Origin of the sequence: Streptomyces sp. NPDC058008 (genome assembly GCF_042886395.1) — a bacterium.
GTDB lineage: Bacteria > Actinomycetota > Actinomycetes > Streptomycetales > Streptomycetaceae > Streptomyces.
The window spans coordinates 1-40457 of the sequence record NZ_JBHVQX010000019.1; the positions used below are offsets into that span (position 1 = coordinate 1).

The window sequence follows — 40457 nt, forward strand, 5'->3', positions numbered from 1 at the left end:
GACCTATTACGCCGTAATAGGTCAGCGAGCACACCCGCCACCAGAGTGGGGGAGAGGGCGCCTCTGCGAGGGAGCGCTCTGCTCCTCGTCCAGCGCGCAGGAGGTTTTGACCGGGCTCTGCTCTCAGCGGGCCATGAGACTGTCTCGTTGTGTCGGATGAGATGAGCCTTTTGCAGGCAGCCTTGGACGAGGCGCAGTCTCCTTCGTGGTCGCAACGCGCTCGTGCCGGGCGTGAGCTCGCCGTCTTCGCTGATGTTCCTGCGGCCGCGGACGCGCTGTTCGGTCTGCTGCTGGACGTTGATGACACGGCGGTCACTCGACAGACGTCAGAGGCCTTGGCGCGGGTGGGGACATCGGGCGCCATGAGGCTCATAGCTCACGCGGTTTCCAGGGCCGATGAGAGCCATCACGACTGGATGGAGATCGGGGTGCATGACGCACTCGGTGGACCGGATGGTGTGGCGGGGATCGCAGCAGTCTGCGGGCAGCTCGCTAGGGATCCGGACGCGACCGTTCGTTGGGGCGCTGCGGTGATTTTGGCCTGGACAGACGATTCAACGTGATGGTGTCGATTCGACTCAGAAGGCCACTGGTTTGCGGCACTGCTGGTGCCGGACCGCTGGTAGCCGGACTGCCGCGTCCCAGTGTGCGCAGTGGGCTGGTTCAGGCACGGTCGGACCGAAAGCCACGGGATCGAGGAAGGCGCAGTCTCGAAGCGTGGCCCACAAGAAGTCGGCCCGTGGCGGGGGTAGAGACATCGCCGACGTGCCGGGCATGGTGGATGAAAGGGATGCGTCGGGTGAGTTCGGCGAGGTTGAAGAGGCCGGGGGAGGCCTGGGTGGATTCTTGCTCTGGGGCAGGCGCCTGCCGTGTCGGGAGTGCATGCCGTGTCCGGTGCGCGAGTCGGCGTCGGCGTTCCCGCAGGCGAACGCGGAGAGGAGCACCGCGCGTTGGAGCTGAGGGGTGCCGACCTAGTACGGCGTAATAGGTCTCGGGTGCACGCTCCCCCAAGACCCAGACGAAATAACTAACGTGTCGATGCAGAAGATGATCTTAGACGTTAGTAAGGTAGCGTCATGAGTATGTCAGCCACCTCGAACGACCGAGTCAAGGTCGTCTCCAAGCTGCCGGGATGGCTCCGGCAGAACCTCAAGGTCAGAACTGCCCAACTCGGCATCGAGATTCAGACCGCTGTCGAGCAGGGCATCGCCGCCTGGTGCGACCTCGCCTCTGCCACCGCCTCGGTCGACACCGCTGGTGCGGAGTCCTTCTCCACCTTCCTGCCACCGGGACAGTGGGACGACTTCCGAGGGATCACCGAAGACCGGCGGGTCTCCCTCATCCAGGGACTTGCCCAGTCCGTCCAGCTCTGGCTCGACACCAACCCGGCGCCCGATGTGCAGCGTTCGGAGATCACGCGCCGGATCGTCGTCTGCAACCAGAAGGGCGGCGTGGGCAAGACCGCCATCACGGCGGGCGTGGGGGAGGCCCTGTCGGAGGACCCCAACCGGCTGTTCCCCGTACGCATCGCCAAGGCTCTGGCCACCGCGCTGCGGGCGAGCGACGCCCAGGGCGACGCGGGGGTCAGCGACAGCGATCCGTTCGACATCGAGAAGCTGCCCGGTCACGGATACCGGGTTCTCCTGGTCGACTTCGACCCCCAGTGCCACCTCACCAACCAGCTCGGCGCCGCGCCGCTTCCGATGAACGGCGACAGCCTCACCAACCACATGGCCGGCGAGCCCAAGGGTGACTTGCGGGACTTGGTCGTGCCGGTCGACGAGGAGCACTTCGGGGGGCGGCTGCATCTGCTGCCCGCCTGTCACGACGCCTTCCTCCTGGACGTCCGTCTGTCAGCGGTCCGTGCGCGGGAAGCGGGTCTGGAGCGGGCGCTGGTTCCGCTCGAAGAGGATTACGACGTCATCATCGTGGACTGCCCGCCCAGCCTCGGCCTCAGCATGGACGCGGCCGCCTACTACGGGCGTCGGCGCCCGGGCGAGGGGCCCGGCCAGTCCGGAGCCCTCATCGTCGTCCAGGCCGAGGACAGTTCCGCGGACGCGTACGACCTGCTGACGAATCAGATGGAGGACCTCCGCAACGACCTCGCCCTCGAACTCGACTACCTGGGCATCGTCGTCAACCTCTACGACGGTCGGCGCGGATACATCGCCACGTCGTCGCTTCAGGGCTGGATCGACATAAAGGACCCGCGGGTCGTCGGTCTGGTCAACGACCTCAAGGAACAGAAGGAGGCCGTGCGGATGAAGCAGCCCCTGCTGAGTTACGCCCCCTCCTCGCAGCAGGCCGTCGCCATGCGCGCACTGGCCCGGGAGATCTCATGAGCAAGGCCGACCAGTTGGGGGCCGGGCGCTTCGGAGGAAACGCCAGGCCGGTCAGCGCCCGGCGGACGGCGATCGGCGCCGCCACCGGAGTGCCGACCGCGGGTATGGAGCCGCCGACCCGTCTCCCGGTCAAGCGGATCAGCCCGAACCCCGAGAACCCCCGCACCGCCCTCGGTGATCTGACCGACCTCGCCGGCAGTCTCAAGGAGCACGGTCAGAAGCAGGCCATCACGGTCATGAACCGTGACGCCTACATCAAGGCGAATCCGGCGCGGGCCGACGACCTCGAGGCCGACACCACGCATGTCGTGGTGGACGGCAGCAGCCGGTTGGCGGCGGCCCGCGAGGCCGGCCTCACCCATCTCAAGGTCATGGTCGACGACGAGCAGGGGAGTGACGGCGACGCCATCCTCGAGTCGGCACTCGTCGCGAACATCCACCGTAGTGACCTCGACCCCCTGGACGAGGCACGAGCCCTGCAGCGTCTGCTCGCCATTCACGGCTCGCAGGTCAAACTGGCCAAGCGGCTGCGGAAGTCGCAGGGTTGGGTGTCCCAGCGTCTGACTCTGCTCAACCTGAGCCCCGAACTCCAGGCGATCGTCGGCGAAGAGCCGGTGGAACTCCTGCGTTCGGTCGCCAAGGAGCCGCAGGAACGTCAGGGAGACGCGCTTCGTGAGCTGAAGGCCGAGCGGGCTCGTAAGGACGCGGAGCGTCGGACCCCTGCGGTGGCCGAGCCGGTCCCTCCGACGGTGCCCCCGGCGGAGATCGCAGCGAATGACGCTGTTTCTTCCCTGCCTGCCGCTGCAAACAGGTCGGAGGGGAAGACCGAGGGCGGACCGGAGGGCGCCGGGAGCATTCCTGCTCCCCAGCCTCACGTCAGCGTCTCGCCGTCCCGTACCCAGAAGCGTGAGCAGCGAAGTACCGCTCCCGAAGTGGTAGTCCCGGAAACGAGGCCCACCGCAGGGACAGCACCCGCCGGGGCAGGGTCGGCCCCGTCGACCACGCGCAGGGGGACCGTCCCGGATTCAAGGACCGCTGACAGTCTCAGTGGAGACAGCGTCCAGGGAAGCAACAAGGGCGAATCCGTCGATCGTCTTCCGTATGGCGATGGCGCCTCCGTCGCCCTGCATCTCATCCAGCAGATGAGCGACAGCGAGTTCGACCGGATGCTCACGATCTTGAGCAAGCACCAGAGTGAGCGCGCCGGGTCTCGGCCCATCGCTGACTGATCAATGCGCCTGCGGCCGACGCGAGCAGTGGCTCGTGCCGGCCGCAGGCGCATTGTCCTGCTGCGGTCGGCGACAGTAGAGCCGTCGGCGGCCTTCTGACGAAGCGGCGGCTTCGCCGATGTGGTGGGGGAGTGGCTTCAACGTCTGCGGGACAGGAGCAGACGACAGAGCGACCCAAAGCGAACAAACACGCCGAATTGTTCACCTTTTTCGAACAGTTCGATTCTTCGCTGAGAACGATTCTCCTGGAAACGGCTTCGCCGGGCGAAGCGCGGTTCTCCCTTCTGAGTACCCTCAGAGAGCCGGTCACGAGCATGCAGAGCCCAGGCTGCGTCCGCCATGAGCATGCAGAGCCCAGGCTGCGTCCGCCGTGAGCATGCAGAGCCCGGGCTGCGTCCGCCGTGAGTTCTCTCCCTGCCGCTTCAGCGGACTGCTCCGTCGGAAGGCGCGTGGCCGGCCGTACGGCATCTCTGCGGTCCCCTGCGAGGCGTGAAGGGCAGAGGTTCTGTCCGTGCTGCTGTGAGTATACGTATTCGGTTGTGGCGAGACACGTGTGCACGGTCTTCCGGGGAGCGGGTCAGGGCTGATGGCGAAGGCCGACGCAATGCGGTGCACCGGTCGCGGCTGCTTCAACGCGGCCCCGAAGGCGTGCGGTTGATGTCTCCCGCCTCTGGGCCCACAGGCGTTGAGGCGCGTCCCTTTCTGTGGAGCTGTGTACGAGTGCGAGAGTCCGGAACCTTCGCTGCGGCTGATCCCTTCGGCCTCCGCGGGTGACCTGGTGGCGTCCCCTCATGGCAACACGGGCCTTCCTGAACGATGTTGACAGTGCCGTCAACGCGACGACCACATGTCCCGAGGATAGAGAGCTCGTAAGGCCGTACGTTGCTCGGCACATGTGGAGCGGGAGGCACCCGTAAACATCTGTCACCACCTTGACTGGTGACGCATGGAGCTGCCATGATTGCGTCACCGCCTCAACCGGTGACAGATCCGCTGTCCTGGCCGGGCGGGTACCGAAGACCTTTTCGACCCAGATGGGGAGCACCAGCCATGGCAGTCAGCTACACCGCCGTTGTCGACGTTGACGGAGAAGGCCGGAACGGTGGTCGCGTCCGCTCCTCCGACGGCCTGCTGGAGACCGGCCTCGCCCTCCCCAAGGAGCTCGGCGGGTCCGGCGCCGAGACCAATCCCGAGCAGCTCCTGGCGGCAGGCTGGGCAGCCTGCTTTCTCGGCGCCCTCCGCCGTGCCGCCAGCCTGCAGAAGGTCCGGCTGACCAGCACCACCATCACCGCCGAGATCACTCTGACCCACGGCGACGACGGCGAGTTCTCCCTGTCCGCGGTCCTGAGTCCCGTCCTCGGTGGTGTGGACCAGGCCACGGCCGAGGAACTGGCGCACGCCGCCCACCAGATCTGCCCGTACTCCAAGGCCACGCGCGACAACATCCCCGTCACCATCAACGCCGCCGCTGCCTGACCCTCCCGAGCCGCGGGTCCCGTGCCCCTTCCCCCCGCACGGGGCCCGCTCCCCCTCCCGGCAGTACCCCCATCACCCACCTACTGAGGAGCGAGGGCAGGACATGGCCCGGACAACGCACACACACGCAGGGGACGAGAGCCACGGTCACCCTGGCTCCGGCCGTGCCTCCGCCCTCCCCGATGAGTGGCCGTCCCGGAGTTCCCTACCGCCGGAGGGGCGTGCGTGGCCCACCGACGCACAGGTCTGGAACTGGGCAGGGACTGTCACGTTCTGGGGATTCGGCCCCTCCGCGTCCAGCTTTCTCTGACAGCTGCCCCCGTGTCGGGCATACGGAAAAGGCCGGTCCGGCACGAGAAATGTGCCGGACCGGCCCTGACGCCACGGTCAGCCGGACTCACACGCGGCGAACGGGCCTACGCCCGGACGCCGTTGCGGGACACGGTGACCGCATGGTGCTGCGCACGTCAGTGGCGCCGGCCATGGTGGGCGAGGGCGGTTCCGACAGCGGTGGCCATCGCGCTCTCCCCGGCCGCGTTGGGGTGCACCGGCGCTGCCGGAGTCTCGGGCGCGAAGGTCTCGATCCACCGGTCGCCGGTCGGCTTGCAGAGGTCGTGACCGATGGTGGGCGTGTACGTGTTCACGTACTCCGCCCCGCCGTGCCGAGCCTGGCGGGCCAGCATCGCGTTGAGTTCCTTCTCCTTGTCGCGGAGCCAGGCGAAGTCACCCGCGGCCAGCGGAACGCTCCTGCTGGTGCAGCCCACTCCGTCGTCGGGGAAGAGGTCGGGATAGCCGACCACCACGACACGGGCGTGCGGCGCGCGGCGGTGGATGCCACGCAGCACCTGTGCGATCTTCGGGGCGGTCCTGGCGACGGCCCCTGAGATCTCGTCGGCGCCGGCACCCGTGTAGTGGGTCCGGCACGGGGTGCCCGCAGGGTCGCCGGACATCAGCTGCACGCAGGTGCCCAGCACCGTCGAGAAGCCGATGTCGTTGCCGCCGATGGTGACGGTGACGAGGTCGGTTCCCCGGTCGAGGGCGTCGAACTGGGGAGCCACATCGCCCTGCGGGGCAGTCATGTCGGCGGTCGTGGCGCCCGAGCAGGTGACATCCGTCAGCGCGGCGGACCTCGACTGCGCCACCAGCGAGGGGTAGTTGCTGCTGGAGCGCAGGCAGGTGGTGTCGACCTGGGTCGGTACGAGTGGCGCGGAGGCGTACGAGTCGCCGAGCGCGACGTAGTCCACCTTGTGCCGGCTCCCCGCGGCCGTGTCCGCCACAGCGGTTCCGGCCGGGGCGAGGGCCGCTCCGACGGAGAGCAGTGCGGCACCCACCGTGACTGCGCGTCCCGCGCGGGAGGTGGGGAGGAGTCTTCTCAAGATCTGTCCTTCCGTGATCGGTCATTGGCCTCCGCCTGAAGTGCGCGACCGCAGTCCCTGAGAGACAGGGGGCTGACACATATGCGTCGTCGGCAGGCAGTTCCGCGACAGAGGCGAAGGGCTCACACTTCACACGTATCCGGCGGCCGTCAGGTGTCGGTCTGCTCGGTAACGAATCAGTCACCGCTGCCGGACCTCCCGGGTGGACACCCAGGGCCGCACGGCCCGAGGGCCGGGCCCGCGGGGGAGTGGGGGAGCTGTGGGCACGGCCCGGGTGCTTGGTGGCGGATCCGGGCGCCGCCGCTCCGTCCGTGATGCACCGTCCACCGGCTCCTCCACGTCCCGTGATGCACCGTCCACCGGCTTCTCCACGTCCCGTGATGCACCGTCCACCGGCTTCTACGCTCGTGATGCACCGTCCACCCCCGCTTCTACGCCCGCCCGGCGCCGGTACCGTGCCCCAACCCTCGCCCGGCGCCGGTACCGTGCCCCAACCCCCTCCTGGCGCCGGACTCGTGCCGGCGCGCGGCGGAGAAAGCCCCACCGGTCAGCGAGGCTTCGGTACCGACACCCACCCATGCGGCTCCACGGTCCCGGCTGCCGGGCCCCGGTCCCGGCGCGGCCGATCTCCTCCGCCGCCCCGGGGCAGGCCTCACAGCCCCCAGACATCCATCCGGCCCGCCTGACAGGCCGCCACCCACCCACCCACCGGAGGACACGACACATGACGACCGAGAACATCCGCACCTACGACGTCATCGTGATCGGCGCGGGGCCGGTCGGCGAGAACGTCGCGGAACGCACCAGGGCGGCGGGCCTGAGTACCGTCATCGTGGAGAGCGAACTGGCCGGGGGCGAGTGCTCGTACTGGGCCTGCGAACCCAGCAAGGCCCTGCTGCGGCCGGCACTGCTCCGGGCCGACGCCGCGCACGTCCCCGGCCTCGCCCGCGCCGTCCAGGGCCCGCTGGACACCGAGGCGGTCCTGGCCCACCGCGACCGCATGTCCGCCGACTGGAACGACGACGGGCAGGCCGAGTGGATCGAGTCGGTCGGCATCGACCTGCTGCGGGGGCACGGACGCCTGGCAGGGGAGCGTGAGGTGTCGGTGGAGACCCTTGGGGGTGACACCGTACGTCTGCGGGCCCGGTACGCCGTCGCCGTGTGCACCGGAAGCCGCGCGGCTCTCCCTCCGCTCCGCACGACGGGGGATCTCCGGCCCTGGACCAGCCGGGAGGCGACCAGTGCCCGGAAGGCGCCCCGGCGGCTGGTGGTCGTCGGGGCCGGTGTGGTGGGGGTCGAAATGGCCACCGCCTGGCAGGCGTTGGGCAGCCGGGTCACCCTCCTCGCCCGCGATGAGGGGCTGCTGCCCCGCATGGAGCCGTTCGCCGGGGAACTGGTCACCGAACGGCTGCGGGAAGCCGGGGCGGACGTACGGTTCCGGGTCTCCGCCGTCGCCGCGGAGCGCACGCCCGGTGGGGAGGTCCGGATCACGCTGTCGGACGGTGCTGAAGTCGTCGCCGATGAGGTCCTGTTCGCCACCGGACGTGTCCCCCGTACGGAGGACGTCGGGCTCGCGGCTGTGGGACTCGCACCGGGTGACTGGCTCGGCACCGACGACAGCCTGACGGTCACGGCCGTGCCCGGGAACTGGCTGTACGCCGCCGGTGACGTCAACAACCGGGCGCTCTTCACCCACCAGGGCAAGTACCAGGCCCGTATCGCCGGTGCCGTGATCGCAGCCCGGGCCCGGGGCGAGGCACTCGACACCGGCCGTTGGGCCCGGCACAGCGCCACGGCCGACCTCGACGCCGTTCCGGGCGTCGTCTTCACCGATCCCGAGGTCGCCACCGTGGGCCTGACCGTACGCGAGGCCGAGCGAACCGGCCGCGCCGTCGACGTCGTCGACCACGAGATCGGCAGTCTCGCCGGCGCCCTCCAGTACCGCCCCGACTACAAGGGCAGGGCCCGCATCCTCATCGACCGGGAACGTCGGGTCGTCGTCGGAGCCACCTTCGCCGGGCCGGGCGTCGCCGAACTGCTGTACTCGGCCACCGTCGCCATCACCGGTGAGGTCCCCGTCGACCGCCTCTGGCACGCCGTTCCCGCCTTCCCCACGATCAGCGAAGTGTGGCTGCGCCTGCTCGAGACGAGGAGGGACTCATGACCACCGCACGTGACCTCGCACTCGTCGCACTGGGGCTGCCCGCCGACAGGCGGGTGGAGCAGGGAGACCTCTCCCTCACACTTGCGGGAGCCGAGGCGGTCGATCTGCTCGCGGTGGGGGCACTGACCCTGAAGGGCGACCTCATCGTGCCCAACTCCGGTACGGCGACGGGTGACCGCCTGCTGGACCGGGCCGTGACCTCGCTCGTCCGGAGGGAACCGTACGAGACGGTCGGGGAGTGGCTGTGGCGCCGCGGCGACGGACTTGCCGCCGACTACGCCGAGGACCTGGCGCGCGCCGGACTCGTCCCGCCGCGGCGGACGCGCGGCTTCCGGCTTCGCTCCCCGCGTCCCGTGGCGGCCGACTCGCCGGAACGCCGTCGCGCGGAGGAACGCCAGGCCGCGGGCGAGCCCGTCCTCGCCACCCTGGCGGCCTTCCTGAAGGCGGGGGACACACCGGCGCGCACCGGCGAGAGCCCTGTCGGCGACGCGGTCACCACGGTGCTGGCCGCCGTCGGGGACGCGGTCACGGAACTGGAGGCCGTGCGGCTCCGCCGGGGTGTCGAGGAGGACGCGTTCGAGAACCTGTGGCGGGGCTGAGGGCGGTCCCTCGCAGTCCCCGCCCCGGCCGAATGCGCCGACGGGGCCAGCTGCCCCGTTCCGGAAGGTGCCGGCCTCCTCGTGCCGCCACCCGTCGCGCCTTGTGGCCCGTCGGGTGGCGGCATACGCCAGGCCCGACGGCACATTCCGCCGTCGGGCCCACGGGTTCGACGGCGGGCCACGGGCAGCGACGGCAGGCCGCACCCGGTCGCTCCCGCCCACTCAGCCCTGGCCGACGAGGACCGGGGCCGGGCCGACGCCACGACGGTCCGGTGGGACCGGGCGGGCCTGGGCCGGAACTGCCGAGGTGAGCGGGGGAGTGGAGGCCGTAGGGCCATGGCCGACGGCTTCACGGCGTCGGCGAACTCACACTCCAGCCAACCGCCGACGATGCCGACCGCCGACGAGGCCGGACCGCCGACGATGCCGGACAGGCGCGACGGCCGGCCCGTGGGGTTCCCCGGTCATCACACCGTGCCCCCGGGGCACCCCGCCCGTCCCGTGGCGGGCGGCGTCGCACTCGGGCGCACGCCCGGGTCCGGCCACGGGAACCACCGCACGCGGGCCGAACCGCACAGGCGGCCAACCCCACGCGGGGACCGGCCGCACACGGGACGGGCGGGCGTGTCAGCCGGCCGCGCCCGGCTTCGTGAGGGTGTACATCACGGAACGCTGCTGCTTGTGACGCTGGACGCGTCCCTTGGCGACCAGGGATTCCAACGTGTTCCGCACGACCTGAGGTGTCGGGGTGCGGTCCGGGTGCTTCTCCAGGAGTTCGTCCCGCAGTTCCTTCGCCAGACGAGGCCCGTCGTGCTTGCCGAGCATCTCCATCAGGAGGTCTCCGAGCAGAGGCCGACGCGACTTCCCCTTCGCGCCGGTCTTCGCCGTGCCACCCGCCGGAGCGGTCCTCGCCGACGCAGGGCGCCGCGCAGCGTTTTCGGTAGGTGTTCGCCTCGTCTTCGTGACGACGGGCTCGTCCTGCGACTGCTCGGGCAGACGCGACGCGTCCGTGAAGCCCTCGTACCGCTCGGCAAGGCTCAGGATGTCGGTCAGGAGTGCCTCCTCCTGCTTCAACACCGTGATCCGCTCCGCCAGCTGCTGCTGTCGACGGCGGTTCTCCTCCAGGTCCGACGCGGTCTGTTCTACGTACCGCGATCGGAGCGTGGCGGTTGACTGGCTGGTCACAACCGTTTCACTCCCTCGATATGGATGATGTGCGCATGGTACCCACGCCGGGGACCCGGTGCAGATAAGTGTCGACGCCAGACGTTTTGCCGGGCATGTTCACCTCTACGACAGCTCCCACGGCACCCGCGCACACGGCACGTGCCGGCCTCCCCGCGGCCGCCCGGGGCGTGCGTCTGCCGGCCGCACGAAGCTCTCACTGCTCAGACTGCCCGGTAAGTGTCTCGTCGAACCGTCCGTGACAGGCCCGTCGTGCGCTGCTGTGTGTGGCACGTGGGCCGTGTGGCACCCGGTGCGGGAGCTGCGGAGGAACGTGTCGTACCCGCCTCCGGCCCCGGCCTGTCATGGGTGGGCCCGGACCCTCGCCCTCGTCACCTCGCACCACGCTCGCGGACCGTCAGGGCAGCCTCCTTCGCCGACCCGTGGTGCACCGGGCCGTGGCCGGGCACCAGCACGTCCGCGTCCGCGTTCGCGATCCGCGCCACGGAGTCGAGTGTCCGGGGCCGGTCGGTGTGGAACATGGCGGGCAGCAACTGCGGTCCGCTGATCCGCGAGGTGGGGTGCGCGGTCACCAGCGCATCGCCGGTGATCAGGACGCCGCTCTCCGGCAGGTGGTACGCACAGTGGCCCCCGGTGTGCCCGGGTGTGTGTACGGGGACGGGGCTCCCGGGCAGGTCGAGCGCCCCGGGCGCGGGGAAGGCCTCCGGCTCGGAGACCGGTACGCGGGCGGTTCCACCGGCCCGGAGCGCGTGCACGGCCCACGGGAGAACGCCGGGCCGCCACGCCTGCGCGAGGACCTGCCCGACGGACACCTGATGGAGGAACTCGCGACGGGCGTGGGGTACCTCCTCCTCGTGCATCAGGACGGGTATCCCGTAAGAGGAGCGCAGGTGTTCGGCCGAGCCGATGTGGTCGTTGTGCGCGTGCGTGACGAGGACGGCGGCCACGGAGTGCGGGGCGAGCCCTACCGCCTCCAGCGAGGCCAGCACGGCGTCCCGGTCGCCGGGATAGCCGGTGTCGACGAGGGTGCAGCTGTCACCGTCCTTGACGATCACCCAGTTCGTGTTGCTGCCGGACACCACGTAGACGTTGGTCCCTACGCGGATGATGTCGTCGTCGTGCAGAACCTTCGGCATGGTCGTTCCTGTTTCTCTCTTCGCGAACGGTCCGGGAGGGCCACAGTGTCATGTGTCCGTGCGCAGCTGGTACGTGTGTCGACGGAATCCGGTCCGGCGCCCCGCTCCGGGGCCGCCGCGAGGCTGCTGGTGGCCGTGGCCGCCCTCCACGACGGTGCGGCGCACCTCGGCGTCCGTCACCGCCGCCGCGCGCACCGCATCGACAGACCGAGGGCCTCGTACATATGACCGCGGTGGGCATGCTGCCCCTCACACCCGCAATCAAGCCATATGTGTCCTCCCTCCCCGATCGTGGCCACCGGCCCTGTCAAGACGGCTCGACACACGTGACATACACCTCACCGGCCCGTATCCCGTTTCGAGCGTATCCGCCGGCGCAACAGAGAGCGTGGAGCGTAAAATGCCTGCTGAGCAGGGCCTTATCGGCCCGGCCCTGAAGCCGCCCGCGCACATGTGCTCGTCATACGCAGGCGCAGCACCGGGGCGACACACATGCGGCAGTCTTCCGGCACGCGCGGCCCCCCTAGAGTGCGAACCCGGGGGTTACATCCGGCCTCCGGTCGCCGCACGACAGAGAACCAGGATGTCTCAGAACACTATGGTTACGCCCCCCACGGCCATGTCCCGGTCCGAGCTGCTCGGCACGATCATGAGGGAGCACAGGGACGGTCTTGTCTCGTACGCCGAGAAGATGCTGGGCGACCACGGGCTCGCCGAGGACATCGTGCAGGAGACCGCCATCCGGGCCTGGCGGAACATCGACCGTCTGCTCGGGATGGAGGGGTCGGTCCGGGGCTGGCTGTTCACCGTGACCCGGCATCTGGTCATCGACTGGGTGCGCAAGCCCCATGCGCGGAGAGAGGTCGTCGGGGTGACCTACAGCGATCCCGTCACGTGCGCGGACAGTACGTCGGCGGTGCACGACGCCATGGTGGCCCGGCCGTTGCTGCGGCAGCTGTCTCCCGAACACCGCGCGGTGCTGGTCCACATATACCTCTGCGACCGGAGCATCAAGGAGACCGCGGGCATCCTCGGAGTGCCGGCGGGTACCGTCAAGAGCCGTCAGCACAACGCCCTGCGCAAACTGCGTGCCGTCGCGCGTCGGGAGACGGCCCACGAGTCGCGGTGACTCCTGAGCGGTGCGGGCGCGTTCCGGCACACGGCGGATGTCACCGCCTGATCCTCGGATGCCGGGGGGAGGCGGTCCACTCCCCGGCTTCCGCCCGGCCGTCGAAGGCGGTGGGGGCTGAGCTGCGGCGTAGGTGTGCGACAGCTGGTGACGGGTGCGCTGCCCGGCGGCCGTATCGAGGAGGAGGAGATCCGCGAGTCCGGCCATGTGCCGCCGGGGTCCGCACAAGTCCGGGCGGGTTGGGCTGGCAGCGGTCGGCCACGTTGAGGTCGCGGTCCCGGTGGTCCTTCCGGCCGATCGGGAGACGGAGTGCCGGTACTTCCGCGAGGACATCGTGACCGTCCTCGGTGCCAGCACCAGCACCAGCACCAGCACCGGTGACGCGTTCGACGGTGGTCGTAGTCACCGCATCCCATGTGCCTGTGCCCATGGGACACTCCGGGCCACACCTGCCGCCCGTGCGTTCGCGGGGAGCCCTGGAGAGGGCATCGGAAGGTGCCCGGGACGAACTGAACCTTTCGCCCCCGCCGCCGCGTTCTCCTTGTGAAGGGTTCCGCCGTCGGACATGCGGGCGGTGGGGCTGGACGGCACTCCGGAGCTCAGCCACGGTCCCGTGGCCGGAGCCCGTCCTCGCACCGGCGGCCCGATCCCCCGTCAGCGCCGCCGGTGCGGTCCGTCAGGCGCGGTCAGCGCGAGGCCGCGGCGGACGCGGGCTTCTTGCGTGCCCGGTAGGCGGCGGCCTTGTACTTGTTGCCGCAGGACTCCATGCCGCACCACTGGCGCCGCATGCCCCGGGAGCGGTCGACGTAGACGCGCGTGCACTCCGGGTTGCCGCACTCCTTCAGCAGGGGGATGTCCGGACCGCTGAGCAGCTCCACGGCCTGCCGGGCGACGGTCGCCAGGGCCTGCGCGGGGGTCGCCTCCGTGAGCCGCCCCTCGGGGGTGAGCTGCGGAGTCACCGGGGTCCTGCGCGCGGCGGAGTTGAGCAGTTCGAGGGCCTCGGGGGCGAACTCCTCGCCGAGCCTGCGGTCCGTGACGAGGTGGTAGACGGCCTCGCGCACGGCCGTCGCCTCCCGTACGTCACTCTCCTCGGCGGGCGTGATCGTGTCCACGAGACCGGACTCCAGATACCAGGCGTTGAGCCGCTCCGGCGTCACGAACATCTCGAACCGGGTCGAGCGCCTGGCCCGGAGGGTGGCAGCGAAGTCGAGGGCCGGGTGGCCGCAGACGAAGACATGGTCAAGATTCACATAACCATCTTGACAGGTGACGCCAGGCGAACGCAAGGCCTTCCGAAGGGCGCCCCCTCACGCCTGCGCTCGCGAGGGCGCCCCTGTGCGACAGGGTGCCCGGAAGCGTACGGGCCCTCCCGCCGACGCGTCCGGAGGCGTACGGGCCCTCTCGTACCGGCGTGCTCGACAGCGTACGGCCGCCCCCAAGCCCCCAAGCCCCCAAGCCCCCGGGCCTCCGCGCCCCCAAGCCCCCGGGCCCCCGGGCCCCCGGGCCCCGCACCTCCGTCCCTCCGCGCCTCCGTCCCCGCGTGCCCGGAAGGACGCGGCCGTGCCTACCGCGACGGACGTGCTGTGTCCCCCGTGTCCCTGGCTTTCCATGCGCCGCCCGGAGCGGAATCAGACCCGTGCCACCTCCTCCTGCCTGCCGCGTCCGGCCTCCAGCCTGACTTCGCGGCCCTGCCAGCGGCGGCGCAGCCAGCGGTCGTGGCTGGCCACGACGATCGCCCCCGGGCCCGGGCCCAGCGCCGCCTCCAGCTCGTCGCAGAGCCGGGGCGAAAGGTGGTTGGTGGGCTCGTCGAGCAGCAGCAGCTGAGGCGGGCGGGCCACCAGGAGGGCCAGCGCGAGGCGCCGCCGCTGGCCCACCGACAGCTGACCGACCGGCTTGTCCAGGTCCGCCTCGTGCATCAGGCCGAGCGAGCCGAGCGGCACCTTCTCGGCCCTGGCCGCGCCCAGCGACAGCGCGTAGGTGTCGCGGACCGTGCGCCCGGGCCGCTCGAACACGGTGTCCTGGGTGAGCAGCCCCACCGTCAGCCGGCGCGGCCCCCGCACCTTGCCCTCGGCCGCCAGGCGACCGGCGAGCACGGCGAGCAGGGTCGACTTGCCCGCCCCGTTGCCGCCCGTGATCAGCAGCCGGTCGCTCGCCGCCACCTCCAGGCCGTCCAGTGCGAGCCGGCCCGGCACCCGTACGTCCCGCAGCGACACCAGGGGCTCCGGACCCTCCCGGGTACGCGCGGCCAGCTCCCCGGCGGCGAACCGCAGAGGCCGGGGCGGTTCGGCGGTCCGGGTGCGCTCCAGTTCCTCCAGCCGGCGCGTGGCGTTGCGCACCCGCCGGGAGATCTGGCTCTGCACCCGGCCCGCCCGGTGGCCGTAGCCCATCTTCTCGTTGTCGCGCGGCGCCCGGTCGGGGGCGACGTCGTGAGCGGTGACCGCCGCCGAGTGCCGCAGCCCCTCCAGCTCCTCCTGTTCCTCGGCGTAGCGCCGTTCCCAGCGCTCCCGCTCGGCGCGCTTCTCGGACAGGTAGGCGCTGTAGTTGCCCCCGTAGCGGACGGGACCGTCCACCGCCGGGTCCAGGTCGACGAGGTCCGTGCAGACGGCGTCGAGGAACGCCCGGTCGTGGCTGGCGACCACGACGGTCCCGGGCAGGCCGCGTACCTGCTCCTCCAGGAAGGCGGCGGCCTCGTCGTCGAGGTGGTTGGTCGGTTCGTCCAGGAGAAGGGCCGGAGGGCGCCGCACGAGCAGCGCGGCCAGGGCGAGCCGGCCGCGCTGCCCGCCGGAGAGCGAACCGAGCGTGCGGTCGTGCCCGAACGACCCCAGGCCCAGGCCGTCCAGCACCAGCGCGGCGCGGCGGTCGGCGTCCCAGGACTCGCGGTCCTGGGCCCGCTCCAGACACCTGCCGTACGCGTCGAGGAGTTCCTGGTGGGCGGGGTCGTCCTCGGGGACGCGGGCGAGCTCGGTGCCGAGCCGGTCGAGTTCCGCGAGGTCGTGGCGGGCCTCGCGGAGCGCCTCGTCGAGCACCGTGGCGATGGTGGAGCCGGCGTCGAACGGCATCTCCTGGTGGAGGTGGCCGAGGCCGTCGGGACGTGTGACGCTCCCGGCGTCGGGTTCGTCCAGGCCGGCCAGCAGCCGCAGCAGGGTGGACTTCCCGACGCCGTTCTCCCCGATCAGGCCGATGCGGTGGCCGGGGGAGGCGGTCAGGGAGACGCCGTCGAGGACGCGCCGTCCGTCCAGGGTGCGGACGAGGTCATGGGCGAGCAGAGCGGGCTGGGGCACGGTGATCCGTCCGGTGTGATCGGTGGTCGGCCCGCCGGGCGCAAGGCCTCGGACGCGGGCCACGTCACATGCCGGCGGTTCACACCGCGGGGGCTCCCGTCTCCTTGAGCGTGCCGTCCGCCAGGCGCAGCCAGCGGTTGACCCCGATCTCGGTGAGGAACCGCTCGTCGTGGCTGACCACCATGAAGGCGCCCTGGTAGGAGTTGATGGCGCTCTCCAGCTGGCCCGCGCTGACCAGGTCGAGGTTGTTGGTCGGCTCGTCGAGCAGCAGCAGATGCGGGGCAGGCTCGGCGCACAATACGCAGGCCAGGGTGGCGCGCAGCCGTTCGCCGCCGGAGAGCACCCCGACGGGCAGGTGTGCCCGCGGGCCCCGGAAGAGGAACCGGGCGAGCAGGTTCATCCGCTCCGACTCGGGGCGCTCGGGGGCGAACGCGGCGAAGTTCTCCGCGACCGTGCGGTCCGGGTCCAGCAGGTCCAGACGCTGCGAGAGGTAGGCGATGCGGCCGTCGTTGCGCTTGATCCCGCCGCTCCCGAGGGGGAGGTCGCCGGTGATCAGCCGCATCAGGGTCGTTTTGCCCGCACCGTTGGGCCCGGTCAGCGCGATGCGCTCGGGGCCGCGGATGGTCAGGTCCACGCCGCCCGGGGTGAACACGTCCGCGTTCCCGAGGCGGACCTGCATCCCCTCGCCGAGGAAGAGGTTGCGCCCTGCGGGCACCTGGGTGTCGGGCAGTTCCAGCGTCAGGCGCTGCTCGTCGCGCAGGGCGCGGCCGGCTTCGTCGAGGCGCGCCTTGGCCTCGCTGACCCGCGACGCGTGCATCTGGCCGGCCCGGCCGGCGGACTCCTGCGCCCCGCGCTTCATGTTTCCGGCGAAGATCCGGGGGAGCCCGGCGTCCTTGAGGTTGCGGGCCGCGTTGCTGGCGCGCCGCTCGGCGCGTTCGCGGGCCTGCTGCATCTCCCGCTTCTCCCGCTTCAGCTCCTGCTCCGCGTTGCGGATGTTCTTCTCGGCGACCTCCTGTTCGAGGCGCACGGCCTCCTCGTACTCGGTGAAGTTGCCCCCGTAGAGGCGCAGTTCGTCGCTGCCGAGCTCCGCGATGCGTTCCATGCGGTCGAGCAGCGCGCGGTCGTGGCTGACCAGCAGCAGGCAGCCGGTGAAGTCCCCGAGCACGTCGTAGAGCTTGTGCCGGGCCTTGAGGTCGAGGTTGTTGGTGGGCTCGTCGAGCAGCAGTACGTCGGGGCGCTTGAGCAGCTGGGCGGCGAGGCCGAGGGAGACGACCTGGCCACCGCTGAGCGTGCTCAGGCTGCGGTCCAGGGCGAGATCGGCGAGGCCCAGGCGGTCGAGCTGGGCGCGGGTGCGCTCCTCGATGTCCCAGTCGTCGCCGATGGTGGTGAAGTGCTCCTCGCCGACGTCTCCGGACTCCACGGCGTCCAGGGCGCGGATCACCCCGGCGACACCGAGTACCTCGGCGACGGTGAGGTTCCCGGTCAACGGCAGGCTCTGCGGGAGATAGCCGAGAGTCCCGCTGACGGACACCGAACCGGCGGCGGGCTTGAGTTCACCGGAGATCAGCTTGAGCAGGGTCGTCTTGCCGGAGCCGTTGGGGGCGACCAGGCCGGTGCGGCCGACCGGCACCGTGCAGGACAGGTCGTGGAAGACCGGGGTGTCGTCGGGCCAGGCGAAGGAAAGGTTCGAGCAGACGATGGCGACATCGGACATGGAGGTGACCTCGGGGGTACTGAGGGCAGAGCTTGGAGTTCTGCCCTGGGCAGACGTGGGGAAAGGGGTACGACGGAACGGACCACGTCGGCGGCGCTCCTGGGGCGCCTGCCGGTGGCCGTCAACTCCGGATCTCATCCGGAGATGTCGTCGTCACCCACCACGTCTGTACTCCTCTATGGACGGTCTACGTCCCTCACAGACTAGCAGTTCACGTTCCCGCGCCGGGAGGGCGCGACGTACGGCCGGGCCGACATCCTCCATACGTGTGTCTCGACCCGTGTTGTTGACAGTCCGGGAGGCGCATGTCACGATCGTCACCTGCTGAACAGGTGACGATGTCGCTTCGACTGGACCGCTCCGGTCGGACCGTGTTCACACGTGTGGGCCCGCTCCGGCCTGTCGCCGTCCCGTGGGGCCGCACGGCGCCGGGATCGTCGCCACCCCGAAGGAGCACACAGACCATGGCAGGAAAGCCGAGGGCGAGCGCCAAGGGCGCACCGGTGGGACGGCGGGCGATGCTGGGCATGCTCGGCGCGGGCGCCGCGGGGCTGGTGGCCGCGCCGCACCTCCAGCGCGGCTGGGAGAAGGTGCTCAGCACCGCGTCCCAGGCCGACGCGACCGGCCTGACCGGACTCCTGCCCAACCCGGGGGGCTTCCGGTACTACAGCGTCGTCGGCTCGGTGCCCCGCAAGGACGCGACCAACTACGAGTTGCGGGTGGACGGACTGGTCGAGCGGCCGAAGACCTTCACGCTCGGCGAGCTGCGCGCGATGCGTCAGACCCGGGTCGTCCACGACGTGCTGTGCACCGACGGATGGCGCGTGGACCGGACCCCGTTCGAGGGGGTGAGGCTCGCGGACATCCTCGACGCCGCCGGGGTGCGTTCGCCGGGCGCGGCCGTCCGGTTCACCTGCTTCGACGGCGCCTACTCCGAGAGCCTCAGCCTGGAACAGGCCCGCCGCTCGGACGTCCTCGTGGCGCTGAACATGCAGGACAAGCCCCTCACCCACGAGCACGGCGGCCCGGTCCGCCTCTACGTGGCCCCCATGTACTTCTACAAATCGGCCAAGTGGCTGTCCGGGATCTCGGTCACCGACCAGGTCGTGCCCGGCTTCTGGGAGGAACGCGGATATGCGATCGACGGCTGGCTCGACGACGCCGACCGGCAGGGCGACGCGCCCTGACCGCTTCGGCCGCGTCCGCCGTTTCGGCGTCGCGGGGCGCATGGTCCACCGGTTCACCGGCTGCCTGATGCTCGTCTGCCTGGTCACCGCCGCCTGCCTCTACATCGGGCCGCTCGCCCAACTCGTCGGGCGGCGGCACGTGATGGCCGCCCTGCACGAGTGGTCCGGCATCTCGCTGCCGCTGCCCCTCCTGCTGGGGCTCCTCTCCGCGGACTTCCGCGCCGACCTCGGCCGGCTGAACCGGTTCGCGGCGTACGACCGGCAGTGGCTGAGGGGGGTCCTGAGGCGCGGGACCCCGCCCGAGGACCGGCCGGCCGGCAAGTTCAACGCGGGACAGAAGCTCTACGCGGGCTGGATCGCCGGAGCCGTGCTGGTGATGATGTCGACGGGCCTGCTGATGTGGTTCACGGGGCTGCTGCCGTTCGTCTCCCGCACCAGCGCCCTCTTCGTCCACGACCTTCTGGCCTGGGCGATCGTCCTCGTCGTGCTCGCGCACCTGCGCAAGGCGCTCGATGATCCCGAGGCGAGACGCGGCATGCGTACCGGCTACGTCAGCAGGTCCTGGGCCCGGCGGTACCACTCCCGGTGGCTGGGGGAGGAGCGGGAGCGCGGTACGGCCGGGAGGGCCGACGAGGCGTGACACACCTCCGGCCGAGAGGGCTCTCGGAACATGTGCCGGGCCGCCGCCGGGGACTTTCGGATCATGTGCAGGGTCGTCGTCCGGGGGACTTCCGGAACATGTGCCGGGCCGCCGTCCGGGAGGCTTCCCCTCACCTGTGCGGCAGGAGGGTCCGCCCGGGGTCTCTCCGGACGTACGTCATCGGCCCGCTCCGGCCCTGTGGGCGCCGACCGTCAACTGACTGATGTCGGAGCACCCCGGGTCCGGCCAGGGTGGAAGCGGGCCGAGGGCAACCGGAGCTCCGTACCGCCGAGTTCGGACCACTACCCCCTTTCGTCACCGGTCTGACCGGTGATAAGGTCTGGATCAGTCTTCGCCGGCCCGGGGCTCCGGCCCGGGCCGCACGCCGAGGTCACGCACGCATACCCGCGGATCCCCGCGGTGAGCCCGTCGACCCGCGCACCTCTTCTCGTCACCGTGCACATGTGCCGCTGCTGCCAGGTGCACACCTACCTACTCGGACGGAAATCAATGAAGCGACTCCTCACTGTCCTCGCGGCCGGAGTGCCACTGGCCGCGGCGGTGTACCTGCCGACCGCGTCGGCTGCTCCGCAGAACAGCTCCTCCGCCTCACCGTTCACCTGTGCGGCGCCGTCCGTGAAGGCGCCCGCGGGCACCCGGGTGGAGTCCGTCACCGCGGAGCGCCTGCCCGGCGGCACCATCCACGGAACCGGGATCCTGGGCGGGGAGGTCTCCGGTGTCCCGGCCTTCTGCCAGGTCACGGTCACCCTCACCCACCCCGGCGACAACGACCACGCCAAGGTGCGGACCTGGCTGCCCGCCAGCGGCTGGAACGGCCGCTTCCAGGCCATCGGCGGCAGTGCCTACGGGGCGGGGGACGGCGGTGTGGGGCTGGGCACCGCGGTCAAGAACGGCTACGCGGCGACCACCACGGACGCCGGCGTCGGCGACGTCCTGGACACCGGTTGGGCACTGGACGGCAAGGGCCGGGTCAACACCCCGCTCCTGAAGAACTTCGCCTCCCGCTCCCAGCACGAGGCGGCGATCGTGGGCAAGGAGGTCGTCGACGCGGTCTACGGCAAGCGCGCCGCCTACTCCTACTTCACCGGCTGCTCCACCGGCGGACGCCAGGGCTACATGGAGGCCCAGCGCTACCCCGACGACTACGACGGCATCCTCGCGGACGCGCCCGCCGTCAACTGGGACGAGTTCGAAGTCGCCACCCTGTGGCCGCAGGTGGTCATGAACAACGAGAAGACCTACCCCTCCGGGTGTGCGCTCGACGCCTTCACCGACGCCGCCGTGAAGGCCTGCGACTCCCTCGACGGAGCCAGGGACGGCCTGGTCAACGACCCCGAGCGCTGCGACTTCGACCCCCGCCGGCTGATCGGCACCAAGGTCGTGTGCGACGGCAAGGAGCTGACCATCACGGCGGCCGACGCGGCCGTGGTGCGCAAGATCTGGGACGGCCCGCGCACCCCCTCGGGCAAGAAGCTGTGGTCCGGCGTCCCGGTCGGCGCCGACCTGAAGGGCCTGGCGGGCACGACCGAGCCCGACGCCGACGGCACCGTACAGGGCGCGCCCTTCCAGGTGCCCGCCCTCTGGGTCCAGCTCTGGCTGGAGAAGGACCCGTCCTTCGACCTCTCCACCATCACCTACAGCCGGTTCACCCAGCTCTTCAAGCAGTCCCAGGCCGAGTACGACAAGGTCATCGGGACGGACGACCCCGACCTGTCCGCCTTCCGCAGGTCCGGCGGCAAGCTGCTGACCTGGCACGGCAGCGCCGACCCGTTCATCCCCACCCAGGGCACCGTGGAGTACCGCAAGCAGGTCGAGCGTGAGATGGGCGGCGCCAAGCGGGTCGACGACTTCTACCGTCTCTTCCTCGCCCCGGGCACCGACCACTGCGGTCTCAACGGCACCGACGGCTCGGCCGACGGGCTCGCCGCGCTGACCACCTGGGTCGAGCACGGCAAGGCCCCCAGGACCCTGCCCGCCACCCTGGTCGACGCCTCCGGCCGGCAGGTCGGCCGAGACCTGTGCGCCTACCCCCAGGTGTTGCGTTACAAGGGCCACGGCGACACCTCCGCCGCCACCAGCTTCACCTGTGTCTCCCCGTCCCGGCACTGACCGGTCCCGACGGCATCACACCCCCGAGAAAGGCCGAACCCCACATGAACACCCGGACAGCGACGGCGGCCGGCCCGGCCGCGACGGGCGAACGCTCCTCCCTGGTCAGGCTGTACCTGAGCCGAGGCGTCCTCGCCGTGGCGTGGGCCCTGGCGTTCGCCGGTGCCCATGAGGACGTCGACGCCGTGGCGATCACGCTGCTGGTCGTCTATCCGCTCATCGACGCGGTGTCCTCACTGATCGACCACCGGGCTCTCGCCGAGGGGCCTGAGCGCCGGGTCACCGCGTTCAACGGCGTGCTGAGCACGCTCGCCGCCCTCGCGGTCGGCGTCGCCGGAGCGGGCGGCGTGGCACCGGTACTCCACGTGTTCGGTGCCTGGGCCGTCGTCTCCGGGGCGGCCCAGGTGGTCGTCGGACTCCGGCGGCGCGGGCCCGAACTGGGCAAGCAGTGGCCGATGCTGATCGCGGGCGGACTCTCCTTCCTCGTCGGCGTCTTCTACAACATCCAGGCCGCGGGCGCCGATCCCTCGCTCGACGTCCTGTCGGTCTACGCCACGGGCGGAGGGGTGTTCTTCATCCTCCAGGCCCTGCTGCTGGTCCGGAAGACCCGGCAGCTGCGGACCCGCACCGTCTGACGGCCTGCCCTCACGGTCCCGGCCCGCGCCACACCGGGCGCGGGCCGGGACTTTCCGATTCTCAGCCGACCCGGTAGCGCACCGGCAGGGACCGCACGCCGCGGATGATGCCGGAACCGATCCAGTCCAGCGACTCCACCGGGGCCGCCAGCTCAAGTTCGGGCATCCGGGAGAGCAGCGTACGCAGGGCGACGGCCGTCTCCAGCCGGGCGAGCGGGGCGCCCAGGCAGTAGTGGACGCCGTGTCCGAAGGCAAGGTGGCGGGCGGCGGGCCGGGTCACGTCGAGAACGGCCGGATCGGTGTCCTCCGCCTGCGGGGCGTCGTGCCCGGCCGACCCGAGGCCGACCACGACGATCCCGCCCCGGGGGATGGACACCCCGCCCAGTACGAGATCTTCCGCCGCGTAGCGGCTCGTGGAGCGCTCGACGGAGGTGTCGTGCCGCAGGAACTCCTCGACCGCGCCCGGCATCAGCTCCGGGCGCTCACGCAACAGCGCCATTTGGTCCGGGTGTCGCAGCAGCGACAGCGTGGCGTTTCCCAGCAGGTTCACGGTGCTCTCGTGGCCCGCGACGATCAGCATCATGCCCGTGCCCGCCAGTTCCTCCTCGGACAGCCGCCCGTCGTGCTCGTCGTGGACGCCGACGAGGGCGGACAGCAGGTCGTCCTCGGGATGGCGCCGCTTGTCCGCGAGGAGCCCCGCCAGCAGCCCGTGCAGGCTGGCCAGCGCGGGGCGGTGCTCGGGCGAGTCCACCTGGAGGGCCTGCCCCGACCAGCGGCCGAAGTCCCCGTGGTGCTCCGCGGGGATGCCGAGGAGCCCGGCGATCACCGCGGCGGGCAGCGGCGCGTGGAACGCTTCCATGAGGTCGGTCTCGCCCGCGGGCGGCAGGGCGTCGATCAGGTCGTGGGCGATCCGCTCGACGCGCGGGGCGAGTTCCGCCGTGCGCCGTGCCGTGAAGGCCGCGGAGGCCAGGCGGCGCAGGCGGGTGTGCTCGGGCGGATCGGCCTGGAGCATCTGCGCGCCGAGTCCCACCGAGGGCTTGTTGAGGATGTAGCCGGCCGCGGCCAGGGCGTCGGCGGCGGGCGCGGAGTCCTTGAGCAGGGCGGGGTGGGTCAGGGCCTCCCGGGCCAGGTCGTGGCCGACGACCACCCAGCCCCTGAGGCCGAGGTGGAACTCGGCCGGATGGATGGGGCCGAGCTCCCGCAGCCGGGCGTACCGGCGGGGGGCGTCCGCCTTGAAGGCGGCACCCATGTCCACCCTGCCGTCCTGGTACGGGCACTGCTCGTACGGGCTCATGCTGCGTCTCTCCCGTTCTGGCGTGTGTCCGGGCGTGCCGGGGGTGGCGCGGCCGGGTCCCTCGCCACGGGAACGAGCCGGGCCCGTCGCGGGGTTCAGGACCGTCCGGCGGGAGGACCGGATCCGGACACGCCGGAGGGGGCACGCGCGCCGCGCGTGCCCCCTCCCCGTACCACGTAACTCAGTTGTCGCTGTGGAAGATCGTCAGCACGCGCAGCACCTCCAGATAGATCCACACCAGCGTCAGGGTGAGGCCGAAGGCGGCCAGCCAGGCCTCCTCGCGCGGGGCCCCGTAGGCGACGGCGTCCTCGACCTGCCTGAGGTCCATGGCGAGGAAGCCCGCGCCGAGCAGGACGCCGAGGGCGCCGAAGGCGATCCCGAGGCCCCCGCTGTGGAAGCCCAGGCCGTTGCCCGCGCCGAAGGCGGAGAAGAGGGCGTCGGCGATCAGCAGCAGCAGGAAGCCGGTCGCGGCGGCGGCGAGGAACCCGGCGAACCGGCGGGTGACCCGGATCCAGCGCATCCGGTACGCGATGAGCACACCCGCGGACACGGCGAAGGTGCCGAGGACCGCCTGGACGACGACGCCCGGCGCGATGTAGGTCGAGACCGTGCTGGAGAGCACCCCGAGGAAGAAGCCCTCGGACGCCGCGTACCCGAGGATCAGCGCCGGGGACGGTGTCTGCCTGAGCGTCTGGACCATCGACAGGGCGAAGGCGACGAGGGCCGCGCCGAAGGCGATCCCGTACGACCGGCCGACGTTCGCCTCGTCGACGGGCAGCAGGAGCCAGGACAGCACCGCGGCCAGGGCCACGGTGCCGAGGGTCGTCGCGGTGCGGACGACGACGTCGTCCATCGTCACCGCGGCCCCGCCGGCCCGTGTGCCGGTGCCGGCGGAAGGGGCGTAGGGGTTGGTCGGGTGGTCGCCCTCCGGCGGGCCGCCGACCGTGGCACCCACCGGGCGGCGCGCGTACGCGCCGGCCGGGCCGGCGTCACGGGCAGCGCCCCAGCGGGAGAAGATCGGGTTGCTGGTCCTCACGTCATTCCTCCTCGTCCGCCGCGTGCGCGGCCTGCGGCGAGACGACGCCATCGCGCGCCCCTGATGACACACGTGTGACAGCGGCCATCAGCGGGACAGCCGAAGACGACCGCTCGCGTCACCACTCTGACAGGTGACGTAAGGGGAGGCAAGTCCCGTCCGCCCGGGCGGAGCGGACGGTCATTCGGCCGGCGCCCCCGGCCCGCCGAGAAGATCCCTGAGGAAGCCGTCCCAGTTCAGGCCGTCCATCTCCGCCTCGGCCGGGGTGATCCGGTAGGTGGCGTCGAGCCATTCCCCCAGCGGCGCGGTGGGCAGCTCGAACAGGGCCTCCACCTCCTGGGACTCCATCAGCAGCCACGACGAGGGCCGCTCCCCGGGGAGCGTCGGCCACATCCGTACGTCGCCCGACCCGCTCATCGACGTCATTCCGCAGTACAGGAGTTCGCGGCCGAGGGACCAGACGAGGCCGGGCCCCCGCTCCGACAACAGCTCGATCGTGATCACCGCGGGCACGTCCGGATCGAAGCGGAACCGCGCCCGCACGGGCTGCCGGGTGAATTCGTCGAGCATCTGGTCGAGGTCCAGCAGGAGCGGCGACACGAACGCGGGCGCCGAACGCGCCCGCAGCGGTGACTGGTCACGGTGCATGACAGGAGTTCCCCTTCATGGGACGAGGTCTGCGTCCCCCACTCTTCGCCGGCGCCCGGATCCGCGCATCGGTCAGTTGACGGTCGGAGGCACACGGCGGTGCGGGGACGGGGTGTGCGGACCGGGCGGGACCTGACGTAAGTCAAACGGCGGGCGGTGCGGGGGTGACACGTATGCGTCGTCCGGCACATCACCAACGGCGGGGCGCGGCCAGGACCCCGCCCGCGGCGAGGAGGAGCGCCGCGGGCGGGGAGTGCGCGGGGCGCTCCGGTGTCAGGTCACCGGGGGCAGCACGGGCCCGGTCGTCCCCAGCTGCTCGGCCGCCACGATCGGCGGCACCGGCCAGGTCACGCCCTTCGGCGGCCAGCTCTGCCCCGTCGCCTTCAGGAAGTCGGCCGGCGGCTGGTACAGCGGCGGCTGGTTCCCGTCCGGGATCATCGACGCCCACGCGACGCCTTCGGTACGGTCCGCGAACTCCTGCTTCATCGCGTCCAGCCGCTCCGGCTGCTCGATCAGGTCGACCGCGCCCGCCGCCAGGTAGCGCGCGGCGGACAGCAGCGCCTGGTGGCCGATATTGGTGGCCGCCGTCGAGGTGACGCCCCAGTTGTGGTTCGGAATGCCGGTCGGATAGGCAGCGGACAGCAGCACGGCGGTAGGCGTCTGCCAGCTGATGTCGGCGGTGTCGGTGGCCAGCCCACCGGTGTAGGCCGCCGCCGGGGGAGCGAGCGGCGTCAGACCGGTCGGCATGCCCGCCTCGGGCTTGCCCAGCGACCTCTGGACGGCCTTCGCCAGGGCGTGGTCGGCGTCCGTGAACCGCGGGGCGCCGATCTGCCGCATGTTGTCGTTCAGCAGCTCCGCTCCGGCCTTGTTGGCCAGCAGGTTCCACGTCGCGGAGTGGAACTTGTGCACCAGGCGGGTCTGGCTGGCCTGGGCGGCGGCCTTCCCGCACTCCACGATCTTGTCGTACAGCACCTGGGCCCGCGCCGGACTGCCCTCGCGCACGAAGAACCAGATGGAGCACATGTCCGGGGTCACGTTCGGGGCGCCGCCGCCGTTGATGATCGCGTAGTGGAAGCGGCCTGACGGGGCGACGTTCTTCTCCCGCAGGAACTCCGACATCGTCGCCATCAGCAGGACGCCGTCCAGACCGCTCTTGTTGCCGAGCGGGGTGCCGCCGTGGCCGGAGGCGCCCAGGAACGTGAACGTGGCCGATATCAGCGCGCTGGTGGTGTTCCAGAACGGCGTCGTGATGTTGAAGGGGTGCCAGTCCAGGAACGCGTCGAGCCCGTCGTAGACGCCCTCCTTGACCGCGTACGCCTTGCCGACGAGCTGTTCCTCGCCGGCGCTGCCGAACAGCCGGACCCTGGCCTTCAGCCCGCCCGCGCGGATCGCCTGCGCCACGGCGATGGCGGCGGCGGTCCCGCCCGCGCCCAGGGCGTTGTGGGCGTCGCCGTGGCCGGCGCCGTAGTCCGGTCCGTAGGCGTCGTAGTTGTAGACCAGCGGGTCGTGGGTGCCCACGCCCTTCTTCTGCGACAGGCCGGGCAGGGCGTCGTACTCGGCGTTGAAGCCGATGACAGGGCCCTCGGTGCCGTAGGTGGCGACGAAGGCGGTCGGGAAGCCCGCCTGGCCCCACTCCACGGTGAAGCCGTTGTCCTTGAGCAGCCTGGCGTGCGCGAGGGAGGACTTCCACTCGCGCAGGGACAGCTCGGCGTGCTGCCAGACCTCGTCGCTCAGCCCGGTGATCGCGCGCTCGTTGGCCGTGATCCAGTCGAGCGCGGTCTTCTTGGCGGCGGTGGTCCTCGCCAGGCCCCCGGGAGCCCGGTACGTGGCGGGGGACACCCCGGTCCGCTCGTCGTACCCGAGGGTGGCGGCGAGCACCGGATCGGCCTGGAGGACGGCCGCGGTGGTCGCCGTGGCGCCCAGTCCGAACATCTTCAGCAGGCGCCTGCGGCCAGGTTGGAAGTCGTTCACGTCAGTCTCGTCCTCGGAGTGTGAGGGAAGGGCCGGACGACCGGCTCCGCGACATGTGTTCATCGTGACATGTCACCGGGGGATCATATGTGTCTACGGGCGCGCCCATGGGCGTGTACCGGCCGCTTCATCCGCCGCGGGCCGCCCGGGTGGCCGGTTCGGGCCGGTGTCCGCGGCGCGTGTCCGGCCGGAGAGGGGCATCGGCGTGCTCCGGGGGGAGGGAACCGGCGGCCGGGGCGGGAGGTTCTGTACGTGTGGATCAGGCGCCTGCCTGGTATGTCCCCGTGACTCCGCTTCCTCTCACAGTGAGGTACCCGCTCCATGACCACCACGACCGGAACCCTTGTGGACATCACCACCCCCGACGGCACCGCCGACGCCTATGCCGTCCACCCGGACGACGGGAAGGCGCACCCGGGTGTACTGCTCTACCAGGACGCGTTCGGGTTGCGTCCGCATCTGAGGGCGATGGCCGACCGGCTGGCGGCGTCGGGCTACGCGGTGCTCGTCCCGAACGTGTTCTACCGGTCAGGGCGCGCCCCGGTCGTGGAACTGCCCGCGTTCATCGACACGGAGGCCCGCCCGGACCTCATGGAGCGCATCGTCCCGCTCATCCGGTCGCTCACCCCCGAGCTGACGGAGCGTGACGCCGGGGCCTTCCTGAGCTGGCTCGCCGGCTCCCCGGCGGTCGCGGACGGGCCCGTGGGCGTCACCGGCTACTGCATGGGGGCCCGGCTCGCCCTCCTCACGGCCGGCACCCATCCGGACCGGGTGGCCGCGGCGGCGGGCTTCCACGGCGCCGGGCTGGCCCGTGACGCGCCCGACAGCCCGCACCTGGTCGCCGGCCGGGTCACCGCGGAGCTGTACTTCGCGCACGCCGACGAGGACCCGTCGATGCCCGGGGAGCAGGTACGCCGGCTGGAGCGGGCACTCACCGACGCGGGCGTCAGGCACCGGTGCGAGGTGTACGAGGGCGCCCACCACGGCTACACGCAGGCCGACACGGCCGCGTACGACCCCCGGGCGTCCGAGCGGCACTGGAGCGAACTCCTCGCCCTGTTCGCCCGCGCACTCTGAGGACACGGAACCGCCGGCCACCGCACGGGCCCACCGGTGCGGTGGTGCCGGCTCCCCGTGGTCAGCGGCGGGGCGCGGGCCCGGCGGCGGTACGCGCCTCCCGGGCGCCGGGCGTCATCCGGCCACGTCCCGCGCACGGTCGGCACCCGGTTCCGCGGTGGTCCAGGAGGTGAGGATGCGCAGTGCGTCGTGCGAGGGACTGCCGGGCGGGGCGGTGAGGACCATCAGGCGCTGTCCGGAGCCGTCGGGGCTGCCCCAGGTGTCACAGTCGAGGGTGAGATCACCGACCAGGTGGTGGCGGTAGTGCTTGGTGCCGTGGGTGGCGCCGTTGACGTGGTGTTCGGCCCACCAGGTGCGGAAGTCCTCGTCACGGATGGTCAGTTCGCCGACGAGGCCGGCGAGTGCGGGATCGTCGGGGTCGGCGGCGGCCTCCATGCGCAGCGCGGCGACCGCGTCACGCGCGTCGTGCCGCCAGTCGCGGTGGAGGTGCCGGATCGCGGGGTCGGTGAAGAGCAGGCGCAGGTAGTTGCGCCGCTCGGGGCGCACGGCGGAGAAGTCCGTGTAGAGGGCTGAGGCGGCGGCGTTCCACGCGAGGACGTCGAGGCGCCTGCCGAGGACGAGCGCGGGGGTGTGCGGCAGCTGGCCGAGGAGGCGCAGCATGGCGGGCCGCGTGCGCTGGGCGGTCCTGCGGCGTGGCCGGCTGTCGCCGCGGCCCGCGAGTTCGTAGAGATAGGCCTGCTGGTCGTCGTCGAGGCGCAGGGCGCGGGCCAGGGTGGCGAGCACGGGGGCGGAGGCCCGGACACGGCCCTGTTCGAGGCGGGTGTAGTAGTCGACGCTGATCGCGGCGAGCCCGGCCACCTCCTCGCGGCGCAGTCCCGCGACCCTGCGGGCGGACCCGGTCTCGGGCAGACCGCACTCCCGCGGTGTCAGCTGCGCCCTGCGAGACCTGAGGAAAGCACCCAGGTGTGCTTCGGATACCGGATTCATGGTTTCGAGTGTCACGCCTTCGCCTCCGATGCGGCATACGTATGAGGGGGCAGGATTCTCTCCCGCCCGGGGCTGCGGGTCCGCCGCGCGCGACGGGCATGACGAAGGGGCTGGCCACCCGGTGGCCGGCCCCTCACGGGACGGGCCCGGTCGCGCCGGCGACCGGGGCCCGGCGGTGCGTCACTCTGCTCGCAGGGGGCCCGCGAAGGACTTGCGCAGGGTCGAGGGCCCGGCGACGGGGAGCAGCGCGGCGAGCATCTTGCCCTTGAGCGTGCTCGGCTGCCGCGTCAGTTCGACGTCGACCCGGGTGCCGTCGCCCTCGGGGGTCATCCGGAAGACCCAGCCGCCGCCGGCTCCGAAGAGCTTGGAGTCGAGGGTGGTGATGGTGACCGTGTCACCGTCCGGCTCCCACACGTAGCGCGCGCGCTCCCAGGCGGCGGCGGTGCCTTCGGTGACCTCGGCCCATCCGTCGCCGAGTTGGTGGACCTCGAAGTGCTCCGCGTCGATCGAGGACCAGGCCTCGGCACGGGTGGGCCCGAAGTCGGTCAGCACCCCCAGCACGTCCTTCGGGCTGAGCGTGGAAACGAGGTGGAACCGTACGACTGCCATGGGGGCTTTCCTCACCAAGAAGTAACCGTTCTGACCGGTGATGAAAGATTCCCATGTGTGAGCGTCACCTGTCAAGGTGGTTATGTGTCGGCGATGCTGTGTGTCCGGTGTGGGGAACCGCCCAGGGACCGAAGGGACCGCGGTCCGGTGGGGTCCGCCATGCACCCCGGCATGCCGGTCCGCCCGGACCGCGCTCCACCGGTCAGCTCGTGGCGCGCAGCCCCGCGGTGAAGAAGCCGGTGAGCTTGTCGACGGCGGGATCGACGTGCTCCTTCCTGTCGTAGAGGTCGACATGGCTGGCGCCCCCGATCCGGTGGAGCTCCTTGGGGCCGGTGGCGCGCTGGTGGACCTCCACGGCCATCCAGGAGGTGACGGCGCGTTCGCCGATGATCTGGAGCAGGGGGCGGTCGCCGATCAGGGGTACGGCGTGGAAGGCGTCGAAGACGGCCAGCTTGTCGATGCTCTGCCAGGCGAGGAACCGTGCGGACCGCTCGTGTCCGCCGCGCGGGGTGCGGTAGTAGTCGAAGCCCTCGGCACCGTGCGCGCCGCCGAGCGCCCCGGCCTCTTCCGCGGTCTGCGGGAAGACCGTCATGACGCCGGGGTCCTCGCCCCGCGCCACGGCACCGCGGGCCTGCGCGGCGGCGTCCAGCAGACTCCGGAAGACGGCCGGGTCCTGCGTACCGTCGGCGCCGAGGCGGAACTGGCGGGCGATGTCGACGCCGCTGACCGTGGCGACCGCCCTGACCCGCCGGTCCGCGCCGGCCGCGGACAGGCTGTAGCCGCCCGAGGCGCAGATCCCCAGCAGGCCGATCCGCTCCGGGTCCACCTCGTCGCGGGTGGTGAGGTAGGAGACGGCCGCCTTGAAGTCCTCCACCCGCTGGGCCGGATCCTCCAGGCCGCGCGGCAGACCGCCGGACTCGCCCTGGTGGGCCGCGTCGAAGGCGAGGGTGACGAAACCGCGCTCGGCCATCAGCCCGGCGTACGTTCCGGAGGTCTGCTCCTTCACCCCGGTGCCGGGATGACCGACCACGAGCGCCGGCCAGGGACCCGGCCCGGCCTGCGCGGGGACGTGGAGGTGTGCGGCGATCCGGATGCCGGCGCTGTCGAAGCTGACGTTGGTCCTGCTCATGAGGGCACTCTCCCAAGGGTGACGTGTGTCCGCCGCCGCACCGGACGGTGGGCTCGGTGCCCGCGTGGTCTCCGCCGGGCACACGTCCACGATCCATCGGTCCGGCCGAGGCCGGAAGAGACAAGTTCCTGCCCGGGAAAGAGCTTTCCCCCCTCCGGCCGTCGCGCGGAGGTGTGCGGGTGAGGCACAGGGGCGCCCGTACACGGGATGGGTACGGCATGGATACGTATCACGGCGCACGGCTGTCCGGTGCGCTGGTGCCCCTCCGCCGCGTGCGGCCCGGGCGCACGTACGGGCCGGGCGGCCCTCGTCGCTCCGGATCGCCCCGGGACGTGACCCTCCTGTCTCAGGGGTTCCGGGCCCGTACCGGACCGTCGTCCAGCACACGGTCGAGCGCCGCCCTGCCCGCGGGCCCCCAGGCCGGCTTGCCGCCGGGCAGGCCCTGGTCCCCGTTCCGGCCCATCAGCATGAGGAAGAGGCTCTTCATCGCGGCCAGTCCGCGGGCCCGCCTGACCGTCGCCCCGTCCGCGTGCGCGTACACGTCGAAGAACCGTGCGGCGGCGCCCCGGGGAAGGATCACCCAGGCCGCCGCGAGGTCCCACGCCGGATCGCCGGCGAACATGTCACCGAAGTCGATCACACCCGAGAGCGTCCCGCCGTCGACGACGACGTTCGCGGGGTGGAGGTCGCCGTGCACCCAGACCGGCGGCCCCTCCCACCCGGGGGCCGCGACGGCGTCGTCCCAGACGGCCCGGACCTCGCCGGCGACACCGTCGGGTACGACGGACCGGAAGAGGCGCTCGAAGCCGTCCGCGCACTCCCCGGGATGAGCCCCGCGGTCCGAAACCGCCGGCGCCTCCGCGGGCGCCTCCACATGGAGCGCCCGGAGGAAACCCGCCAGAACGCCGGCCGCGTGGTCGCCGCGGCTGATCGACGTCCGGTCCAGCGGGCAACCCGGCACCCACGTCATCACGGTCCAGGGTTTCGGGAAGAGGGCGGACGGCTCGCCCGTCCGCACGGGCTCCGGGACCGGGAGCGGCAGACGCGGGGCGAGGACGGGCAGCCACCGGCGCTCCTTGCGCTGGAGATCCGGGGCGCGTTCCGTACGCGGCATGCGCACGGCCAACTCCTCACCCAGGCGCCACTGCTGGTTGTCCCATCCGCCCGCCACCTCGCGGACGGCCAGGCCCGCGAGGTCCGGATGCTGGTCCCGCAGCAGGTGGCGTACGAGGTCTGCGGTGATGTCGCTCATGCGCGGCCACACTACTGGTGTGGAGGGGGCCCGCCACAGGACGTCGACGACGTGGCCGACGGGCGGGCGGCCGCCGGGCGAGGTGCGGCGCAGGCGGTGGTCGCAGACGTGCGGGAAGCCCGTCAGGGCTCCGGCGCGCCCGGTGCCGCCGGGCCAGGGGCCGTACGTGTGCCCGTCGGCCGGGCGGGGTGCGAGGGGGCGGCCGGCCGCGCCGTTCGTCGCGGACGGTGTGCGCGACGCTGCCGGAGGGAGGCGGCGGCCTGCCCGCGCCCGTCGGTCAGGGCCCTGCCACGGGCGGACCGGCAGCGCGGCCGCCCCCTTCGTCGTGGGGCCGGCTCCTACGCCGGGAGGGGTTCGACGCCCAGGAGGGCGGCCGTCCTCTCGTAGACAACGCGGGCGAGGGCGTCGTCCTGGGCGACGCGGGAAGGGGTGTCCCGCTGGGACGTGCTGAAGAAGCCGCCGCTGGGCAGCGGGGCCGGTGAGGCGGTGGCCAGCCGCACCGGGGTCCGCACCCCTTCGTCGGGAGTGATGGCGAAGGGGCGGAAGAACGGAGCCGTCAGCCGCATCGGACCGCCGGCGTTGCTGTGGATCGCGGTGCCCTTCACCATGCCGGGATCGGCGTTGTAGGCGTTCATGCCGCCGGGCAGGCGCCGGGCGAGCTCGCGGGTGGCCAGGAGGCTGACGAGTTTGCTCGTCGCGTAGACCTTGATCTGGTGGTAGAAGCGGCTGTTCCACGACGTTCCCGCGACATCGGGGTCCGTGGTGTCGAGCCTGCCGCGCTTCTCCACGAAGGTCGACAGGTTGATGACCCTCGCCCCGGGGGCCAGAGCTCCCTCGGTGAGCAGCGCGTGGGTGAGCAGGAACGGTGCGTGGTGGTTGATCGCGTAGGTGCGCTCACCGCCGTCCACGGTCCGTCCGTAGCGGGGGAAGGCCGCGCCCGCGTTGTTGATGAGCACGTCCACCGGGACGCCGTCGGCCGCCAGCTTCGACGCGAGATCGCGTACCTGGGACCACTGCCCCAGATCGGCGGTGTACGTCCGTGGAGCGGACGCGTCCTCCCCCGCCGGGGCCAGGGTGCGCAGGTGGTCGGCGGCGGCCCGGGTACGGGCCGCGTCCCGGCCGACGAGGACGACGCTCTGCCCGGCTTCGACCAGGTGACGTGCCGTCACCAGGCCCAGGCCGGAGGAACCTCCGGTGATGACCGTGGTCGTTCCGCTCATCGCCGCTGTTCCTTGCCGTGGTCGTTCCCGCCGGCGACGGGCTCACCGGCGACGGGCTCACCGGCGACGGGATCACCCGCCGGTCGGCCGGTGCCGCTCACCTCGCGGAGCAGCGCGTGCAGGCGCAGTCTGCTCTCCCGGTCGAGGCGGGCGAAGGGCGAGTGCCGGGTGGTGTGCTCGACGACACGGTCGCGCAGCGCGCACCCCTCGGGGGTGAGCTGGACGACCTTCGCGCGGCGGTCGGTGGGATGGGGCACGCGGCGGACCAGTCCGCGACTCTCGAGCCGGTCGATCATCGACGTGGCGGTCGAGGCGTCGCAGCGCAGGAGGTCGGCCAGGCGGCGCGCGGTCATCTCCTCCGCGCGGCTCAGCCTCCACAGCACGTCGGTCTGGGTGTCGGTCAGCCCCGCTTCGCGGGCCAGCTCCTTCAGCTCGTCGTGGATCTGAGTGCGGATCGCGAACAGACTGTCGATCAGCTCTTCGTTCAACCGTGCGTCGTCCATGCCCTCCAAAGTACATGGAATTTCCAATCATTGGAAATTCCATGTAAATCCCCGGGGTGCTGCCGTCCCCTCGCCCGAGGGGCCACCGGACACGCTCAGCCACGCGCGGCGGGCGGAAGGACCGTGACCAGCGGCGCAACGCCTCGCCCCGCGCGGGGGATCAGGCCGTGGACCACTTCTGGTTGGGGCTGCCGGCGCAGGTCCACAGCTGGAGCCCGGTGCCGTTCGCCGTGCCGTTGTCCCGCACGTCCGCGCACTTGTCGGCGAGGGCGCTGACCAGGTCGTGGCGGACGTTCAGCACGATCCGCTGCGCGGGACCCCCGTCGCACCGGGCCATGACGAAATCGGTCCCGTCCGTGGTCGAGCCGCCCGCGAGCTGCACGCACATGCCGAGCCCGCGCATCGTGCCGTCCGACGCGAACGTCCAGCGCTGCGAGGCGGAACCGGAGCAGTCGGAGATCATCAGCCCCGCGCCCCGCACCGCCGCGCCGCCCGCGATGTCGATACAGCGGTCCGACGCGTGGCTGACCACCCTCCGCCCCTGTACCGCCGCCCCGGTGGACGGTCCGGCCGTGGGCGCGTCGGCAGCCCCGGCGGAGGCGGGTGCCTCCGGTGTCCCGGACGCCCCGCTCGCCGGGCGGTGCTTCGGCTCCGGCCCCGGCGCCGGCGAGGAGGAGGCGGACGCCACCGGGCTCGTGCCGCCCTTGTCCGCCTCGGTGCCCGGCGCGCTCACCGACGGCACCGGTCCGTCGAACGGATCACCGGCGTCCGTGACGCCGCCGTCGGAGCCGATGACCATCGACGTCCCCTGGCGCTTCGTCCCCCCGTCGTGGTTGACCAGACCGAGGGTGAGCAGGACACAGCCCGCGGAGAGCAGCCCCACGATGCCCACGACGGAGAGCGCGCCCCGGAAGCCCTCGCGCCGGGCCTGGTCACCGGCCCGCCGGTCCGTCGGCGGGGCCTTGTCCGGAGCGGGGCGGCGGCCCGCGTCACCGCCGGGTCCCGAACCGCCGGCGCCCGCACCCCTGGCGAAGCCGTCGCCCGGGATGCCCGGGCGCGAGCCGGCGGGTTCTCCCCGGAACCCGAGCGACGCGAACTGGGTGAGCCGGGGGAGGGGATCGCGTACGTCCGCCGTACCGCCGGGCTCCTGACGCCCGCTCACCGGGGCCTCGGGGGCGGCGTCATCCGCCGGGGCGTCCTGCCGTGAGGGCGCGGGACCGGAACCGATCCGCCGGGCACCGCCCGGAACCCGTACGGGAAGATCCTTGGCCGGCCGGGACGTGTGGGGAGGTTTCATGATTCCTTCCAGCGGAGAGCGCGCGGGGGCTCGGACGGCTGTGCCCGGGGGTCTCCGACCGCTTCTCCAGGTGTGAGCCACTGCCACACATGTGACGGGCCCGGCGCCGTTCCGGTGCACCCCCACGATAGGTGACATCTGGCCCCCGCCGGTCCGCCCGCCACGGCTCCTGACCGGGAACCGCGCGGTTCCGCCCCGGGGCGGGGCTACATATGTACACCGGTCCGGGGCAGCTGTCCCCGTGGTATGTGTGAACCTGGGGCACCGCGGTTCCCCCGCCTCGTCACACCTCAACTACTCTGGTCACCTGGTCGGCCGTGTGCCACCCAGGCAATCGAAGCGGGACGTCGGCAGGGGCCGATGACGAGACATGTCCCGCCGTACGAGCGCCGAGGTGTCAGCCCGGACCGCCCTCCAGCGACCGGGACACCGGCAACAAGGTCGCTGCCCGTGCAAGGCACTCCTGGTCCGCGGGTTCCGGGGTGTCCGTCTGAGGAGGAACCAACGCGTGTCTCGCCAGGTACTCACCGTCGGCCCGGACAGCGCCGACGGCTTGTCGACGATCGGGGAGGCACTGGCCAGAGCGCGCAGCGGCGCGGTCCTCAGCGTCCTCCCCGGCACCTATCCGGAGAATCTGACGATCACGACCCCGGTCACCGTCGTCGCCGCCCAGGGGCGCGGCACCGTGGAGATAGCCCCGAGCCGGGGCTCCGCCCTCACCCTGAGGGCGGACGCCGTGATGCTCACCGGCCTGGTGCTGCGCGGCCGTGACGAGGAGCTCCCCGTCGTCGACGCGCCCCGGGGGCAGGTGGCGATGGACGGCTGCGAGATCGCGGGTTCCTCGTGGACCGCGCTGCTCGCCCGCAACAGCGGATCCCTGGCCCTGCGCGACTGCCGGGTGACCAATGGCACGGGCGCCGGAGTCGTCGTCACCTCCCCCGCCGAGAGCTCCGTGGAGTCCTCCGTCCTCGAACACCTCGGTACGACGGGTGTCGTGATCGGTGAGCAGGGCCGGGTCACCGTGCGGGGCTGCACGATCCGCGACGCCCGGGGCAACGGCGTCCTGGCGAACGGCGAGGCGCAGGGATCGGTCGAGGAGTGCGTCATCTCGTCCACCGACCAGCCGGCGGTGGCGCTGGAGGGCCGCAGCACCACCACCGTGCTGCGTACGGTGCTGCGCGACACGACCACGGGCCTGCACATCACGAGCGAGTCGCGCACCGTCCTCGAGGACGTGCGGGTGACGAACACCTCCGGCGTCGGCATCGCCGTGAGCAAGGGCAGCGACCCGCTGCTGCGCCGCTGCCGGGTGGCCAGGACCAAGGGGCACGGAATCCTCGTCACCGACCGTTCGCGCGGCACGTTCGAGGACTGCCGGGCGGACTCCTGCGAAGCCCCGGCGGTCCGGGTGGGCGGATCGTCCTCGCCGGTCTTCGTCGGCCTGACCGTACGGGACTGCGCCGGCACGGCGCTGGTCCTGGAGGACGGGTCCGCGGCCGAACTGGACCGGCTGGAGATCGTGGACGCCGAGGGGGCCGGCGTCTCCATCCGCACCGGCGCCGATCCGCTGGTCCGCCGGGCCAGGATCATCTCCCCGGCGGGACACGGCGTGGAGGTGTCGGAGGACGGCCGGGGCCGCCTGGAGGACTGCCTGGTCCAGCGGCCCGGCGGTGCGGGGGTCCGCGCCGAGGCCGACGGCAACGTCCACGTCGGCGGGGGAGCGGTGGAGGCCCCCGGGGCCGCCGGGCTCTCCGTCGGTACCGGCGGCACCATGACGGTACGGGACTGCGAGATCACCGGAGCGGCCCGGAGCGGTGTGCTGGTCGAGGACGACGGCGACCTGACCGCGGTCCGGGTGACGGCCCACGGGAGCACCGAGCAGGGGGTGCTGATCTCCGACGGGGGACGGGCGGCCCTGAACTCCTGCGAGATCAGGGGGAGCGGCAAGGACGGTGTACGCATCGAGTCCGGCTCCGCGGTCTCCGTGGTCGGCTGCGCCGTCCGGGACAACGCGGGCGGCGGCCTGATCCAGGCCAGACCGGGCGACCGCGTCGTCGTGGAGGGGCTGACCAGCACCGGCAACGGCAGGCGGGACGCGTGGGGCGCCGGTGACGCCGAGGGCACCGACCCCGCCGCGTCCCCCGGCACCCAGGAGAACGGCGGCGCGGGCGACGACGCCTCCCTGGCCGCGCTCGACGCGCTGATCGGCCTGGACAACGTGAAGGAGCAGGTCCGCACGCTGGTCAACCTCACCCAGCTCGCCCAGCGGCGGGCCCTGCTCGGCATGCCGGCGCCGCCGATGAGCCGGCACCTGGTCTTCGCCGGCCCCCCGGGCACCGGCAAGACCACCGTGGCCAGGCTCTACGGGAACATCCTCGCGGGCCTCGGGACCCTGCGGTCGGGCCACCTGGTCGAGGTCTCCCGGGCCGACCTGGTCGCCCAGGTCGTCGGCGGCACCGCGATCAAGACCACCCAGGCGTTCAACCGGGCGCTCGGCGGGGTCCTGTTCGTCGACGAGGCGTACACCCTGCTCTCGGACGGCCGGGGCTCCGGCGCCGACTTCGGCCGGGAGGCCGTCGACACGCTGCTGAAGCTGATGGAGGACCACCGCGACGACGTGGTGGTCGTCGCCGCGGGCTACTCCTCCCGGATGGACGACTTCCTGGCGTCCAACCCCGGTCTGGTCTCGCGCTTCTCCCGGACCGTCGAGTTCGAGAACTACACCGTGCCCGAACTGGTGGCCATCGTCGGGAAGATGTGCGAGGGCCACCAGTACCGGCTGGAGGAGTCCACCCACCGGGCGCTGGCCGGGCGCTTCGACCGCATGCCCCGGGACGCCACCTTCGGCAACGGCCGCGAGGCGCGCCGGGTGTTCGAGGAGATGGTCGACCGTCAGGCGACCCGTCTCGCCGGTCTCCCGGAGATCTCCGAGAACGACCTGCAACTGCTGCTGCCGCAGGACGTGAGCGCCGACGCGGCCCTCGACGAGGCCGTGCCCGACGAGACCGACCCGCTCGCACGGCTGGGGGACCTGGTCGGGCTCGCGGCCGTCAAACGCGACGTCACCGACCTCACCAACCTGCTGAGCACCGCGCGCCGACGGGAGGCCGCGGGCCTGCCCGCGCCGCGCGTCAGCCACCACCTCGTCTTCACGGGCCCGCCCGGCACCGGCAAGACGACCGTCGCCCGCCTCTACGGCGAGCTGCTCGCCTCGCTCGGCGTGCTGCCTCGCGGCCAGCTCGTCGAGGTCTCCCGCGCCGACCTGGTGGGCCGGTACATCGGCCACACCGCCCAGCTGACCCGCGAGGTGTTCGAACGGGCCGTCGGCGGCGTGCTCTTCGTCGACGAGGCGTACACCCTGACCCCGGCCGGCGCCCCGGGCTCCGACTTCGGCCGGGAGGCCGTCGACACGCTGCTGAAGCTGATGGAGGACCACCGCGACGAGGTGGTCGTCATCGTCGCCGGTTACACCCGCGAGATCGAGGGCTTCCTGGCCTCCAACCCCGGCCTGTCCTCGCGGTTCTCCCGCCGGATCGAGTTCGCCGACTACTCGTCCGACGAACTCGTCACGATCGTACGGGCCCACGCCGCGACGTCGGGCTACGAATGCGGCCCCGGCACCGGGCAGGTGCTCAGGGAGTACTTCGAGACGCTGCCGCGCGACCGGTCCTTCGGCAACGCGCGCCTCGCGCGCCAGGTCCTGGAGAGCATGATGACGCGCCAGGCCGGACGCATCAGCCACCTGACGGCGCCGGGTGTCGAGGACCTCCGACTCCTGTTGCCCCAGGACACACCGCAGTGGGAGGGAATCTCCGTATGAACCGTGAACCGCAGAAGAGGACCGGCCGCCCGCGCGCACGGCGGACGGCCGTACCCCGCGCGGCGTTGCTCCTGCCGTTGGCGGCGACGGCCGTGCTGGCGGGCCCCCCGGCGGCCTTCGCCGACGGGGAGCCGGCCGTCAGACTGCCCGTCATGACCGCCCGGCTGGCCGACGGCGCCGCGTGCGCCGGGCCGTCCACGACCACCGCGACGGCGACGCCGTGGGAGCACCGGAGCCTGGAACTGTCCCGGGCCGCGCCGATCTCCCAGGGCGCCGGGGTCACGGTCGGCGTCGTCGACACGGGCGTCTCCACCGGGGCACCCGCCCTGGCGGGGCGGGTCGACGCCCTCGGCCCCGCCGGGGACGACTGTGTGGGCCACGGGACCTTCGTCGCCGGCCTGATCGCCGCCGCACCGGTGAAGGGGATCGCCTTCCAGGGCATCGCACCCCGGGCCCGCATCGTCGCGGTGCGCGGCACCGACGAGCGCGGGGCGCCCTCGGCGGCCGGCGTGGCGGCGGGCATCCGGGGCGCGGTGGACGCCGGCGCCCGGGTCGTCCAGGTCTCGGCCGCGTTCGGCACCAGGTCCCCGCAGCTCGACGCCGCGGTGTCCTACGCCGTGCGGCACGACGCCCTCGTCGTGGCCGCCGCCGTACCGGACCCGCCGTCCGGTACCGGCGGGGCGAGCGCACCCGCGCCCCGGGACTACTGGCCCGCCGCCAGCCCCGGCGTGCTGAGCGTCCTGGACGTGGACGTCGAGGGAGGCCGCCCGGACACCGCGCTGCTCCCCGTCCACGCCGACCTGGCGGCCCCCGGCGACGCCGTCGTCGGTATCGGGCCGCGCGGGAAGGGGCACTTCGTCGCCTCCGGTGCCTCGCTGGCCGCCGCGTACACCGCGGGAGCCGCCGCCCTCGTACGGTCGGCCTTCCCCGACCTGCCGGCCGCCGGGGTGGCCCGGCGGCTGACGTCCACCGCCTACCCCGACGACGTGCCACGACTGGACGCCTACGCGGCGGTCGCCTCGGTCACGGACGGCCCGGGGACGTCCGGCGCCCGAACGGGTGCGCACGAGGGCTCCGTACGGTTGCCGGACCGTACGACGGGTGAACGGGCCACCAGGACCGCCCTGCTGGTCTCCGCCCTCGGCGCGGCGGTCGTCCTCGTCGCCGCGTGGACGGCCCTCGCGGTCCCGCGCGGCCGGGCCCGCGGGTGGCACCCGACACGCCGTTCCTGAGCCCGCCCGGCAGGACGGCGCAGAGGCGGCCGGGGTACGGAGGCGGAGGGCCGGCCCGGTGCGGCGGTGGGACAGCTGCCGGGCAGGCAGACAGGACGGCAGAAGGGCCTGCCGGGAACGACGACGGGGGGGGGGCCGGGGGGGGGGCGCCCCGCCCCC

The 40457-nt window shown here is 72.1% G+C and carries 30 protein-coding genes; 13 read left to right on the top strand and 17 right to left on the bottom strand.

Annotated elements, in window-relative coordinates; translation table 11 throughout:
* The first annotated feature begins 1076 nt into the window (after positions 1 to 1076).
* The 3 genes from ACFVS9_RS20320 to ACFVS9_RS20330 all read left to right on the top strand — a co-directional run bounded on the left by ACFVS9_RS20320 (position 1077) and on the right by ACFVS9_RS20330 (position 5047).
* Positions 1077 to 2342, top strand: a complete 1266-nt coding sequence (locus tag ACFVS9_RS20320; protein WP_383116775.1) for an AAA family ATPase — start codon at positions 1077 to 1079, stop codon at positions 2340 to 2342.
* Positions 2339 to 3571 (top strand): ParB/RepB/Spo0J family partition protein, encoded by a 1233-nt coding sequence (locus ACFVS9_RS20325; RefSeq protein WP_389934109.1) that lies wholly within the window; start codon positions 2339 to 2341, stop codon positions 3569 to 3571. Before ACFVS9_RS20320 ends, ACFVS9_RS20325 begins: the two co-directional genes overlap by 4 nt.
* 1050 nt (positions 3572 to 4621) lie before the next feature.
* Positions 4622 to 5047 carry an organic hydroperoxide resistance protein gene (locus ACFVS9_RS20330; protein WP_383116773.1) on the top strand — a complete coding sequence of 142 codons (426 nt, stop codon included), beginning with the start codon at positions 4622 to 4624 and terminating at the stop codon, positions 5045 to 5047.
* Between the two features lie 467 nt (positions 5048 to 5514).
* Here the strand turns inward: ACFVS9_RS20330 and ACFVS9_RS20335 are convergent, their stop codons facing one another.
* Complete coding sequence (locus tag ACFVS9_RS20335) at positions 5515 to 6423, bottom strand: SGNH/GDSL hydrolase family protein (RefSeq protein ID WP_383116772.1); 909 nt, start codon at positions 6421 to 6423, stop codon at positions 5515 to 5517.
* Positions 6424 to 7147: 724 nt separating this feature from the next.
* Here ACFVS9_RS20335 and ACFVS9_RS20340 point away from each other — a divergent pair.
* Together ACFVS9_RS20340 and ACFVS9_RS20345 are read left to right on the top strand one after the other, a co-directional pair.
* Positions 7148 to 8587 (top strand): dihydrolipoyl dehydrogenase family protein, encoded by a 1440-nt coding sequence (locus ACFVS9_RS20340; RefSeq protein WP_389934113.1) that lies wholly within the window; start codon positions 7148 to 7150, stop codon positions 8585 to 8587.
* Positions 8584 to 9186 carry a GPP34 family phosphoprotein gene (locus tag ACFVS9_RS20345; RefSeq protein ID WP_389934116.1) on the top strand — a complete coding sequence of 201 codons (603 nt, stop codon included), beginning with the start codon at positions 8584 to 8586 and terminating at the stop codon, positions 9184 to 9186. Before ACFVS9_RS20340 ends, ACFVS9_RS20345 begins: the two co-directional genes overlap by 4 nt.
* A gap of 627 nt (positions 9187 to 9813) precedes the next feature.
* Here ACFVS9_RS20345 and ACFVS9_RS20350 read toward each other — a convergent pair.
* On the bottom strand, positions 9814 to 10371 hold the full coding sequence (locus ACFVS9_RS20350) for a hypothetical protein (protein WP_389934119.1): 558 nt from the start codon (positions 10369 to 10371) through the stop codon (positions 9814 to 9816).
* A 371-nt stretch (positions 10372 to 10742) separates the two neighbouring features.
* The gene (locus ACFVS9_RS20355) at positions 10743 to 11507 is read right to left on the bottom strand and encodes an MBL fold metallo-hydrolase (protein WP_389934122.1); all 765 of its coding nucleotides are present in this window, start codon (positions 11505 to 11507) and stop codon (positions 10743 to 10745) included.
* 598 nt (positions 11508 to 12105) lie between these two features.
* On the opposite strand from ACFVS9_RS20355, the gene ACFVS9_RS20360 reads away from it, so the two are divergent.
* Positions 12106 to 12636, top strand: a complete 531-nt coding sequence (locus ACFVS9_RS20360) for a sigma-70 family RNA polymerase sigma factor (RefSeq protein WP_389934125.1) — start codon at positions 12106 to 12108, stop codon at positions 12634 to 12636.
* Positions 12637 to 13322: 686 nt separating this feature from the next.
* Here the strand turns inward: ACFVS9_RS20360 and ACFVS9_RS20365 are convergent.
* The 3 genes from ACFVS9_RS20365 to abc-f form a co-directional block, all read right to left on the bottom strand.
* Positions 13323 to 13886 carry a CGNR zinc finger domain-containing protein gene (locus tag ACFVS9_RS20365; protein ID WP_389934128.1) on the bottom strand — a complete coding sequence of 188 codons (564 nt, stop codon included), beginning with the start codon at positions 13884 to 13886 and terminating at the stop codon, positions 13323 to 13325.
* Positions 13887 to 14264: 378 nt separating this feature from the next.
* Positions 14265 to 15917, bottom strand: a complete 1653-nt coding sequence (locus tag ACFVS9_RS20370; protein ID WP_389934131.1) for an ABC-F family ATP-binding cassette domain-containing protein — start codon at positions 15915 to 15917, stop codon at positions 14265 to 14267.
* A 79-nt stretch (positions 15918 to 15996) separates the two neighbouring features.
* The gene (abc-f, locus tag ACFVS9_RS20375; protein ID WP_389934134.1) at positions 15997 to 17631 is read right to left on the bottom strand and encodes a ribosomal protection-like ABC-F family protein; all 1635 of its coding nucleotides are present in this window, start codon (positions 17629 to 17631) and stop codon (positions 15997 to 15999) included.
* Positions 17632 to 18095: 464 nt separating this feature from the next.
* On the opposite strand from abc-f, the gene ACFVS9_RS20380 reads away from it, so the two are divergent.
* The 4 genes from ACFVS9_RS20380 (at position 18096) to ACFVS9_RS20395 (ending at position 22223) form a co-directional block, all read left to right on the top strand.
* Entirely contained in the window at positions 18096 to 18818 is a 723-nt protein-coding gene (locus ACFVS9_RS20380; protein ID WP_383116763.1) for a molybdopterin-dependent oxidoreductase, read from the top strand.
* Positions 18766 to 19458 carry a cytochrome b/b6 domain-containing protein gene (locus ACFVS9_RS20385; RefSeq protein WP_383116762.1) on the top strand — a complete coding sequence of 231 codons (693 nt, stop codon included), beginning with the start codon at positions 18766 to 18768 and terminating at the stop codon, positions 19456 to 19458. The genes ACFVS9_RS20380 and ACFVS9_RS20385 overlap by 53 nt, the downstream gene beginning before the upstream one ends.
* Positions 19459 to 19968: 510 nt before the next feature.
* Positions 19969 to 21588, top strand: a complete 1620-nt coding sequence (locus tag ACFVS9_RS20390; RefSeq protein WP_389934138.1) for a tannase/feruloyl esterase family alpha/beta hydrolase — start codon at positions 19969 to 19971, stop codon at positions 21586 to 21588.
* Positions 21589 to 21632: 44 nt separating this feature from the next.
* The gene (locus tag ACFVS9_RS20395; RefSeq protein WP_389934140.1) at positions 21633 to 22223 is read left to right on the top strand and encodes a DUF308 domain-containing protein; all 591 of its coding nucleotides are present in this window, start codon (positions 21633 to 21635) and stop codon (positions 22221 to 22223) included.
* Positions 22224 to 22284: 61 nt separating this feature from the next.
* Here the strand turns inward: ACFVS9_RS20395 and ACFVS9_RS20400 are convergent, their stop codons facing one another.
* The 4 genes from ACFVS9_RS20400 to ACFVS9_RS20415 form a co-directional block, all read right to left on the bottom strand.
* Positions 22285 to 23517 carry a cytochrome P450 gene (locus ACFVS9_RS20400; RefSeq protein ID WP_389934143.1) on the bottom strand — a complete coding sequence of 411 codons (1233 nt, stop codon included), beginning with the start codon at positions 23515 to 23517 and terminating at the stop codon, positions 22285 to 22287.
* Between the two features lie 181 nt (positions 23518 to 23698).
* The gene (locus ACFVS9_RS20405; RefSeq protein WP_389934146.1) at positions 23699 to 24553 is read right to left on the bottom strand and encodes a Bax inhibitor-1/YccA family protein; all 855 of its coding nucleotides are present in this window, start codon (positions 24551 to 24553) and stop codon (positions 23699 to 23701) included.
* 180 nt (positions 24554 to 24733) lie between these two features.
* Positions 24734 to 25201: an SsgA family sporulation/cell division regulator gene (locus ACFVS9_RS20410; protein WP_383116757.1), complete on the bottom strand. Its 468-nt coding sequence runs from the start codon at positions 25199 to 25201 to the stop codon at positions 24734 to 24736.
* Positions 25202 to 25474: 273 nt separating this feature from the next.
* Positions 25475 to 27172, bottom strand: a complete 1698-nt coding sequence (locus tag ACFVS9_RS20415; protein WP_389934149.1) for an amidohydrolase — start codon at positions 27170 to 27172, stop codon at positions 25475 to 25477.
* A gap of 321 nt (positions 27173 to 27493) precedes the next feature.
* On the opposite strand from ACFVS9_RS20415, the gene ACFVS9_RS20420 reads away from it, so the two are divergent.
* A complete protein-coding gene (locus ACFVS9_RS20420; RefSeq protein ID WP_383116755.1) occupies positions 27494 to 28249 on the top strand; it encodes a dienelactone hydrolase family protein in 756 nt (251 codons plus the stop codon).
* Between the two features lie 114 nt (positions 28250 to 28363).
* Here ACFVS9_RS20420 and ACFVS9_RS20425 read toward each other — a convergent pair whose 3' ends face one another.
* From ACFVS9_RS20425 to ACFVS9_RS20455, 7 genes are all read right to left on the bottom strand, one after another.
* On the bottom strand, positions 28364 to 29236 hold the full coding sequence (locus ACFVS9_RS20425) for a helix-turn-helix domain-containing protein (RefSeq protein ID WP_383116754.1): 873 nt from the start codon (positions 29234 to 29236) through the stop codon (positions 28364 to 28366).
* A gap of 180 nt (positions 29237 to 29416) precedes the next feature.
* The gene (locus ACFVS9_RS20430; protein ID WP_383116753.1) at positions 29417 to 29845 is read right to left on the bottom strand and encodes a hypothetical protein; all 429 of its coding nucleotides are present in this window, start codon (positions 29843 to 29845) and stop codon (positions 29417 to 29419) included.
* 202 nt (positions 29846 to 30047) lie between these two features.
* Positions 30048 to 30974, bottom strand: a complete 927-nt coding sequence (locus ACFVS9_RS20435; protein WP_389934154.1) for an alpha/beta hydrolase — start codon at positions 30972 to 30974, stop codon at positions 30048 to 30050.
* 346 nt (positions 30975 to 31320) lie between these two features.
* Positions 31321 to 32226, bottom strand: a complete 906-nt coding sequence (locus ACFVS9_RS20440) for an aminoglycoside phosphotransferase family protein (RefSeq protein ID WP_389934156.1) — start codon at positions 32224 to 32226, stop codon at positions 31321 to 31323.
* A gap of 338 nt (positions 32227 to 32564) precedes the next feature.
* Entirely contained in the window at positions 32565 to 33446 is an 882-nt protein-coding gene (locus ACFVS9_RS20445) for an SDR family NAD(P)-dependent oxidoreductase (RefSeq protein WP_389934159.1), read from the bottom strand.
* Positions 33443 to 33949 carry a MarR family winged helix-turn-helix transcriptional regulator gene (locus tag ACFVS9_RS20450; protein ID WP_389934162.1) on the bottom strand — a complete coding sequence of 169 codons (507 nt, stop codon included), beginning with the start codon at positions 33947 to 33949 and terminating at the stop codon, positions 33443 to 33445. The genes ACFVS9_RS20445 and ACFVS9_RS20450 overlap by 4 nt, the downstream gene beginning before the upstream one ends.
* A 160-nt stretch (positions 33950 to 34109) precedes the next feature.
* The gene (locus ACFVS9_RS20455) at positions 34110 to 35246 is read right to left on the bottom strand and encodes a ricin-type beta-trefoil lectin domain protein (protein WP_389934165.1); all 1137 of its coding nucleotides are present in this window, start codon (positions 35244 to 35246) and stop codon (positions 34110 to 34112) included.
* 508 nt (positions 35247 to 35754) lie between these two features.
* Between ACFVS9_RS20455 and ACFVS9_RS20460 the strand changes: the two genes are divergently transcribed.
* A complete protein-coding gene (locus ACFVS9_RS20460) occupies positions 35755 to 39066 on the top strand; it encodes a right-handed parallel beta-helix repeat-containing protein (RefSeq protein WP_389934168.1) in 3312 nt (1103 codons plus the stop codon).
* The gene (locus ACFVS9_RS20465; protein ID WP_389934171.1) at positions 39063 to 40298 is read left to right on the top strand and encodes a S8 family serine peptidase; all 1236 of its coding nucleotides are present in this window, start codon (positions 39063 to 39065) and stop codon (positions 40296 to 40298) included. Before ACFVS9_RS20460 ends, ACFVS9_RS20465 begins: the two co-directional genes overlap by 4 nt.
* The last annotated feature ends 159 nt before the right edge of the window (positions 40299 to 40457 follow it).

What these genes read in the sequence shown, in the direction of transcription:
- ACFVS9_RS20320 (WP_383116775.1), top strand. Translation starts at nt 1,077, where the DNA reads ATGAGTATGTCAGCCACCTCGAACGACCGAGTCAAGGTCGTCTCCAAG.
- ACFVS9_RS20325 (WP_389934109.1), top strand. Translation starts at nt 2,339, where the DNA reads ATGAGCAAGGCCGACCAGTTGGGGGCCGGGCGCTTCGGAGGAAACGCC.
- ACFVS9_RS20330 (WP_383116773.1), top strand. Translation starts at nt 4,622, where the DNA reads ATGGCAGTCAGCTACACCGCCGTTGTCGACGTTGACGGAGAAGGCCGG.
- ACFVS9_RS20340 (WP_389934113.1), top strand. Translation starts at nt 7,148, where the DNA reads ATGACGACCGAGAACATCCGCACCTACGACGTCATCGTGATCGGCGCG.
- ACFVS9_RS20345 (WP_389934116.1), top strand. Translation starts at nt 8,584, where the DNA reads ATGACCACCGCACGTGACCTCGCACTCGTCGCACTGGGGCTGCCCGCC.
- ACFVS9_RS20355 (WP_389934122.1), bottom strand. Translation starts at nt 11,507, where the DNA reads ATGCCGAAGGTTCTGCACGACGACGACATCATCCGCGTAGGGACCAAC.
- ACFVS9_RS20360 (WP_389934125.1), top strand. Translation starts at nt 12,106, where the DNA reads ATGGTTACGCCCCCCACGGCCATGTCCCGGTCCGAGCTGCTCGGCACG.
- abc-f (WP_389934134.1), bottom strand. Translation starts at nt 17,631, where the DNA reads ATGTCCGATGTCGCCATCGTCTGCTCGAACCTTTCCTTCGCCTGGCCC.
- ACFVS9_RS20380 (WP_383116763.1), top strand. Translation starts at nt 18,096, where the DNA reads ATGGCAGGAAAGCCGAGGGCGAGCGCCAAGGGCGCACCGGTGGGACGG.
- ACFVS9_RS20385 (WP_383116762.1), top strand. Translation starts at nt 18,766, where the DNA reads ATGCGATCGACGGCTGGCTCGACGACGCCGACCGGCAGGGCGACGCGC.
- ACFVS9_RS20390 (WP_389934138.1), top strand. Translation starts at nt 19,969, where the DNA reads ATGAAGCGACTCCTCACTGTCCTCGCGGCCGGAGTGCCACTGGCCGCG.
- ACFVS9_RS20395 (WP_389934140.1), top strand. Translation starts at nt 21,633, where the DNA reads ATGAACACCCGGACAGCGACGGCGGCCGGCCCGGCCGCGACGGGCGAA.
- ACFVS9_RS20400 (WP_389934143.1), bottom strand. Translation starts at nt 23,517, where the DNA reads ATGAGCCCGTACGAGCAGTGCCCGTACCAGGACGGCAGGGTGGACATG.
- ACFVS9_RS20410 (WP_383116757.1), bottom strand. Translation starts at nt 25,201, where the DNA reads ATGCACCGTGACCAGTCACCGCTGCGGGCGCGTTCGGCGCCCGCGTTC.
- ACFVS9_RS20420 (WP_383116755.1), top strand. Translation starts at nt 27,494, where the DNA reads ATGACCACCACGACCGGAACCCTTGTGGACATCACCACCCCCGACGGC.
- ACFVS9_RS20425 (WP_383116754.1), bottom strand. Translation starts at nt 29,236, where the DNA reads ATGAATCCGGTATCCGAAGCACACCTGGGTGCTTTCCTCAGGTCTCGC.
- ACFVS9_RS20430 (WP_383116753.1), bottom strand. Translation starts at nt 29,845, where the DNA reads ATGGCAGTCGTACGGTTCCACCTCGTTTCCACGCTCAGCCCGAAGGAC.
- ACFVS9_RS20435 (WP_389934154.1), bottom strand. Translation starts at nt 30,974, where the DNA reads ATGAGCAGGACCAACGTCAGCTTCGACAGCGCCGGCATCCGGATCGCC.
- ACFVS9_RS20440 (WP_389934156.1), bottom strand. Translation starts at nt 32,226, where the DNA reads ATGAGCGACATCACCGCAGACCTCGTACGCCACCTGCTGCGGGACCAG.
- ACFVS9_RS20445 (WP_389934159.1), bottom strand. Translation starts at nt 33,446, where the DNA reads ATGAGCGGAACGACCACGGTCATCACCGGAGGTTCCTCCGGCCTGGGC.
- ACFVS9_RS20450 (WP_389934162.1), bottom strand. Translation starts at nt 33,949, where the DNA reads ATGGACGACGCACGGTTGAACGAAGAGCTGATCGACAGTCTGTTCGCG.
- ACFVS9_RS20455 (WP_389934165.1), bottom strand. Translation starts at nt 35,246, where the DNA reads ATGAAACCTCCCCACACGTCCCGGCCGGCCAAGGATCTTCCCGTACGG.
- ACFVS9_RS20465 (WP_389934171.1), top strand. Translation starts at nt 39,063, where the DNA reads ATGAACCGTGAACCGCAGAAGAGGACCGGCCGCCCGCGCGCACGGCGG.